Consider the following 56672-nt stretch of genomic DNA (forward strand, 5'->3'; position numbering starts at 1 on the left):
CGGCGGATCTCCGCCCAGTCCTCCACGCTGATCACCCATCCTCCCGGCCTGACTCAACGAGTCAGGCCGCCCAGGAGGGCCACAATTCATCCGGTGGAAGTGGTCTCAGATTGAGCCGTTGCCGACAGAACGACGGGTCGTTCTGCACATGCATGCGGTCCTAACGCTCTGCACGTCTGGCCGACGTGCCGTCGAGACCCACCTGGCGGTGCGAATCGTTCGAAGGAACGTCTTCGTCGAGCGCCCTGGCCTCCCAGCGTCGATTGCCCTCGACACCCCGCCGAGATGAAGGGACTTCGGATTGGTGGACGCTCTGCGCGTTGACTCCAGCCCCGAGTTCGGGCTGCTGCAGGTAGCAGTCGGCTTCGTGTTCGGCGGGCGGATATCGCCGATCGCGGTGTGCAGGCGGTGCTGGTTGGACCCGGCGACCCATTCCGCAGTGGCAAGCGTGACCTCAGCGAGCCCCTTCCGTGCCCGCAGCGCAAGCCTGTTTCCCAAGACGGTCACTGCGGCGAACCTGCTGATCCGGCCAATCGGCGTTCAGCAGGACCGAGGGTGCAAGCGCCAGGCCACCTTCGATCTCGAACAGGCCGACGCCTGCACGCCGAGACGGCCTACGACTACCAGGACCTGTTGAAGATGGTTGCGCAGCGGGCGCGTTGGAGTCAGGATCGCCCGCGAGGTCATCGAGTCCAGTCAACGACTAGGCCGCCGCAGGCGGGTGATCGAGCGGACCATTTCCTGACTGTCCGGCTATCGTCGGCTGACTCCTCGCTACCAGCGCCATCCCCGTAGCTACCTGGCCTTCTCGGACTTGCCGCAGCCCTCTGCTGCGGCAAGTGGCTCATCCGCCTCGCCACACAGGAAATGGTCTGAGGAACGCCCGAAGATGCAGGGCGGCGATCTCCTAGCCGATCAGGTTCATACCTGACCCCTGCCGGTGAACTGCGGGAACTAAAGGGGATGTTGTGGCGTCGATCTCGGTGTGTCTGAGCCTTCACCGAACCCAGAGCCGCCGCTGTGGCCGCACTGTCGTCACGGCGCCGACCCTGCGACGGACCCCGTGGGCTGCCGCGGTATCCATGTGCCCGGCCACACAGCGTGCCTGGCCCACCTCGCCGACACCAACCGCGACGCCTACCTGGCCAGCCTCGTCCCCAGTGCTGACATCGACCACCGCGGCACCCCCTTCACCGAGTCGCTCCTCTCTTCCCTCTTGCGCGCTCTCCACGACCCCGCCACGGGACAACCTCACTTCGGCAGCGCTTGGTTCGACGAGGCCCGGTTCTCCGGAGATGCCTGGTTTGCTCATGCGCGGTTCGCTGGTGTCGCGGGGTTCACTCATGCTCACTTCTGCGGCGACACAGGGTTCGACCGCGCGCAGTTCTCGGACGCCGTGCGGTTCGAGGAAGCCCGGTTCTCCGGCATCGCGGGATTCACAGGCGCGCAGTTCTCCGGGGCCGCCCGGTTCGACGGAGCCCGGTTCGCCGACGACGCCCTGTTCACGCGTGCGGAGTTCTCCCACACCGCGGGGTTCGGAAGAACACAGTTCTCCAACGACGCTCGATTCGACGGGACCCACTTCTGCGGCGATGCCTGGTTCGCCCAGTCGCAGTTCTCGGGTGCCTGGTTCGATGCGGCACGGTTTTCCGGCGACGCCTGGTTCATCCATGCGCAGTTCTCTCGCACGGCAGGGTTCATTCGTGCCGAGTTCTCTGCCGCTACCTGGTTCGAGGGGGCGCAGTTCTCGGACATCGCCCGGTTCACCGGCGCGCAGTTCACGGCGGCGTCGTGGTTGGGGCCTGTGGTGTGTATGAAGGAGGTCGACCTGTCCGGTGCACTGTTCGAGGTGCCGGTAACGCTGCAAATCGCAGCGCGCATGGTGCGCTGTGGGAGGACGCGGTGGGATTCAACGGCGACGCTACTCCTCCGCTACGCAAGAGTGGACCTCAGCTACGCTGTCCTCTCTTGCCCCGTGGCGATCTCTGCCTACCCCACTCCATTCACCAGCGGCGATCCCGCCCCATTCACCAGCGGCGGCAGGGTCGTGGACGAGAGCCTGCTGGCCGGCTCCGAAGACAGGGTGCGGGTGGTCTCTGTAGGCGGAGTGGACGCCGCGAACCTGGCCCTGACCGACACCGACTTGAGCGAGTGCCGATTCGCCGGAGCCTTCCACCTGGACCAGATTCGTCTCGAAGGCAGCTGTACTTTCGCCTCCACCCCCACCGGCCTGCACCGCCGCGGCATATGGCCGTACAAGTGGACCCGCCGGCGCGTCCTGGCAGAGGAACACCATTGGCGCGCGCAAACGGCCGGTCTCACACTCCAGGCCCCTTCACTCCGGCACTGGCGCATTGGGCATCACGCCCCTGGTTCCGTTCTCCCTCCCGCACCGGAAGCCATTGCCGCGCTCTACCGGCAGCTGCGCAAGGCATTCGAGGACAGCAAGAACGAGCCTGGCGCCACCGACTTCTATTACGGCGAGATGGAGATGCGCCGCCACGACCGCACCGGCACCCCACCCGGGGAACGGCGCCTGCTGTGGGCCTACTGGCTGATGTCCGGCTACGGTCTGCGCGCTTCGCGTGCCCTCGGTTGGCTGGCTGTGTCGATGCTCATCACCATTCTGCTGATGATGGGCTTCGGCCTCCCCCAGAGCTCCCTGAAGCAAGAGGCGACGGGCGTAGTACCGCCCGGCGGGGGCAAGGCTACCTTCGAGATTGACAAGGACGACCCGAAGAACCCCACCGGGAACAGGTTCACCAGCGCGCGGTTCGAGAAGGCGCTGAACGTCACACTCAACTCGGTCGTGTTCCGCTCCAGCGGCCAGGACCTGACGACGGCCGGCAGGTACATCGAGATGGCATCACGGTTCTCGGAGCCTGTTCTTCTCGGTCTTGCGGCGCTCGCGATCCGTGGACGCGTGAAGAGGTGACGGGCGCAGCCCCCATGCAGTTCACGCGGGGCCTGAACGCAGGGCTCCGGGGAGAGTGGCCTTCGTCTGTTTTGATCATGGGATGCCGTGGAGAGTGAGAGCGGTTTCGGGTGCGGTCTGGGCGCGGCGTCCGCTGGCGATGTTGGCCCAGCCGCCGCGGTGGAGGGCAGCGCAGGCCAGGTCGCGCAGGGTGCTCATGACGGCGGGGGTGCCGTGGCGGACATGGCTGGCGTCATGGGCGAAGGTGACGTCTTGGTCCAGTGGACGGTGCTTTCGATGATCCAGTGTCCGCGGGCCCAGTCTGAGATCTCGGCCGGATCGGCCTGGTGGGCAGCGAGATCGGTGGCCGTGTAGACGGTCTCGGTCTGCCCTCGCATGCCAGCGGCCAGTCCCCACGGCACAAGGACCGAACAGCATCACGTCCCTGGAGCCAGCACCCGGACGGTGTGGGGCCGTCGAACGGCGCCGGTTTCGTCACGGGCTGGTCTACGGGCAGGGGGGATCGTAGGGCAGTCCGGGCATGTGTATGCGCCACTGATCACGTGTGAGGGTGCCCGCAGACGCCTTGCAGACCAAGTCGATGTCGAAGCTGGTCTCGGTGGGCCAAAGTCGAACAGTTCCGTCGTAGCTGTCGCTGACCAGGACGGGTGCGTTCGGGGCGAAGGCTACGGTGTCGATGGTGCGGGTGTGGCCGGTGAGGGGCTCTCCGAAGGCCACGGGCTTCGAGGGTTTGGACACGTCCCACAGCCTGAGCATGCTGTCGCCGCCGCCTGTAGCAAGGATGCGCTCGTCAGGGCTGAAAGCAATGGTCGCCACATCTCCGGTGGGTACTTCCGTAGCGCCCGCGAACGAGGGGACTCCTGTATCGGAAACGGTCCACAGGCGTATCTTCCCCTTGTCGCTACCCGTGGCGATGAGGTTCCCTTTCGGGCTGAAGGCCATCGCTACGGCGTACTCTCCATCAGCCGAGATGTGCTGCGTCTGGCCGACGAGATCGGGGTGCACGGGATCCCTCACGTCCCAAAGGCTCACCTGCTTCTCTGGGCCGTTCAGTCCGGCAAGTAAATTCCCGTCAGGGCTGAATGCCAGCTGTTCCAGGTGGATCAGCTCTGCGCCACTTCGGGGGAGCCGCTTGACCAACCTGGCATGACGCGGATCCGTCACATCCCAAAGCCACGGAGTGAGTTGGTCCCCGCCGGCCAGCAGGCGGCCGTCCGGGCTGAAAGCAAGTGATGTGAAGACGGCATCGCGTGTCTTCGGAACGGTTCCCACCAGCTCCGGATTGCGGAGATCTGCGATGTCCCAGAGCTCCACGCCAGTGGTCTCGCGAGCCACAGCCATCACGTCTCCGCCCGGACTCAAGGCGATGACCGAAGGCCATTCCTCTATCAGAGTGTCGCGCGAAGAGCGGTCGAACCACCCGCTCTCCAAGATTTCTGGATTCCCCACATTGCGGATGCTCCAGCGGCGAATCGCGCCGTCCCCGCTCACCGTGACCATGGTCCGATCGGGGGCGAAAGACTCCGCCACAACCAGTCCAGCATCACGGTTCATTACGGTCTTCCGCAGATGCCACAGCAGGGGAGCCGGGTCCGCGCCGGCCGTGACGAGGCTGGCGTCGCCCGGCCGGAATGCCAGGGAATTCGCGCCAATGAGATGGCCACGCAAGGGCTCCATCAACGGCACATCCTCCAGATCGGCCAGATTCCAGACGCACACGTACTGAGCGGCGGTTGTGCTGGCAAGAGTGCGGCCATCTGGGCTGAAGGCCACGTCCGTGACGGCTGAGAACTGCTGCTGGAGGGGGCTGCCCAGCAAGGTCAGGTGATTCTTGTTCGATATATCCCACAGTCGAACGAACCCGTCGCTTCCCGCAGTCGCCAAGGTCTTCTCGCCCGGGCTGAAGGCGACGCCGCCCTCCGTTTCGTAGGTATCAGATGCGGGGATGTCGGTCGTGTGGCCGAGCGGCACGGGGGCCGCGGGATCGCGCATGTCCCACAACTGCGCCGAGCCGTCGTCGCTGCCACCTGCCAGATAGCGTCCCGTAGGGCTGAAGGCCACCGAGCTGATGGCCCAGACGTCAGGACTGGCTGGTGTTCGGCCAAGAAGGCGGGGCCGCCGCGGATCGCTGATGTCCCACGCCTGGACCTGTTCGTCATTGGTCGCCCTGACCATGACCCTTCCGTCGCGGCTGATAGCGACTCCGACCGCCGCCGGACCCACTGCCCGGCTGGTCGTGGGTGTGCGGCCGAGCTGACGCGGGTGCGCGGGGTCGGCGAGGTCGAAGAGCCGGATCGACCCATCGTTGTTCGCCGTGGCCAAGAGTCCTCCCTCCGAGCCGAAGGCGACGGCGTTGACTGGACCGTCATACGCGTCGCTCGCGGCGCGGCTAATCGGTTCGACTGCGTTGGAATCTGTGAATCGCCACAGTTGCACTGAGCCGTCGTCGCTGCCGGCAGCGAGCAGGTCCCCGTCCGGGCTGAACGCCACGTCCTGGAAGGGCCCGCTCCCGCCGGGCAGTGGTCGCGACAAGGGCATGCTGGCGTCCTCGATGAGCCGTGTCCGTAGGTCGGGATCGTCAGGCCTCATCCGGTGGGCTGTCAGATTGAGTTGGGCTGCCAGGGACGCCTGACTGCCGCGCAGGCCCCCGGCTTCTGCTTTGACCTGGCTGAAGACGGCTGCGTCGCGCTGCGCCTGTGCGCTGGAACGCTGCTGGTAGGCGAGGACGGCGGCTGTGGAAGCGATGAGCGCCAGGGCGGTGAGGACCGCGATCGCGGCGCGGCGGATCCGTGTTCCGCGCCGGGAGTGGTGGATCGAGGCGCCGAGGAACGCGGAGGCCACAGGGCTGAAGTGGGCGTGGTGCGAGCGATTCACCCAAACGCGGACTGTCTCCAGGCGCTGACCGCGATAAAGCATGCCGGTGTCGTGATGCGAACGCGTCCACGCAGCGGCGGCTTCTTCGAGGTCCTGGTGGAGGAGATGGCCCGCACGGTCGGCCTCGATCCACTCGCGCAGCCGTGGCCACGCCTGAAGCAGCGCCTCATGGGCGATTTCGATGGTGTCCTGGTGCTGGGTCAGCAGGCGCCCGTTGGTAAAGGCCGCGATGACGGCGGCCGGACCCGGGCCCATGTCGATCAGGTCGGTACGGGACACTCGGCGGCGGGTGTCTTCGACTCCGTCGCCGATCTTCACGAGTCTCAGGAACAGCGGGCGCGCGATCTTCTGCTCTTCCGGTTGCAGGCTGTGGAAGATCCTCTCGGCAGTCGTGGTGATGGCGTTGCGGATCCCGCCAGTCGCCTGGTACCCCTCGACGGTCAGTAAGTGGCCGTGCCGCTGCTGCCAGGTGGCACGCAGCGCGTGCGCCAGCAAGGGCAGCCGTCCGGTCTCGTAGCCCTGGGTGTGCACGCCCAGGTCACGCAGCAGCAGTTCGACGAGCCCTGGTTCCACCTCCAGGCCGACGGCTCTGGCCGGCAGGGTGATCGCCTCCCGCAACTCCTCCTGAGTCATGGAACCGAGCACCAGCTGCCTCTCCTGCAGAGCGGAACGCAGCTGGGGGTAGTCGGCGCACGGGGTGTAGAAGTCCGACCGCAAGCCCAGCACAACCAGTGCCGTCGGCCCGGTCCCGTCGGGCTGGGGACTGGCGAGGCCAGTCAGTACATCGAGGAAGTCCCGCCGCTCCTGCTCGCTCCCGCAGAGGGTGAACAGCTCCTCCAGTTGGTCCACGACCAGAACGAGGCGTCTGCCGGACTGGCCGGCGCCTGCGATCGCTGCGTGTAGAACGGCCACGCATGTCTGCGAGCCGATGTTGAGGGCCGCGGACGCGTTCTGTGGGTTCACTCCGACGGCTTGGGCGAGGTGCGCGAACAATGCTGCCGATGGATGAGCGCTGGGGGTCAGAAGGACCCGGGGCCAGTGGGCCGATCCCGCCGCGGGCAGCGCACCACGGGCCAGCGCGGGCAGCAGACCCGCGCGAAGAATGGAGGACTTGCCCGCCCCGGAGGGGGCAACGACGACGAGCGCCCCGCCGTACCGCAGGCGCTCGTCCAGGCGGACGAGCAGGTCCGCCGTCACCGCGTCGCGGCCGAAGAACCAGCCGGACTGGTCCTCAGCGAAGGCCGCCAAACCCGGATAGGGGCACTCCGTGGTGGGGGTGGCGTCCACGGCCCGGCGTGCCCGTCGCACGCCGGTTTCGTAGTGCACATGGAGATCGCGCTCGGCGATGTACTGGTCCCGACCAGCCTGGTAGATCCGTGCGCTGTCCGACGCGCGGGCGTCCAGACGCCCCGGTTCACCGTCTGACGAGACGTCTTCGGGCGCGCTCATCGCTCGGTGATGTGCTGGTCCCGTCCGGCCTGGTACACCCGCCCGCTGCCAGAGGCTTGCGCCCTCATCACCAAGGAGCCGACCGTGGATCGCTCATCGGCAGTGAGCAAGGGCGTGAGATGGGTGTCCAACAGCTGCCGCAGTTCAACAGCTATCGCCGGATCGGCGCGAAGCAGCGCCTGAAGCCGTAACTGCCAGTCCGCCGCCAGAGCCTGCTCCGTCTCGTTCTCTCCAGCCGCTCGAGCGGCCACCATCTGCGCACGGGTTTCAGCCAGTTCCGCAGCAACAGTGTCCGCCTGCTCGGGCCGTACGCGGCGCCACAGTGCCGTCACCCCTATTCGGGCTCCCTCCCACGCATCGTGGGCCATAGCCCCGACCAGAGCGGTCCCTGCGGCCAGCGCAATCGGATCCATGGCAAGCCCCCCTCACACCCGTATTCCACGGCTCACGCTACCGGGCGCAAGGCGGAGAAGGCACTCTTTGCGCTGAAATAAGCTTCAAATGCGGTTGATCATGCTATGGAGAAGAGTGATACGGATTTCTGCCGCACAGCGTTGTGGAAGCGAAAGTACGCGCGGGTGATGCGAGACGGGCGCTGACGGATTTGGACATCAACGCTGAGGAGTATGTCCGGCAGTAGTCGCGCTGGGCTCCAGGTCGAGGCGGTCGGCTGCTTCGACCTGGAGCTCGGACAACCTGATTCCCTTGGCAAGACCGCGACTACGATGCCCGATGCAAGCCTGTACACGGCTTTCCGGCCGCCATGATCCGCTGCACGATGACCTCGTAGTTCTTCAGCAGGGTGTCCTGGACGTTCCCCTGCCCGAAGCGGGATTTCCGGCGTGATGTGACTGTGGGCTAGGGCTCGTCCGGCGGCTCATGGGCCGAGCCAGGGCCGGACCGAGGCGAGGGCCGGCCAGTGCCCTAGTCGTGTTGACCGCCCCCGGCAGGCAGTGCTGGAGTCGGCACGTGGACAGCATCCCCGCCAACCGGCGGTTCTGGAACCGGATCAGCGGCGCCTACCAGCACGAGCACGACCCGCAAATCGGCGCCACACCCCGGCTGTGGGGCATGTACTCCATCCCCGACGCGCACCTGCAGGCCCTGGGCGACGTCACCGGCAAGCGCGTCCTCGAACTCGGCTGCGGCGCGGGCCAGTGGTCCAGGGCGCTCGCCGCCGAGGGCGCCACCGTGGTCGGGCTCGACCTGTCCGAAGCCCAACTCGCCGCAGCGGCCCGCGCGATGGGAGCGGCGCGCTACCCGCTGGTGCAAGGCGCCGCCGAACAACTCCCCTTCGCCGCCGACAGCTTCGACCTGGTGTTCTGCGACTTCGGTGGGCTCAGCTGGGCGCCCCCGCACCTGGCCGTCCCGCAGGCCGCACGCGTCTTGGGCCGAGGCGGGCGCCTGGTGTTCAACGTAGCCAGCCCATGGTTCGAAGCTTGCTACGACGAAGCCGCCAGCCGCGTGACCACGACGCTGCAGCAGGACTACTTCGGGCTGAACACCATCGCCGAAGACGACGGCGCGACCAGCTATCAGCTCACCTACGGCGACTGGGTCAAGGTCCTACGCGGCGCGGGTCTCATCATCGACGACCTCATCGAGCCGCGGCCCGAACCCGGAACACCCAACGGCTACAACGAAACCGACCCACCCGACTGGGCACACCGCTGGCCGGCGGAACTGCTCTGGGTAACCCACAAACCGTAAGTTCCGCCGCGCCGAGACGTGAAGGCATCCCCTCGCCGGGGGTGCCCCGTTCATGGTGTCGGCCCGTTCTCGGTTGTGCCGGTTGTGTACCCAGTTCAGCGCTGCGGACTCAGTCCCGCCACGGCCAGCCGGAACAGCCGGTCCGCCTGGGCGGCGGGGTCGGGGTAGTGCTCCGTGGCCAGGACGATGCCGACGACCAGCGTGATCAGGTCAGCGACAGTGACGCCTGTCACCAGCGCGCCGTCCTGCACGGCGCGGCGCAGCAGGGGGCCTGCCGCCTCTTCCAGGGCCGCCGAGCAGCTGTTCTCGTGCACCGGGCCGTCATAGGCCAGTGCTGCCGCCAGCCCCCGGGCGGAGACGGAGTAGGCGACGACGTCATCAAGCCATTCCAGGAGCGCGTTCCGGCTGTCGCCCTTGCCGGTCAGCTCATGGGCGCGGACGCACAGGGCCTCGATCCGTTTCCGGGAGACTGCCTCCAACAGTGCGCGGCGCGTGGGGAAGTGTCGGCGCACGGTTGCTGAGCCAACCCCCGCAGTGCGGGCGATCTGTTCCAGGGAGGCGTCAGCACCATGGACAGCGACCTCTTCCTCGGCCACGGCGAGGATTCGCGTGTAGTTGCGTCGGGCGTCCGCACGCTGGCCCTCGGGCATGGCATCACCTCCAGGATTGATAAGTGGCGGGCCCCGCCGTATCGTAGCGGACCATAAACGGCGGGCCCCGCCGTTTAATCGGCGAGTAACCCGAGGAAGCGTCATGTCCACAAACTCCGCACCCGTCCTGGTCACCGGAGCTACCGGCAGGCAGGGCGGGGCCACCGCCCGCGCACTGCTCGCGGCGGGCGTTCCCGTCCGCGCCCTGGTGCGCGACCCAGCCACCGACCGGGCCAAGGCCGTCGAGGCATTCGGCGCCGAACTGGTCACCGGCGACCTTCACGACCGTGATTCCGTGATCCGGGCCGCCGAGGGCGCCTGCGCCGTCTTCTCCGTGCAGATGCCCGGCATCACCGCGGAAGGCTTCGATTTCGAAGGGGAGGTGGCCCAGGGCGTCAACCTCATCGAGGGCGCGAAAGCCGCCGGAGTGCCTCAGTTCGTGCACACATCCGTCACCGGCGCCGGCCAGCACACCGAAACTCCCGGCTGGGCCGAAGGCCGCTGGGCTTCGATGGAACCCACCCTGGGCGCCAAGAGCGCGATCCAGGACCGGGTCCGCGCGGCCGGCTTCCCCCACTGGACGCTTCTCAAGCCGGGCTTCTTCATGGAGAACTTCCTCCCGTCCATGGCGTTTCTGTTCCCGCGCGGCATAGAAGGCGGCCTGGTGAGCGTTCTGAACCCCGAGACCCGGCTGTCCCTGGTCGCAGTAGACGACATCGGCAGGGCGGCCGCCGCGGCCATCACCGCGCCGGAGCGATTCGACAGGGTCGAACTGGAGTTGGCGAGCGACTACCTGTCGATGACGGAGATCGCCGAGGTCCTCTCCCACGCTCTGGGCACGCAGTTGTCCGCGCCGGACATGACCGAGGAGGAGGCCCTCACCGCCGGAATGCCGGCGATGGGCGCCAACCACGAGTGGCTGAACGTAGCCGGCCAGCCGGGCCGCCCGCAGTACGCGAGGGACCTGGGCATCCCACTCACCAGCTTCGAGGAATGGACACAGGAGCACATGCGGCCCGCCGCCTGAGACGGCCCCGGGTCTCGTCCGGTCCGCCAGGAGGGCCAGGCCCTCTTCGGCTACGACACGACCCGCTCACCACGAACACAGCCCTGATTCCCGCGCAGACCGTCCACAGAATTTGACGATTCCTCGCTCTCTGCGTGCTCCCCCCTGCGACGGCTGGACTCATCCGCTTCTTCACCGCGCGGCTGGCCGGCGGGAATGAGCCCAACGCCTACTAGTACCAGCTCTGCCAAGTGGAGGCGTCGCACGGGAAGTTGAGGATCGCGTTGGGCCCGTCCCTGTACTGGCGGACTCGATGCAGGCGGGCATCTGCGGAGAATGTCCGCGGAGCTGGCGCGACCCGTCGTTCCAGACGGTGACCTCCCAGAGGTGCAGCTCGAAGTCGAGGGCCTGGCAGAGGTCGCGGGCCCTCAGTGGGTCAGCATTGCCCACGGTCTTCGTAGGCGCTGCGACCGCCCAGGGTCATCCCGATGGCGCCGTCGAGGCATGGATCCGGCACCTCAGCGAGGGGCCGGGGCCACCGTGCCTTGTGCGCGCAGTACGGCGATGTCGTCCTCGGTGACGCCGAGTTCGGTGAGCAGGGCGTCGGTGTGCTGACCGAGTGCGGGGATCCCACCCATCGGTGGCTCGTAGCCGGCGATGACCGGAGGCGGAAGCAGGGCGGGTACCTGACCGTGAGGTGTGTCGATCCGGCGCCACCGGTCGCGGGCCATCAGATGCGGATGGGCTATGACCTCGCTCGGTGTGTTGAACCGGGCGTTCCCGATCCCTGCGGCATCCGCGTCGGTCTGCACCTGCGTCAGGTCATGGCGTGCGCACCAGTCCGCGATCTCCGCGTCCAGGAACTCACGGTGCGCGACCCGGCCGGAGGCGGTACGAAAGCGTTCGTCGTCGGCCAGGTCGGACCGGCCGAGCAGGTCACGCGCGAAGCGCCGCCATTCGCGGTCGTTCGTCGTGCCCAGCACGACGGTCTGGCCGTCCGCTGTGCGGTAGGCGCCATACGGCGCCACCGCGGGCGAGCCCATGCCGACCGGCTGCTGGTCCACACCCGTGTGCAGCGTGTAGGTGAGCTGATACCCCATCAACTCCGTCATCGTGTCGAACAGGCTCACCGCGACCGCGGCGGCGCCGCGACCATGGCCACGCTCCTTGCCGCAGAGCAGCGCCAGAACCGACAACGCGGCATACAGGCCGGTGCACACGTCGGCCATCGGCGGGCCGGGCTTGGCCGGCGCACCGGGAAAGCCTGTCATCGCGCATGCGCCCGACTCCGCCTGGGCCAGCAGATCGTAAGCGCGCTTGTGGGACAGCGGGCCTCCCGGCCCGTAGCCGTCGATCTCCACGGCGATGAGTTCCGGGTGGCTGACGGCCAGGTCGGCGGGCGCGATTCCGAGCCTCGCCGTGGCACCGGGAGCAAGATTGGAGACCATCACATCGGCGCGGTCGAGCAACCGGTGGAGTACCGCCATCCCGGCCGGATCCTTCAGGTTCAGCGTGACCGACTCCTTGCCCCGGTTGACCCATACGAAGTGCGCCGCCATGCCGCCCACCACGTCGTCGTAATGCCGGGCGAAGTCACCGCCTTCCGGGTTCTCCACCTTGATCACCCGAGCCCCGAAGTCACCGAGGGTGCGGGTGCAGATGGGAGCCGCCACCGCCTGCTCCAGGGACACCACCGTGATGCCCGCCAGCGGCCCGGCCGGCTTGGCCGCGTCGTGACCGCTGGGTGCCGGTTGGGATTGTTCCGTCCGCTCGGCGTCTGCCATCCCGCTCTCTGCCGTCCGCTCGGCGTCTGCCACGTTCACCCTCAGGGGGCCGCCGCCCGCGGCGCCCGTCACGCGTGCTCCCGCAGCAACTGCCTGCCCACGATGAGCTTCTGGATCTCGCTTGTCCCTTCGTAGATGCGGAACAGTCGCACGTCCCGGTAGAAGCGCTCGACGGGAACGTGGCGCATGTATCCCATGCCCCCGTGAACCTGGACGGCACGGTCGGCCACCCGGCCCACCATCTCGCTGCAGAACAGTTTCGTGGAGGACGGCGCCAGCCTGCGGTCCTCGTCCGAGTCGTACGCGCGGGCCGCCTCAAGGACCATGGCGCGGCCCGCGTACATCTCGGCGTGCGATTCGGCGAGCATGGCCTGGACGAGCTGGAACTCGCCGATGGGACGTCCGCCCTGCCGGGTGACCGAGGCGTGCGCGACGCTTTCGTCCAGGATGCGCCCGGCCAGCCCCACACACATCGCCGCGACGCTCAGACGTCCCCTGGCCAGCGACCGCATGGCGGTGCGGAATCCCTCTTCCTCGCGTTCTCCGACGAGGGCACTCGCCGGAAGGCGTACGTCGTCGAAGAAGACTTCCGCGCTCAAGGCCCCCGACTGGCCCATCTTGTGGTCCCTCGGCCCCACGGTGACGCCGGGGCTGTCAGCATCGACGGCGAAGACGGAGATCCCTTCGGCGCCCGTGCTCTGCGGCCCGGTGCGGGCGAACACCATGAAGACACCGGCGAGCGGGGCATTGGTGATGAACCGTTTGCTGCCGTTCAGGACGTAGCCGTCCCCGTCGCGTACGGCACGGGTCCTGATACCGCTGGGGTCCGAGCCCGCCTCCGCCTCCGTGAGCGTGAAGGCCGCGATCAACTCCCCGGCGGCCATCCGCGGCAGATAGCGCCGCTTCTGCTCCTCGGTGCCGGAACTCGCCAGGAGCTGGCCGGCGACCCCGTTGTTGATGCTGAACATCGAGCGGAACGCGGGTGTGGTGTAGCCGATCTCCAGGGAGAGGCGTACGTCCTCCGTCATGGAGAAGCCAAGGCCGCCGTACTCCTGGGGCAGCGCGTAGCCGAACAGGCCCATGGCCGCGGCCTTCTCGCGGAGGTCCGCCGGGATCTCGTCCTTCTCCTCGATCTCGTTCTCGCGCGGGACGACCTTCTCGCGCACGAAGGCCCGCACCGCCGCCAGAACGGCGTCGAACTCGTCTGGTTCCATTGGCTTTTCGCACTCCTCGGTTGTGGGCGCCTTGTCGAGCGGGCCCCAGGGCTCGGGCTGCTCGGGCTCAGCGGGGAAGGAGTTCCAGGACGGTGGCGTTCGCCATGCCGCCGCCCTCGCACATCGACTGCAGGCCGTAGCGGGCGCCGGTGGCTCGCATGTGGTGGACCAGCGTCGTGGTCAGCCGGGCGCCGGAGGCTCCCAGGGGATGGCCGAGGGCGATGGCGCCGCCGTCGGGATTGAGCCGGTCCGGATCGGCGCCGGTCTCGGCGAGCCAGGCGCAGGTCACGCTGGCGAACGCCTCGTTGATCTCGAAGGCTCCGATGTCCTCGATGCCCAGACCGGCGCGCTTCAGGACCTTCTCGGTGGCCGGGATGGGGCCGGTGAGCATCGTCACGGGGTCGACTCCGACGACGGCGAAGGAGTGGAAGCGGGCGATCGGGCGCAGACCGAGTTCACGCGCCTTCTCGCCGCTCATGACCAGCAGCGCCGAGGCACCGTCCGATATCTGCGAGGAGTTGCCGGCCGTGACCACGCCGTCCTCGGTGAACGCGGGCTTCAGACCCGCCATCGTGGCGGCCGTGCCGCCCCGCCGTACTCCCTCGTCCGTGTCGACGGTGCGTACGGAACCGTCCTCGTCCGTCACGTCCACCGGCACGATCTGGGACTTGAACCGCCCCTCGTCGATCGCTGCCGCCGCGTTGGCGTGCGACCGGAGGCTGTGCGCGTCGAGTTGCTCCCGGCTCAGCCGCCAGCGCCGCGCGATCTCCTCCGCGCCCAGCCCCTGGCTGAACCGCGAGACGCCGTACCGGGCCTGCACGGCAGGGCCGAAGGGTTCGCCTGGGCCCCGCTCGCGGCCGGAGCCCAGCGGTACGCGGCTCATCGACTCCACGCCGCCCGCGACCACGATGTCGTACTGGCCGCTCATCACTCCCGCGGCGGCGAACTGCGCGGCCTGCTGCGAGGATCCGCATTGCCGGTCGATGGTGACGCCCGGCACTTCCTCAGGCCATCCGGCGGCCAGGACGGCGAAACGGCCGACGCAGCCGCCCTGCTCACCGGTCTGGGAGACGCAGCCCCACAGCACGTCCTCGACCAACGCCGGGTCCAGGTCGTTGCGTTCGGCCAGGGCCCGCAGCGCTACGGCGGACAGGTCTACCGGGTGAATACCGCTCAACGAGCCGTTCCGCTTGCCCACGGGGGTACGTACGGCGTCCACGATGACCGCGTCACGCATGTCAGACCTGCCTTTCCGCCGTGTCCGGCGTGCCGGTTTCCTGTGTGCCCGAGGGGGGTTCGCCCAGGTCCCGAGTCGTCCGGGCCAGGCGGCGGAGCTCGGTTTTCAGCACCTTTCCGGCCGGAGACACGGGAAGTTCGTCGACGAAACGGACCTCTCTGATCCGCTTGTACGGCGTCACGCGCTCCGCGACGTACTCCATCAGCTCCTCGGCCATCGCGCGCGGCTCAGCGGCGGGGACCACGAAGGCGACGGGGATCTCGCCGACGGCAGGCACCGCCCTTCCGACGACCGACGCCTGGAGCACTGCCGGGTGTCCGCCGAGGATGTCCTCCAGCTCGCGCGGGTACACGTTGTAGCCCTTGTAGATGAGCATGTCCTTTGATCTGCCGGAGACGTACAGGAAGCCGTCCGCGTCGAGGTGGCCGGTGTCGCCGGTGCACAGCCAGCCGTCGACGAACTGCGCGGCGGTCTCGTCCGGGCGGCCGAGGTAGCCCGAGGCCACCTGAGGGCCCCGCATCCAGATCTCGCCGCGCTCGCCCCGCGGCACCTTCCGGCCGGGATGCAGCGGGTCCCGGATCTCCACCTCGGTGTCGAACAGGGGGACCCCCTGGCTGCCCGGCTTGCGCAGCCCGGCCGTCGCGATCGGGCCGCTGGACACGGTTGCTGTCGCCTCCGTCAGGCCGTAACCCTCGATGACGGCGGCGTTGGGGAAGACCTCTGTCAGCTTCTCCAACGAGTCCGTGTCGATGGGGGCGCCGCCCGACACCACGGCCCTGACCGAGCTGAGGTCCCGCGTGCGGATGCCCGGTGTCGCCAGCAGGGCGTGATAGAGCGCCGGTGCGCCCGGGATGTACGCGATCCGGTGCCGTTCCACCTGCTCCAGGTACGACTCCGCGTGGAAGCGGCCGCTCAGGACGGTGGTGGCGCCGCACAGGAGGAAGAAGTTGAGGCTGATCAGGCCAAGGGCGTGGAACAAGGGCGAGATGCACAGCGTGGCGTAGGTACCCGGTGCCAGGGCGTAGTCGCCGGAGGTCTCCAAGGGGTTCAGCACCACACCGCCTTCGCTGTCGAGCCCGGGGAGCGCCCCGGAGCGCCAGCAGGCGACCTGGATGGTGTTGGCGACGATGTTGCGGTGCAGTATGCGCACTCCCTTGGGTGCTCCGGTGGTTCCGCCGGTGTACCCGTATTGGGCGACGGAGTCGGTGGGGACCAGCACCTCTGGCGGGTGGGTGCTCTGGCCTGCGACGAGGGCCTCCAGGGGGGTGCCCGCCTTCCCGAAGAGCTTTGCGCAGTCCTCCGGCCTGTTGGCAGGGGCCGATGCGCTGGGCGGCACGATGACGACCAGTCGGACCGGCAGCCCGTCGATCGCCTCGGCCAGCACCGGTGCCGGCTCCGGATGGGTCACCACGGCCGCCGCGGAGCAGTCGGCGAGCTGGGCGCGCAGGGCTCTGGCCGGCTGGGCGGGGTTGGCCGGGCATGCTGTCGCGCCGGCGAGCGTGATGCCGTAGTAGGCGACGGCGAACCACAGGGTGTTCGGCAGGTGCAGGGCGACCACGTCACCCTGCCGTATGCCGTGCGCCCTGAGGCCGCGTGCGAACGCGGCAGCCTGTTCGTACAGGCTGGTGAAGGTGAGAACCTGGTCGCCGTCGCGTATGGCCGCCCGGTCGCGGTAGCGGCGGGCCGAGCCGGCGAGTACCGCGCCGAGCGGGACATCGGGGTAGTCGAGGCGGCGAGGCAGTCCTGTGGGCCAGTAGTCGGTCATGTGCCGCTCCCTTCACGCGCCGGCCCGCGGCCGGCCATGCAGGGCTTTCGCGTGGTACGCCGGTTCATCGCACGACCTCCGCGTCGAAAAGCTTCTTGATCTGCTCGGGGTTCCGGCCTGTCTCGGCGAGGACCTGCGCTGTGTGCTCGCCCGGAAGGGGGGCCGGCCGGGGGTGCCGGCGAGGGGTGGAGGAACCGAACCGGGGGGCCGGGGCGGGCTGGAGGACTCCCGTGCCGTCGGTCAGGAAGGTGCCGCGTGCGGCGTTGTGAGGATGGCGCGGTGCCTCCACCAGCGACAGCACGGGGGTGACGCACGCGTCGGCGTCGGCGAACACGGCGGCCCAGTCGTCGCGGGTCCGGGCGGCGAAGACCTCCGCCAGGCGCTGCCGCATGACCGGCCAGCGGGAACGGTCCCACTGTTGGGTGAAGTCGGCATCCGCGACCAGGCCGAGCCGTTCCAGGAGGGTGGCGAAGAAGGGCGCCTCGATCGCGCCGACCGCGACGTACTCGCCGTCGCGGCAGCGGTAGACGCCGTAGAACGGTGCTGTGCCGTCCAGGTAGTTGACGCCCCGATGGTCGGTCCACCGCCCCTGGTGCAGACGGCCGTAGATCATGGCCAGCAGCTGAGCCGACCCGTCCACCATGGCGGCGTCCACGACCTGGCCTTTCCCGGTGGCGCGTGCCTGGACGACCGCGCACAGCACACCGAAGGCGAGCAGGGCGCCACCGCCGCCGAAGTCGCCGAGCAGGTTGAGCGGCAGGACCGGCGGTCCGTCGGTCGGTCCGATGGCTCCCAGGGCCCCCGACAGGGCGATGTAGTTGATGTCGTGCCCGGCCCGCGGCGCGAGCGGCCCGTCCTGCCCGAATCCCGTCATCCGTCCGTAGACCAGGCGCGGGTTGCGCTCCAGGCACGGGCCGGGGCCCACGCCGAGCCGTTCGGCCACCCCCGGCCGGAAGCCCTCCAGGAGGACATCGGCATCCGCCACCAGGTCGAGGACGGCGCCGACGCCTTCCGGGTGCTTGAGGTCGATGGCGGCCGAGCGCCGGCCCCGGTGCAGGACGGGATCGGGCTTGCCGACCACGTCCGACGGGCGCTCGACACGGATCACGTCCGCACCGGCGTCGGCGAGGAGCATCGCGCAGAACGGCCCCGGCCCGATGCCCCCGAGCTCGACGACCCGCAGCCCGGTGAGCGGCCCCGGGGCCGCATCGGGTACGGCGCCGTTCGCACGTTCCTGGTCTTGTTCGTCGTTCACCGGCCGCTCACCGGCCTCGCCAGACGGGAGCGCGCTTCTCGGTGAAGGCCGACGCGCCTTCCCGGGCGTCATCCGAGTTGAACACCAGCTCAACGATCGGCTTCTGACGGTCGAACAGCTCGTCGCGTGGCCAGCCGGGAGACTCCACGAGGATGCGTTTGGTGACCCGTACGGCGAGCGGACCGTTGGCGGCGATGGCGGAGGCCAGCAGCCTCGCCTCCTTCAGCGCGCCGCCGGGTGGAGTGAGCCGGTTGACCAGTCCGTAGTGGTGGGCCCGGTCCGCGGTGAGGACATCGCCGGTGAGAGCGAGTTCCATCGCGATCTGGTACGGGACCCGGCCCGGCAGTCGCAGCAGTCCCCCGGCCACCGCCACCAGACCGCGTTTGACCTCGGGCAGCCCGAACTTGGCGTCCTCCGCGGCGACGACCAGATCACTCGCGAGGGCGATCTCGCATCCGCCTGCCACGGCGTAGCCCTCGACGGCGGCGATCAGCGGCTTGCGCGGCGGGGTCTCGGTGAGGCCGGCGAAACCGCGCCCCTGCACGTGAGGGCGCTCGCCCCGCAGAAATGCCTTGAGGTCCATGCCCGCGCAGAAGGTGCCGCCCGCGCCGGTGATGATGCCGACCGCGAGGTCGTCACGCTCGTCCAACTCGTCCAGCGCGGACGCGATCGCCTCCGCGACGGCTCGGGTGACCGCGTTACGGGATTCGGGCCGGTTGATGGTGATGACGGCGATGCCGTCGTCGCCGTACTCGACCAGTACTTCGTCTGCCACGGAAGCTCCTTTTCGGTGGCCAAGCGGTGGCCAAGCGGTGGTCGCGGTTGGGAGTAGCGGTTGAGCGCCGGCCTTCAGCGTGGGGCCAGGCGGATCGCGCCGTCGAGGCGGATGGTCTCTCCGTTGAGCATCGCGTTGTCGATGATGTGCAGGGCGAGTTGTGCGTACTCGTCCGCCGCACCGAGGCGCGGCGGGTGCGGCACCGCGGCAGCGAGCGCGTCGAGCTTCTCCTTCGGCCTCCTGCCGAGCATCGGTGTGTCGAACAAGCCGGGCGCGATGGTGACGACCCGGATGCTCCTGCTCGCCAGATCCCGGGCCGCACACACGGTGAGGCCGGCCACTCCGGCTTTCGACGCCGCGTACGGGGCCTGTCCGATCTGCCCCTCGAACGCCGCGACCGACGCTGTCATGACCACCACTCCACGGTCCCCGTCGAGTGGTTCGTTGCCTGCCATGCGGGCGGCGGCGAGCCGGAGCACGTTGAAGGTGCCGATCAGGTTGACGTCGACCACGGCGCGGAAATGGTCGAGATCACCGGCGGTGCCGTCCTTGTTGACCACGCGGAGCGGTCCGCCACGGCCCGCGCAGTGGACGACCGCGCGCAGCGCTCCTGTCCGCTCGGCGGTGTCGAGGACGGCGGTCATGTCCTCGGTGCTCGTCACGTCGGCGGGGACGAAAACGGCCTCGGGGCCGAGGTCGCGGACGGTGCGGTCGCCGTCCGAGGAGGGCAGGTCCGCGATGGTGACGCGGGCGCCGGCCTTGAGCAGGCGCCGTGCCGTCGCCAGGCCGAGCCCCGACGCGCCGCCGGTCACCACTGCGGATATTCCGCTGGTCTGCATGGACGCTCCAGTCGGTCGAGTCGGTGTCGGATCTGCCGCCGCCGGCGCCGCAGCCGATACAGAGGAAGTTACTTGTCGAACGATCGTTAAATTAGGCCGCTGTCTCAGCCACTGTCAATGACCGCGACGAAAGTGCGGGCGACCTACCGGGCCGGCGCCTCGCCGTGCCCGACCAGTGCGAACGCCAGCCGCACGTACCGGTCGCACAGCTCCGTCGTCCCGAGGTCGCCGGACGGGTCGTACCACTGGGCGACGGCGTTACACATGGCCATGACCGCCCGGCGGGCGTCGTCCGGGTGCGGGGTCCGGAAGACTCCGTCGGCCATGCCGTCGTCTATGGCCTTCTGGAAGAGTCCCGATACGGCATGCCGCCTTTCGATGATGGGGTTGCGGTACTCGGGTTCGAGGTAACGGAGTTCCTGGAGGGTCAGCAAACTCTCCACCCGCCGCCGGACCCGGTAATCGACCGTCACTCTGACCAGGGCGGCCAGCCGCGCGGCGGGGTCGTCACCGGCCTTGGCCAGTTCCTTCTCGCAGTGACGGAAGTAGTCGTCGAGCGAGTCCTCGATCAGCGCGTGGAAGAGCTCCGCCTTGCCGGAGTAGTAGTAATAAAGGGCGGACAGACTCATGTCGGCCCGCTTGGCGATGTCACGAATGGAGGCGCCGAAGTAGCCGCGCTCCGCGAAGACATCTCGTGCGGCGTCCATGATGGCGTCCCGGCCGTTCCCCCGGGGGCTGGAGGAACCGTTGCCCCCCGCCTTGCCGCTCTTGCCCGCCGCTTTGCCGCTCGTCGTATCCATGGCCCCAGCCTCCCAGAATGAACGAACGATCGACAAAGCCGGCTCTCCTGCCATGCGGAGCCGAGGGCCGGCACACCGCCACCGCCGACCCGCCGGGCACAGTCCCCAGTGTCATCCGGCCGACGGAACCTTGTACTCCTTCGCCAGGTCCGATGCGAAGAAGTCACCGCGTGCTTTGACTCCGGCGAAGACACCCTTGTCCACACCCAGCACCTGGGCCTCGCGCGAACTGGGCTCAGCGGGATCGGAGAAGTCCTGAGGCGGGAGCAGGCCCGGTAGCGTGAAGTCGGTGACAGAGCTGCGGGCCTTGAGCACGCCCGGGCGGGTGAGGTCCTTGCAGCTCTTGCCGATTATCTCGGCGTAGAGCTTGGTCATGGCGTAGGCGTGGACGACTCCGCTGCTGGCCTCCGGCGCCTTGCCGTACTGGTCCTTCCAGGCAGCGGCCAGCTTGCGAGCGGCGGCATTGTCCTCGCCGATGCCGCCAAGACCGGAGAGCCTGGAGTAGTGCTCGGTGAGCGCGGGCGCCGCAGACGTCCTGAGCAGGCTGGTGGCGAAGGTCGACACCCCGCCCATGATCGGCACCTCCATGCCGGCCGCCTGCGCCACTGCCGCCACCGAAGCCGCCTGCTTGGGCGTCGAGTCGACCAGAATCGCCTTGACCTTCGCCGACTTGAGCGCGTTGACCTGGCTGGTGAGGTCGGTCGCGGTGGGGTCGATCTGCTGGCCGACGATCTTCAACCCCAGCTTCCCCGCAGCGAACTTGCTGCCCCGCAGGCTGTTCTCGCCTATTTCTCCCTGGAGATAGATATGCCCGACGGAATCGCCGCTGCGCAGCTCGCCCTTCCTCACGAGCCAGTCCAGGCCGTTGATCGTCTGGATGTCGTACGTGGCGCCCAGGACGATCAGGTGCTCGTCCCCGAGCAGGGTCGACGCGAACGTGGTCAGGCCGGCGAGTTCGTCCTTCGCCTCGATCTTGTCCCGCAGCGCCGTGACGACCGGTGAGCCGAGGATGTTCAGATACCCGAGGACCTGCGGATCCATCTCGTCGTACGCGGCAACGGCCTTCTGCGGGTCGTAGCCGTGGTCGCGGGTGACCAGTGCCAGCTTCCGGTCGCAGACACCGCCTGCCGCGTTGATCTCCTTCACGGCGACGTCGCTCGCGTCGAGGATCGTCTTGCCGGTGCCCGCGAACGGGCCCGACAGATCCATCAGCACCCCGAGCTTGATGGTGGAGTCGCTGACCCCGGGCGCGGCGGCGGTCCCGGCAGTTTCGGCCTTGGTGGAGCAGCCGGCAACCGCCAGCGTGAAGGCCAGGGCCGTGGCCGCCAGGCCGACTGTGCGCGATTTGTGCATCAGTGTGTCTCCTCGCTGAGAAGCGGATGAGGTGGTTGACAGCACACGTCCGGCAAGGTGGGGGGCGGGTCTGGAGTGTCTGAGGCGACGGACGGCTGGGGAGCGGGGGTTCAGGGAGTGGCGGCCGCAGCCGGGCGGCGGCTTCGTAGAGGTCGAACGGCGCCGGCCAGCGCCGCCAGACCGCCCGGCTGGACGATCACGGCCACGATGACGACCGCGCCGTACACGAACTGGGCCGCTGTCGACGCGTCCAGTCCCTGCCCGCCGGCCCCGGTGACGAACGGCAGGGAATCCGCGTAGCGGGAGAACAGCAGGGGCAGCGTCACGACGAAGACCGCACCGGCGATCGCGCCACCCACGGATCCGAGGCCGCCCAGGATGACCATCACCAGATAGCTGACCGACAGGTGGAGGCTGAAGTAGTCGGGGACGGTGCGCTGGAAGGCCAGCGCCGTGAGCACACCGGCAGCGCCGGCATACATCGACGACAGTACGAAGACGGCCGCCTTGGTGCGTCGTATGTCGACGCCCATGGCGCCCGCGCCGATCTCGCTGTCCCTCATGAGCCTCAACGCCCTGCCGGGCCGGCCGCGCAGGACGTTGCGGCCGAGCAGCGCCGCCCCCACGGTGACGACGAGGAACAGATACCACTGGCTCTCGGCGGCACCGAACGGAACGCCCAGAACGCTGACGTCCGCCTGGTCGGAGAAGGAGAACCCGCCGATCGACATCGGCACGACGGTCCGGCCCTCGAAGCCGCCGGTCACCGGCTTCATGTTCTGCAGCAGATGGTGGCCGAGGAACACCAGGCCCAGGGAGGCGATGCCCAGGTAGATGCCGCGCAGGCGGCTGGAGACCGGGCTGAACAGCAGGCCGCAGACGCCCGCCAGCAGGACGGCCAGGACTGCGGCGAGAAGCGGGGGGAGGCCCAGACCGGACATCCCACCGCCGCTTTCTCCGGCCAGGAAGGCATAGCCGTATGCGCCGACGGCGACGAAGAAGGCGTGTCCCAGGGACAACTGTCCCGCCGCGCCGAGCAGGATGGTGAGGCCGATCGCGCCGACCGCCGCCGCCATCGCGAACAGGCCCATGTTCAGCCAGAACGCGGAGACATACAGGGGCAGTGCCAGAAGGACCACCAGGGCGGCGGTCAGCGCACACAGGGCCGGCACACGCCCTGCCATGGGGAACCGGGACGTCGTCTCAGGCACGGCTGACCTCCTTCGCGCCGAACAGGCCCGAGGGCCGCCACAGCAGAATGCAGATCATGATCACGTAGGCCACGACGTCCCCCAGCCCTCGCCCGAGGAAGGAGAGGGTGTCCTGGTACTCGGCGACGGTCACCTCGGCGATGCCGATGACCAGGCCGCCCACGATCGCCCCGCCGAGCGAGTCGAGGCCGCCGATGATCGCGGCGGGGAGCGCCTTGATGGCCGCGGTCCCGGTACTCACGGCCACGCCGGGGCTGGGGAACGACGCGAGACCGATGCCGGCCGCGACGGCGAGGATGCCGGCCGCGATCCAGGCACCTGCCGAAACCCGCTTCAGCCGGACACCGGCGAGCGCCGCGCCCTCGCGGTCCTCGATCGAGGCGCGCATGGCCAGGCCCCAGCCGGTGTGGCGGAGGACCGCGGCGAGGCCGGCGATCAGCAGCGGCACGGTGACGATGGTGATGATCACGGACAAGGGCAGTACCACTGAGCCGAAGTGGACCACGTGTCCGTCCCAGGGAGCGCCGAGTGGCAGCACGCTCTCCCCGATGCGCCAGCTCAGTTCCGCGGTGAGCACCACGTTGACCCCGATGGTGAGGATCGCCAGCGCGTCATGCTTGCGGCCGTCGACCCGGGACAGCAGCAGTCGCTCCACCGCCAGTCCCAGCGTCCCGGCCGCGACCAGGCCAAGCACCACGGCGGCCGCGAAGCCGATGTGCGGGCTGGTCTGCGCCACCACCCACACACCGAAGAGCAGAAACGAGGCGTGCGCGAAGTTCACCGTGCGGGTCGCCTTGAAGACGATGACGAAGCCCAGCGCGATCAGGGCGTACAACAACCCCAAAGACACACCGCTCAACAGGATTTCGACTCCGCGGGTCATCACGACAACCTCTCCGGCACCTGGTCGTTTCCGGATTCCATGGGCGCTCCCAGATAGGCGCTGATCACTTCCGGATGCTGCCTTACGTGTTCCGGCGTGCCGTCCGTGACGACCTTGCCGAAGTCGAGGACGGTGATGCGGTCGGCGATCGACATGACCACTCCCATGTCGTGCTCGACGAACACCACGGTCAGACCGAGCGCGTCACGAGCCGCGGAGACCAGCCGGGCGAGTTCCGCGCTCTCCGCGGTGTTCATCCCGGCGACCGGTTCGTCGAGGATGAGCAACCGCGGCTCCAGGCACAGCGCCCGCGCGAACTCCAGGCGCTTGAGATCCCCGTAGGCGAGACTCGCCGCCGGGCGGTCCAGAACGCCGGACAAGCCTGCGAACTCCGCGATGTCGCGCACCCGCGCTTCGTGGACACGCTGTTCACCGCGGCCCAGTCCCAGTGCGGTCGCGGCGATGCCGGACCGGGTCAGCCGATGCCGGCCGACCATGAGGTTGTCGAGTGTGGACTCGACCGGTGACACGACGATGTTCTGGAAGGTTCGGGCGACTCCCCTCCGTGCCACCCGGTCCGGACGCAGGCCCGTCACCTCCTGGCCGTCCACCAGGATGCGGCCCGAGGCGACACGGTAGATCCCCGACAGGGCATTGAGCAGCGTTGTCTTCCCGGCACCGTTGGGACCGATGACGGCGTGGATCGTGCCGGGCCGCACGGTGAATGACACACCGTCAAGGGAGCGCAGGCCGCTGAACACCACGCTCACGTCCTCGACACGCAGTTCCGCCGCCGTTGGAGTCGTCGTCATGCGGACCACCTGCTGAGCGTCGGCGTGTTTCCGGTTCCGGGACCGGGCCGCGGTGCGGACCCGCCGGCGCCCTGGCCGGCGTCCGCGTCCGCGCCCAGGTAGAGGCGTCGCACGTCGTCGCTCTGCGCCAGTTCGTCCGTCGGTCCGCTCAGTACGACTCGGCCGAGGTCGAGCACGCAGGCCGAGTCGGCGACCGAAAGCGCCATCGCCGCGTTCTGCTCCACCAGCAGGACGGGGACCCCTTCCCGGCTGATCTCGCGGATGGTCTCGCCCACGAGATGCACCAGCCGCGGAGCGAGGCCGAGGGACGGCTCGTCGAGAAGCAGGAGCCTGGGTTGCGCCATCAACGCCCGGGCGATGGCGAGCATTTGCTGCTCGCCGCCGGACAGCGTCCCGCCACGGGCGCGTCGCCGCTCGGCGAGCTGCGGGAAGAGTTCGTACATCCGACGGCGTGTGCGCTCACGCACCGCCGACGACCGCACGGTGAGCGCACCGGCGTTCAGATTTTCCTCCACCGTCAGACCGGCGAAGATGTGCCGTCCTTCCGGTACCTGTACGAGCCCGTGCATCACGGTGCGGGCCGTGTCCGCACCGGTGATCGGTTCGCCACGGAACCGGACGGAGCCTTCGGTGACCCCGCCGCCGTACAGGCCGAGGGTGCCGGAGACGGCGCGCATGAGCGTCGTCTTGCCGGCGCCGTTGCTGCCGAGGAGCGCGACGACGCCGCTGCCGCCGACGTCCAGGGACACCCCCCGCAGAACGGGTGCGCGAGCGCCGTACCGGACGACGAGTCCATCGATTTCGAGCACTTCGGCCTCCCTTGCCGCCCTGAAGCGACGCCATGCGTCACTCATCGATCGTTCGTTAAGGCCAGCGCGAACGTAGGGTGAGCCACGTCACTCGGTCAAGGTGCCTGCACATGATCGCTTGAAACAACACGGGGTGAAGGACTGTGAGGTCACCCGGTTCCGCCTGGACAGGAAGGCCGGTACGGTGTTAAACGATCGTTCGATAAAATGTCAGTCGGTCAGAAGACGAGGGGCCTTCGCATGCGCATCGGTATGACACTGGATTACAGCGGCGACTTCGTCGAATCGGTCCGTGCCGTAAGGGATTTCGAGACGGCGGGGGTCGAGATCGCCTTCGTGCCGGAGGCCTACTCGTTCGACGCCGTCAGCCGACTGGGCTACCTCGCGGCTCGTACGGAACGCCTCGAGATCGCCTCCGGGATCCTCCCGGTCTACACCCGTACGCCGTCGCTCCTGGCGATGACCGCCGCCGGTCTGGACGATCTCTCCGGCGGTCGGTTCACGCTGGGCCTCGGAGCGTCGGGACCGCAGGTGATCGAGGGCTTCCACGGGGTGCCGTACGACGCGCCACTCAGCCGCACCCGCGAGGTGGTGGAGATCTGCCGTCAGGTGTGGCGGGGCGAACCGGTGGTGCATCCGGGCCCGAAGTACCCGCTTCCACTTCCCGCCGAGCAGGGCACCGGGCTCGGCAAGCCCCTGAAACTCCTCAACAAGCCGGTCCGCTCCCGCATCCCCATCACCCTGGCCGCGATCGGACCGAAGAACGTCGAGCTGACGGCCGAACTCGCCGAGGGCTGGCTGCCCGTGTTCTTCCACCCCGGAAAGGCCGCCGACGTGTGGGGAGCGGCACTGACCGCGGGGCTGGCCCGGCGCGATGCGGCACTGGGCACGCTCGACATCACGGTGACGGCGCCTCTGGCCGTCGGCGACGACGTGGAACACCTGCTGGACCGAGCTCGGCCACAACTGGCCCTCTACATCGGGGGGATGGGCGCGAGGAACAAGAACTTCTACGCCCGGCTCGCCGGTCGGTACGGCTACGAACGGGAGGCGGCACACATCCAGGACCTGTACTTGTCAGGAAAGAAGCAGGAGGCCGAAGCCGCCGTTCCCGAGGGACTGTTGAAGGCCATATCTCTCGTGGGGACGAAGGAACAGATCGCCGGACAGCTCGATGCCTTTGCTGCCGCCGGAGTGACGACCCTGTGTGTGAAGCCGCTGGCCGACACGCACAGGGAACGCCTCCACGCTGTCGAGCGACTGCGCGACATGCTGAGCTGACGCTTCAGCGTCCACGCCTGGAACGCCTCCACGTGCGCCCGCGTGACGTCTGCCGGATCCTCGGCCGCCGCGTCGGCGTCCGAGGATCCGGCGAGTACAGTTCCCCGACCGCAGCGAGCGGTCCCAGTCCAGCAGCGGCATCTTCGCCGGCCTCCGAGTAAAGGTGCCGATGAGCGGCATGCTCAACCTCGAAGATCGGAAACGGCCCACACGAAAAGGGCCCCCACAGGCTTTCGCCTGCGAAGACCCTTCACACCGTCGGGACGACAGGATTTGAACCTGCGACCCCTTGACCCCCAGTCAAGTGCGCTACCAAGCTGCGCCACGTCCCGGTGCCCGTCTGACCTGGGATTTCCCGTGGCCGAACGCGCATGGAAACAATACCGCACTTGGGCAGATGGTCGCGCACTCGTTTATCCGGGGCGCCCGCACACAGAGCAGCACTTGACCTCAAGTTTGGTTGAGGTTGCACGATCGTCGGCATGACGATCACCGAGGAGAACAGGCGAACGTACGGTTACCCGGACCTGCACCGGCTCATGAGCCTGATGTCGGGCGACGAGAAGCACGGACCTGCGGCGACGTCCACGCTGGATGCGCTGTGGGTGCTCTACGACCGGGTGCTGCGGGTACGCCCGGAACTGGTGGAGGACCCGGAGCGGGACCGGTTCCTGCTGTCCAAGGGGCACGGGCCGATGGCGTACTACGCGGTCCTGGCCGCGAAGGGCTTCGTGCCCGTGGACTGGCTGCCGGACTTCGGTTCGTACGACTCCCCGCTCGGCCATCACCCCGACCGGGTGCTCGTGCCGGGGGCGGAGATCGGCAGCGGTTCGCTGGGGCACGGGCTGCCGATCGCCGTCGGTACGGCGCTGGGGCTGCGCGCGCAGGGCCTCGACGAGCCGCGGGTCTGGACGCTCGTCGGAGACGCCGAGTTGGACGAGGGCAGCAATCATGAGGCGATCGCCTTCGCCGGGCCGGCCGGTCTGGAGCGGCTGCACACCGTCGTCATCGACAACGCGTCCGCCGCATACGCACGGCCCGGCGGGATCGCCGCCCGCTTCGAGGTCGCGGGCTGGTCGGCGGTCACGGTCGACGGACGCGACCACGAGGCGCTGTACGCCGCCTACACCGCCCCGCACCCGGGCCGCCCGCACGTGGTCGTGGCCCGCGTCGAGCCGAAGTACGCCTGAGCGCCACCCGCACACGCCCACTCCGACCTCACGTCTCACTCCGAACTCACGTGCCCCACCCCGAACTCACCCTCCCTCCGCACTCAACAGAAGGGCTCGAACTCCATGGACACCATGCGTGACCGTTTCGCTCCCGTCGCCTCCCGGCTGCTCGACGAGGATCCGCGGGTCGCGGTCGTTCTCGCCGTGATCGGCTCGGACAGCTTCGAGGCGGCGCGGCGCAGGCATCCCGACCGGGTGATCGACGTCGGTATCCGCGAGCAGCTCCTGGTCGGGGCGGGCGCGGGCCTGGCGCTCACCGGAATGCGGCCGATCGTGCACACCTTCGCCAGCTTTCTCGTGGAGCGGCCCTTCGAGCAGGTGAAGCTGGATCTCGGGCATCAGGGCGTCGGTGCGGTGCTGGTGAGCGCCGCCGCGTCCTTCGACTGGCCGGCCGGTGGGTACACGCACATGGCGCCGGGCGATGTGGCGCTGCTCGACACCCTGGACGGCTGGACCGTACATGTGCCGGGGCATCCGGACGAGGCCGAGACACTGCTGCGGCATGCGGTCGCCGCCGGTGACGACAAGGTGTACGTCCGCCTGTCCGTCCAGTCGAACGGAGCCGGACGCCCGGTCGACGGGGCACGCTTCGTCACGGTCCGCGAGGGCCGTTCCGGTGTCGTCGTCGCCGTGGGGCCGATGCTCGACGCCGTGCTGGACGCCACCGAGGGCCTCGACCTGACCGTCCTGTACGCGACGACCGTACGGCCCTTCGACGCGGACTCACTGCGCCGGGCCACGGAAGCCGCCGGAACCGATGTCGTCCTCGTCGAGCCCTACCTCGCGGGTACGTCGACCACCGCCGCGAACGACGCGCTGGCCGACGTACCCCATCGTGTCCTGGGCCTGGGCGTCGGCCGCCGTGAGCTGCGGCGCTACGGCAGTGTCGAGGAGCATGTCGCCGCGCACGGCCTGGACGCCGGGTCGCTTCGGGAACGGATCACGGGGTTCGTGGGCCGCTGAGCAGGTCGCGTGAAGTCGTCTGCGGTTCGGCAGCGCCCTGAAGGGGCGCGGGGCTGTGTCGATATGCGGCTCCGCCGCGCGGGCGCGACCAGCCACGACGGCGCCGCAGACGAAAGACGGCACATCGCGGCACTCCCAGCGGAGCGCCTAGTCCGCCGCCGGCAGCCCCAACTCCGGGTAGGCCTCAAGGAGTCGGGTCGGCGCAGCCTGCCGCCAGGAGTCGGCGAGGATGTCCCTCAGCTCCCCCTCGTCCTCCAGCGCGGCGAGCCGGACCCGGACCCAGGCGAACATCGCCTCGTGCTCCGCGATCCAGAACTTCTCCGGCTCGGCCAGGACCAGTTCGTCGCGCTCCTCCTTGGGGCAGCGCACCGCGAGGGACGTCTCGTCCTCGGGCAGCGTGGCGAACATCTTGCCCGCGACCCGGAATGTGGGCATGCTCCAGGCGATCTTCTCCGTCGTGTCCGGCAAGGACAGGGCGATCCGTCGTACGTCTTCGGCATCCGGCATGGGACGCACGGTAGCGGCTCCCACTGACATTCAGCAGGTGAGAGCGCTCGCTCCGACCTGCTTGAAGTAGATGGTGGTCGGCCGCAGCACCCCGGCCGGGCTCGCCGCGTAGTCGGGTATCGCGCCGAGCCGGGTCCAGCCGGCCGAGCGGTAGAGGCCTTCGGCGAGGCTGTCGGTCTCGGTGTCGAGGTGGAGGAGGGTGATGCCCGCTTCGGCGGCCGCCCTTTCGGCGGTGTCCAGGAGCGTACGGCCGAGGCCCTGCCCCCGCGCGTCCCGGTGCACCATCAGCTTGACCAGCTCGGCACGGTGACGGCTGTTGGGCTTGTCGGGGAAGGCCAGGCTGACGGTGCCGGTCACCCGGCCGCCCTCGTCGTGTGCGATCCACACCGCGAGTTGTCCGGCGGCCACGGCGGCGGAGCGCTCCGTCCACCACGCCACGGCCGCCGCGCCGTCAAGCGGCGCGAGGAAGCCGATGGAGGCGCCCGAGTGCACGGTGTCGGTCAGCAGATCGGCCAACTCGCCGACCGCCGCGAGCAGTTGATCCGCGTTCAAACGCATGACGTTCACGGCAGCACCACCGCCAGCACATACCGGACCCCCTCGGCACCGGCGCACCGGAACCGCGTCGGCCCCCACACTCGCAGCCGCAGGCAGTCGCCCGCATCGAGCCGGTGCTCCACGTCCTGCGCGGTCACCTCCAGGGACCCCTCCAGCACCCAGATGTGCTGCTCCAGTCCCGGCACGGGCGGCCGGTCGTACGCGATGTCGGCGCCCACTGCGAGCCGCCCCTCGACGAGTTCGCCGCGCAGCCCGGCATGCGGCGGGGACACGGAACGCCGTACGAACCCGGAGGACCGGTCCTCCCACGAGTGCTGCTCGGTCGCCCGCACCAGCAGCGCGGGCTCCTGTTCGACCTCGCTGAGCAGCTGGGACATGGTCCGCCCGTAGACGGCGCAGAGGCGGTTGAGGAGGGACGCCGTGGGGCTGATCTCCGCGCGCTCGGCACGGGACAACGTCGACCGGCTCACTCCGCTGCGCTCCGCCAACTCCCCGAGGGACCAGCCCCGTTCGGCCCGCAGCTCGGCGAGGCGGGCACCGAGCCGGGTGTCCACGGGGTCGGGCGCGGCTTCGGCGTGTTTCATATTCGGGATGATATCCCATATACGAGAAGCCGGAGGGCCCTCAGCCCTGGGCCGCCACTCCCAGCGCGTCCAGCACCGGCCGGATCAGCGGATGCTCCTCCGCCCCCCGCCGTACGGCCGCGAAGACCCGGCGGGTGGGCGCGACACCGTCGACCGGGCGGACGACCACGCCCGTGAGGTCCATGCCGTGCAGTGCGGAACGGGGTACGAGCGCCACGCCCGCGTCGGCGGAGGCGAGGGCGACGACGGCGCGGAAGTCGTCCGAGGAGTGCTCCAGGCGAGGCTGGAATCCCGCGCTCTCGCAGGCGAGGACGACGACGTCGTGGCACGGATTGCCGGGGTACGGGCCGATCCACGGGTCCTTGGCCAGCTCCGCCAGCGGAACCTCCTCGGCGTCCGCCAGCCGGTGGCTGACCGGAACCACCGCGTCGAACGGCTCGGCGTACAGCGGCACATGGGCCAGCCGCGGGTCGTCGGCGGGCGGCGCCCCGCGGTACTCGACGGCGACCGCGACATCGACCTGCCGGTCCAGCACCATCGGCAGACTGGCGTCGCCCTCGGCATCCTGCACGCGGATGCGGATGCCGGGCGCCGTCACGGCGAGGCGGGCCACCGCGGGCGCGACGACCAGGACGATGCCGGTCGCGAAAGAGGCGACGGTGACCGTGCCGGCGGCGCCCGAGCTGTACGCGGCCAGTTCCGCCTCGGCGCGCTCCAATTGGGCGAGGACCACGTTGGTGTGGCTGAGCAGGATCTCGCCGGCCGGAGTGAGCCGTACGCCCTTGGCGCCGCGCTCCACCAGCCGGTGGCCCGTCTCCTGTTCCAGTGCCGTCAGCTGCTGGGAGACGGCGGAGGGGGTGAGATAGAGCGCGGCGGCAGCCGCCGTCACCGTGCGGTGGTCGGCCACCGCACGGAGGATGTGGAGCCGCCGCGCCTCGATCATGCGTCCGATTCTTCCAGATTCGCACGCGCCGCGACGAAGGCGTCCACCGCACGGTTCACATCCGCCGTCGAGTGCGCGGCCGACAGCTGGACGCGGATACGGGCCTGGCCCTGCGGCACGACCGGGTAGGAGAAGCCGATCACATACACCCCACGCTCCAGCAGCAGCTCCGCCATCCGCCCGGCGACGGAGGCGTCACCGATCATGACGGGGGCGATCGCATGGTCGCCGGGGAGGATGTCGAAGCCCTCCTCGGTCATCCGGCGGCGGAACAGCGCGGTGTTCTCGGCGAGCCGGACCCTCAGGTCGTCGGCGGACTCCAGCAGGTCGAGCACCTTCAGGGAGGCCGCCGCGATCACCGGGGCGAGCGTGTTGGAGAAGAGGTACGGCCGCGAGCGCTGGCGCAGCAGGGCGACGATCTCGGCGCGGGCCGCGACATAGCCGCCGGAGGCACCGCCGAGCGCCTTGCCGAGGGTGCCGGTGATGATGTCGACACGGTCCATGACGCCGTGCAGTTCGGGGGTGCCGCGGCCGGTCGGGCCGACGAAGCCGACGGCATGCGAGTCGTCGACCATGACCATCGCGTCGTAGCGGTCGGCCAGGTCGCAGATCTCGCGCAGCGGGGCCACATAGCCGTCCATCGAGAAGACGCCGTCGGTGACGATCAGCCTGCGCCTGGCGGACTGCGCCTCCTTCAACTGCTGTTCCAGATCGGCCAGATCACGGTTGGCGTAGCGGAAGCGGCGGGCCTTGGACAGGCGGATGCCGTCGATGATGGAGGCGTGGTTGAGGGCGTCGGAGATCACCGCGTCCTCCGCGCCGAGCAGCGTCTCGAACACGCCGCCGTTGGCGTCGAAGCAGGAGGAGTACAGGATCGTGTCCTCCTGGCCGAGGAACGCCGACAGCCGTGCCTCCAGCTCCTTGTGCACCTCCTGCGTGCCACAGATGAAGCGCACGGAGGCCATGCCGTAGCCCCAGCGGTCCAGGGCCGCGTGGGCGGCGGCCACGACCTCCGGGTGGTCGGCGAGGCCGAGGTAGTTGTTGGCGCAGAAGTTGAGCACCTCACCGGGCCGGCCGCCCGCGCTGACGTGCACGGTCGCCGACTGCGGGGTGTCGATCACGCGCTCGGGCTTGTGGAGCCCGGCGGCACGGATCTCGTCGAGGGTGGCGCGGAGGTCGTCGCGCACGGAGTCGAACATGGCTGAAGCTCCTGAAGCTGTAAGGGAGTTACGAGGTCCAGTCGAGGATGACCTTGCCACCGCGGCCGCTCGCCGCATCGGCGAACGCCGCCTCGAAGTCGCGGTAGCCGTAGCGGCCGGTGATGACGGGCGCGAGGTCGAGGCCGCCCTCCAGCAGTACCGACATCGCATACCAGGTCTCGAACATCTCGCGGCCGTAGATGCCCTTGACGGTGATCATCGAGGTGACGATCCGGGCCCAGTCGACCGGGAACTCCTGGGACGGCAGGCCGAGCATCGCGATCCGGCCGCCGTGGGTCATGTTCGCGATCATGTCGCGCATCGCCTCGGGACGGCCGGACATCTCCAGGCCGATGTCGAAGCCCTCGCGCAGCCCGAGTCGGCGCTGCCCGTCCGCAATTGTCGTTTCGGAGACATTGAGCGCGAGGCTCACGCCGATCTTGCGGGCGAGTTCGAGGCGTTCCTCGCTGACGTCCGTGATCATGACGTTCCGCGCGCCGGCGTGCCGGGCCACCGCCGCGGCCATCAGACCGATCGGGCCGGCGCCCGTGATCAGGACGTCCTCGCCGACCAGTGGGAACGACAGGGCAGTGTGCACGGCGTTGCCGAACGGGTCGAAGATCGCGGCGACATCGAGGTCCACGGGCACACGGTGCACCCACACATTGGCGGCAGGCAGCGCCACGTACTCGGCGAACGCCCCGTTCCGTCCGACGCCGAGACCGATCGTGGCCCGGCACAGATGCCGCCGCCCGGCCAGGCAGTTGCGGCACTTCCCGCACACCAGATGGCCCTCGCCGCTGACCCGGTCGCCGGCCGCGATGTCGGTGACGTCCCGGCCGGTCTCGACGACCTCGCCGACGAACTCGTGCCCGACGACCAGCGGTGTGCGGATCGCCTGCCGCGCCCAGCCGTCCCAGGACCGGATGTGCAGGTCGGTGCCGCAGATGCCGGTGCGCAGCACCTTGATCAGTACGTCGCCCGGTCCCACGGCGGGCTCGGGGACGTCCGCGAGCCACAGCCCGGGCTCCGCCTTCTCCTTGACCAGCGCCTTCAACGCTACGGCTCCTGACGGTGCGACCCCGGGGTCCGGGCACGCCGAAGGCGCCCGCATCCGGGGAGAGGGGTGGAATCGCCCAGCAATCTGCCGTACGACACCCTCCCCGGTCCATCGAGGATTTCTTAACCCGCGCCGCAGCTCCGCTTCACACCTGCGCGGCGGTCGGGCGGGACACCTGGCGTCAGAGCACCGGAAGCCCGTCGGCCTCCCGCCTCTCGAGTCGGGCGACGAGACCTGCCGCCGCCGACTTGATGGTCTCCAGGCCGGGCTTCCCCCAGGGCCGCGGTGCCACGTCGATGACGCAGATGGTGCCGAGCACCATGCCCGTGCTGTCGATGAGCGGTGCGCCGAGATAGGAACGGATGCCGAACTCGTCGACGACGGGGTTGCCGGCGAACCGCGGATAGTCGCAGACGTCCTCCAGGACGAGCGCCTTGCGTCGGACCACCACATGGGGGCAGAACCCATGGTCACGCGGGAGCGCGCGGCCGAACTCCGGAGTGGTGCCGTCGCCCTTCACGAACGGGTCGACGGCGGGGAGATGCAGGCCCGCGAAGAACTGCCGGTTCTCGTCGATGAAGTTGACCATGGCGTACGGCGCTGCGGTCAGCTCGGCCAGACCGTCCGCGAACGCATCCAGGGCGGGCTCCGTCCGCTCCCCCAGACCCAGCCGACGCAGCCGGTCCGCCCGGGCGGGGGCCTCCTTGTCCTCGGGCGTGAGCAGCAGACGACCGGCCGGGCGCGGCGGGTCGTAGCTCATCGGCGCACTCCGTCGCTGTGGGGATGGCTCATAGGCGGGCTCCGTGGGGTGTGCGGGAATCACATGTGGGCACCGTGGCTCGGCGTGGGGGCCGGGGCGTGGGCGATGAGGTGGCGTACGAGGGTCAGCAGGGTCTGGACGCCGGAGCTGGAGATCCGGGCGTCGCAGCGCACGACGGGGATCTCCGGGTCGAGGTCGATGGCCGCGCGTACCTCCTCGGGGTCGTAGCGGTAGGAGCCGTCGAACTCGTTGATCGCGACGATGAAGCCCATGCCGCGCTGCTCGAAGAAGTCGACGGCGGCGAAGCAGTCCTCCAGTCGGCGGGTGTCGGCGAGGATGATCGCTCCGAGGGCACCCTCGGAGAGCTCGTCCCACATGAACCAGAACCGCTCCTGTCCCGGTGTGCCGAACAGGTACAGCACATGTTCCGGGTCGAGGGTGATGCGGCCGAAGTCCATGGCCACCGTCGTCTCGACCTTGTTCTCGATCCCGTCGAGGTTGTCGGTCGCGGCGCTGACCGTGGTGAGCAACTCCTCCGTGCTGAGCGGCGCGATCTCGCTGACGGCGCCGACGAAGGTCGTCTTCCCGACCCCGAACCCTCCCGCCACCAGGATCTTGAGCGCGGTGGGGAAGGGGTCGGCGCCGTCGTCGTAGTCAGAGCTGTCGTCGTAGTCCATCGAGCACTGCCTCCAGAAGGGCCCGGTCAGTGGGGTTGTGGTGGAACTCGGGTGGCTTGGTGGTCAGCGCCCCGCAGTCGACGAGGTCGGACAGCAGCACCTTGGTGACCACCGCCGGCAGCTTCAGATGGGCGGCGACCTCGGCGACCGAGACGGGCGCGCGGCACAGGTCCAGGGCCTGCGCGTGCTCGGGGCCGAGGTAGCCGAGGGGGGTGGCTCCGGTGGCCATCACCTGCGACAGGAGGTCAAGCGCGACGGTGGGCCGGGTGCGGCCGTTGCTGACCGTGAAGGGGCGCACCAGCCGTCCGGCCGCGTCGTCGAGCCAGGGCCCGTCGCCGGCCGCCGCCACGGTCAAGGCCTCAACGCCGTGGATTCGACGGTGTGCTGACGGGGCGCGGTCATGAGGTAGGGGCGGACGCTCTTGACCAGCATCGCCATCTCGTAACCGAGCACCGCCGCGTCGGCCTCACGGCCGGCCAGCACGGCGAGGCACGTGCCGGATCCGGCGGTGGTCACGAACAGCAGGGTCGAGTCGAGTTCGACGACGACCTGGCGGACGTCTCCGCCGTCGCCGAAGCGGACCCCGGCGCTGCGGCCGAGGGAGTAGAGACCGGAGGCCAGGGCGGCCATGTGGTCGGCGCTGTCCGGGTCGAGGCCGTGGACCGACTTCACGAGCCCGTCGCAGGACAGGAGTACCGCGCTGGTGGTGTGCGGTACGCGCTGCACGAGGCCGCTCATCAGCCAGTCGAGATCGGATACATGGCCGGTCGGCGCTTCGCTCGCCATGGTGGATCGACTCCTTGAGGTACGAAGGTCTGCGGGAGCGCTGGGGGCGGGGGTGGCGGTGGGCAGGGGGGTGTGTACGGAAGTGGTCATCCGGCTGGTGCGCTCCCGTCGTGCCGGGTGGTGGTGGGGTGGTCCGGGCGGGGCGGCACACGGCGCGCCTCCGTCGTGTGGGCCGGATCCATGGGCGGTACGTCCGTGGAGTGGGCCCTGGTCATGGGTTCGGCATCTGTGTGGAACGCATCCGGTCGGGCCGACGCGAGGCGCGTCGGCTCTGTGCGCACCGGTTCCATACGCGCCGGCTCCATGTGTGCCGACTCCATGTGTGCGGGTTCCATATGGCCGGACACCGTGTGTGGCCCGGAGTTCCTGTGTCCGGACACCGTGTGCGGCGTCTCCAGGGGCGTGGCGTCCGTGTGCCGGGATTCCCTGTGTGGTGAATCCATGTGCGGCGAGTCCATGTGCAGGGAGGCGCTGCTGTTCGGGGAGTCCATGTGGGCCGAGTCCATGGGCCGGGACTCCCTGTGCGGTGAATCCATGCGCGGCGAGTCCATGCGCAGGGAGGCGCTGCTGTTCGAGAAGTCTCTGTGGGCCGACTCCATGTGCGCCGACCCCACGTGGCCAGACTCCATGTAGCCCGGCTCCATGTGGCTCGCCTCCACGTGGCCCGGCTCCACGTGGCCCGGCTCCCTGTGCTGCTGCGCCTCCGCGAGCCCGATGCCGCGCTGGAAGGCCGCCATGAGGCCGGGGTCGTGGCCGACGAGGTGGTCCGTGTCCTGGCGTGGTGCCGGTCCGTCGCGGAGTTGGGGTGCGATGTGTTCCTGGGCCCGACGCCGGGGCAGTTGGGGCTTACCCATGGTGCCGCGGACGGTGCTCGTGCGCGGCAGAGGCGGTGTGGCCGCGTTCTCGGCGACGAGCGGACGGTCCTCGGGCCGAATGCCCGGCAGGGCCTCGGCCGGATTGGGCCGTTCCTCGTGGACGCGCACGGGCAGCGGCATCGGCGGACCGCTGTCCGGCATCGGGGCGGCGGCCCGAGGAGCCTGCCGGGGTGGCACGACGGTCGGCGCCGAGGGCGCGACCCGCTGCTGCCCCGCATCGGGTGCCGGTGCCGGTGCCGGTACGGACAGCGGATGCTGCTGCGGCGGAACGGCCGATCCCGCACCACCACCGGTTTCCTGCGGCGACCGTACGGCTCCGGGGGCGCCCGGATGCGTGCCCAACAACCCCTGCGGCACGACGAGTACGGCCTGGACACCGCCGTAGATGTTCGTCTGCAGGCGGACGTGGATGCCGTGCCGCCGGGCGAGCTGGGAGACCACGAACAGCCCGATGCGGCCGTCGGCGAGCAGGCTGGCGACATTGACCTGGTCGGGGTCGGCGAGCAGGGCGTTCATCTTGCTCTGCTCACCGACGGGCATGCCGAGTCCGCGGTCCTCGACCTCGACGGCGAGCCCGGAGGTGACCAGGTTGGCGCGCAGCAGGACTTGGGTGTGCGGGGCGGAGAACACCGTGGCGTTCTCCACGAGTTCGGCGAGCAGATGAATCACGTCGGCGACGGCGTGCCCGCGCAGGGTGCCGTCGATCGGCGGCACGAGCTTGACGCGCGAGTACTGCTCGACCTCGGCGATGGCCGAGCGCAGCACCTCGGTCATGGAGACCGGGTTGCTCCACTGCCTGCGCGACACGGCGCCGCCGAGTACGGCGAGGTTCTCCGCGTGGCGCCGGATGCGGGTGGCGAGGTGGTCGACGTGGAAGAGGCCCTTGAGCAGGTCTGGATCCTCGATCTCGTTCTCCAGCTCGTCGAGGATGGAGATCTCACGGTGCACCAGCGACTGGAGGCGCCGGGCGAGGTTCAGGAAGACCTCCAGCTTCTGCTCGCTGCCCGCCTGACTGGACAGCTGTGCGGCCTGGACGACGGCGGTGACGGCGCCGTCGTGTGCGCGGGCCAGGTCGGCGGCGAGCAGTTCGAAGTCGTCGGCGTCATCAGGAGGTCCGCTGCGCGGCTTGCGCTTGGGCGGGCCTTCGCCGCGCCGCAGCGCCTCGACGAGGTTCTTCAGATCTGCCTCGCCGCGCGCGCTGCTCCGCCGCATCGCGCCGAGCCGGTCGCTCACGGACTTGGCGGCGCGGTCGGCGGCCACGGCGGCGATGGCGATGGCGACGCAGGTCACCGAGACCGCGCCGGCGAGCACGCCCCACAGGGTGAGGCTGGGCTGCGCCCCGGTGGAGCGGACGGTGAACAGCACGGCGGCACTGGCACTGAGGGCGACCGCGACCGGCGGCAGCACGGCGAGACGCAGGAGTTGAGGCCGTATCTGCGTCTCGGACAGCGCCGGTACGGGGCGGGCGACCGGCCGCCCGTGCCTGCCGCCCTCGCGGCGGTCTGCGCGTGCTGCCGGTGCGCGGAGCTGAGACATCGGTGTCCTTGTGCTGGTCCGTCGGGCCTGGTTGCCGGGGGGTTTCGCGTGGCCGCCGCCGGTTTCTCGGGCCCTGCCGGTCACCGGCTTCCCCCGGCTCCCGGCCGGGATCGAAGTCGGGTCAGGGGCGATCCCATGGCGTCGACTCCCTCCGCCGCCTCGCACCTCCACCTGCCAGACCCCGCTCCCTGATCCGTCCTGGTCCTCGCTACGCCCCCGGTGCTGTGCACGAATCGGGCATGCGTCATCGCGATGCCGGTCGAGAGAACCGATGAATTCGGCCCTGCGTCGCCCAGCGGACACTCACAGTAGTCGTCCGTGCATCAGGTGCGGTGGGCAGTTGACAAACTCCCACGGGGAGCGTCCTGCTCTGGTATGAGGCTTCGTACGACAGGCCGATTAACGTCCCGTATCCCGGCCTTAGAACGAGAAGACAGCGATCACAGCTGGTCAGAAGCGGTCATGAATAGACGGCCGGGGCCGGGGTGCGATGCGCTCCCCGGCCCCGGCCGTCCACCGTTTTTCCGCCTGCGATCAACCCGCCGGTACGGCCGCGGCCTCGCCGCTGCCCTCGGCAGCATTCCCCGGAACGTCACCGGCCGTATCTGCCGGGCCTTCGGCCGCGGTCTTCTTCGAGGCGCCGGTGTGAACGTCGACGTCCGGCCATCCGCCGACCGGGGCCGCGGCCACCGCACGCCACCAGGGCTCGGACGGCACGGTCTCGGCCGTCGGCTCGAAGGGCTCGCCGGGACGGGGCAGGGCCGCGCGGGCGCCCTCGGCACGGGCGGCGGCGACGGTGCCCTCGCCGGGTTCCGCCCACGGGTGCATCGCCAGATTGAAGGTGGCCCAGTGGATCGGCAGCATCACCCCGGCGGGTGTCCCGCCCTGGAGGTCCAGATGGGCGCGCATGCCCTCTTCGGGGGTCATGTGGATGTCGGGCCAGAACTCGGAGTAGGCCCCGATCTGGATCATCGTGGCGTCGAAGGGGCCGTAGTCGGCGCCGATGTCCTTGAAGCCCTCGAAGTACCCGGTGTCTCCGCTGTGGTAGATCCGGTGGTTCTCGCCCGCGACCGACCAGGAGGCCCAGAGGGTGTGCTGGGTGTTGCGCAGTCCGCGGCCGCAGAAGTGGCGGGCCGGGGTGGCGGTCAGGGTGAGGCCGCCGACCTTGGTCTCCTCGTGCCAGTCCAGCTCGCGCAGCCGGTCCGCGGAGACACCCCAGTGTTCGAGGTGGGCGCCGACACCGAGCGGCACGGCGAACAGGGTGTCCGTGCCCGCCAGCGTCTTGATCGAGGGCATGTCCAGGTGGTCGTAGTGGTCGTGCGAGATGACGACGACGTCGACCGGGCCGAGCGCGGCCAGCGGCATGGGCACCGGGTGCAGTCGCTTGGGACCCGCGAAGGCGAACGGGGAGCAGCGCTCGCCCCAGACGGGGTCGAACAGCACGCGCCGACCGTCTATCTCCGCGAGCACGCTGGAGTGCCCCATCCAGGTCAGCCGCAGCCCGGTGGCGGGCGGCCGGGAGATGTCGGCGAGGGTGGTGGCGTGCACCGGGACCGTGCCCTGTGGGGCGCGGCGGGGGCGGGTGTCCTTGTCGAGGAAGCCCTTCGCAAGCTCCACGGACGAGCCGGAGGGCCGGGTCCGGGCCTCGCCGCCGGGATTCAGGAAGACCCCGTCCTTGAAGTGGGGCGATCTGCGGATACGGGCCAGACGCTCACCACTGGGGTCCGCGCCGAAGGCCGCGGGCTGCAGTGCGCGGAGCCCGGAGCTCAGGGAACGGAATCCGGTCACGGTACCTCCAGGGGAATCGCTGAGGCTTCCATTATGGGCGGCCCCTCTGACAACCCCGGGTCGCCCCGGTCACAGCGCGATGTCCCACCCGCCTCCCCCGGGCGGTTCTACAGCTCGGAGTCGCCCCAGACCTGCACGTCCACCTCGTCCCCGACCGTCACCTTGCCGGGCCGCAGGACCGCGAACTTCGCGCCGAACGCGACTCCGCCCTCGGCTGCCCGGCGATAGCCGGCGAGCGTGCGCAGCGGTTCCGGGCCGTCCCTGGCCCCGGTCTCCTGGTCGACCAGGGTGACGGCGCAGCGGATGGCGAGCTTCGCGTAGCCCAGTTCGGCGTCGCCGAGGGTGATGCGATGAGCGCGGTCCTCGGTGTGCGGTTCGTCCCAGCCGCCGACGACGATGTTCGGGCGGAAGCGGTCCATCGGCAGCGGGCTGCCGCCGCGCTCGGCCACCTTGGCGTTGAGGAGGTCCAGGGTGGAGCGGGAGAGCATGTGCAGTGCGCAGCTGTCGGCGTAGCCGGAGGTGCCCGGTGTCCGGCCGTCGGTCACCCGGTCGTGCTCGGGCGGCACGCGGACGAGTCTGCTGGGCGCCCGGAGCACGTCCGACAGCCATGCGGCGGCCGCATCCCCCTGGTCGATCCCCTGATACGGATTGCCGAACAGGTCGACCGGCCGCCGAGCCCCGGACGCGTCCACGTCGAGGTGCACGGCCTCGTACCCCGGCGCCCGCAGCACCAGCCGCTCCCCGCCGGCACCGACCTCCGGCCTGATGAGCGCGAGCCGCGGATCCCGGCGCTGTGTCCGGAACACTCCCGCCTCGCTGACGACCATGAAGCTGCGGTCGTGCGCGAGACCGGCGGGTGTCACGAGCGCCTCGCCCGGCGAGGTCCCGGCGCACCCCTTGATGGGGTAGTAGGTCAGTTCGACGACATGAGCCATACGTTCGCCCCGCTCTCTCCGACGTCCGTCGACGATATGACGCGCTGCCCTGTCAGCCCGTCAACCGGTTTCTCGTTGACACGACCGGGCACCCATCCAGATACTGACTGATCATTCAGTAATGCTCAGTTCGAGGAGCCCGCATGACCACCCCTCTGATGTCGCTCGTGTGGACCGACCACGTCACCGGGCGGCAGGGCTTTCTGGTCGTCGACCGGCTGGTGCGCGGTGTGTCCAGTGGAGGTCTGCGGATGCGGCCGGGCTGCACCCTCGACGAGGTCGCCGGACTCGCGCGCGGCATGACCATGAAGGAGGCGCTGCACTACAACCCCGAGGGCCGGTACGTTCCCCTCGGCGGCGCCAAGGGCGGCATCGACTGCGATCCGCAGGACCCGGACGCGTACGGGCTGCTGGTGCGCTACCTGCGCGCCATGGGGCCGTACATCGAGACTCTCTGGACCACGGGCGAGGATCTCGGGCTCACCCAGGACCTGGTGGACCGGGCGGCCGCGGAGGCGGGGCTCGTGTCGTCGATCCAGGCCGTGTATCCGCTGCTGGACGACGAGGCCGCCGCCAGGCGACGGCTCGCCGACGCGTTCGCCGTCGACGTGGACGGCATCGGGCTCGACGAACTCGTCGGCGGCTGCGGGGTCGCCGAGTCGGCGCTCGCCGCGCTGGACCGGGCGAGCGTGCCGTACGCCGGAACGCGGGTCGCCGTGCAGGGCCTGGGCACCATGGGCGGGGCAACGGCGCGCTTCCTCACGCGCGCGGGGCTCACGGTCGTGGCCGTCGCCGACATCAAGGGCACGATCGCCAATCCGCGGGGACTCGACGTCGAGGCCCTGCTCGCCGCGCGGGACGCGTACGGGACCGTCGACCGCGGCGTACTGCGCCCCGGCGACCGGGAACTGCCGGGCGACGCCTGGCTGTCCGTCGACGCGGAGGTGCTGGTGCCCGCGGCGGTCTCGTACGCGATCGACGCCGCGAACCAGGAGCGGATCACCGCCCGCTGGATCGTCGAGGCGGCCAATATGCCCGTACTGCCCGAGGCGGAGGAGCGGCTGGCCGCGCGCGGGGTCGTGGTGCTGCCGGACGTGGTCGTCAACTCGGGGACGAACGCCTGGTGGTGGTGGACGCTGTTCGGCGACATCGGCGCCGACGCGGACGAGGCGTTCGCCTACACACGCCGTTCGATGCGCGCCCTGGTGGACCTGATGCTGGCCCGGGCGGAGACGGACGGGACGACACCGCGGGCAGCCGCGCACGCCCTCGTCGACGACCGACTGCCCGTGATCGCCGCACGGTTCGGCTGGTATCGGTGAGGCGGGCCGTTGACATGTTCTGGGTAGGGTGAGCGCGTGGCGAGGGTGCGGTTGAGCGTGGCTGAGCGGCGCGAGGAGCTGCTGAAGGCCGCCATCGAGCAGATCGAGGCACGGGGAGTCGCGGCCGTCCGGATCGCCGACGTCGCCGCGGCGCTGGGGGTGAGCAACGCGCTGGTGCTCTATCACTTCTCCACCAAGGAGAAGCTCGTCGCCGCGGCCTTCACCCACGCCGCCGAGGCGGACCTCGCGCAGCTGCGCGGGCTGCTCGGCCGCCGTACGACAGCGCTGCGCCGGCTTCGGGCCGCCGTGCGCTGGTACGCCCCCACGGGCCAGGCCAAGGGCTGGCGGCTGTGGATCGAGGGCTGGGCGGCGGCGCTGCGCGAGCCCGCCCTGCGAGAAGTCACCCGGGACCTCGACAAGGAGTGGAAGGCCGCGATCGCCGAGGTCATCGCCGAAGGAGTGGTCGCGGGCGAGTTCCGCTGCCCGGATCCCATCGGCACGGCCCTGCGCCTCACGGCCCTCCTCGATGGACTCGCCGTACAGATGACCGCCTACACCGGAGCGGTGTCACGCGCGCGGGCGCAGGAATGGGTGGATGACGCTCTCGCCCGCGAACTGGGGCTGGAGCGGGAGGCGTTCACGGCGTCGGGGCGGTGAGCCTGGCCGCCCACCGCCCCTCGATCCACAAGCTCAGGCCACAGACGCGATCCGCTCCTTGATGTCGTCCGGCGACAGCGTGCCCTTCGCCGTCACATGGTCGCCCGACGACTCCCCGCGCAACCGCCGCCCGATCCACGGCACCAGATACTCGCGCGCCCAGTGGACGTCGTCCCGCCGCACTTCGAGGGTGCCGCGCGGCGGCAGCGGGGGCCAGGGCTGCTCGGGGTCGGCCGGGATATCAAGCCCGAGGACCTGGCCCGCGCGCAGCGCCACGCGCGTGTGCCCCTCGGCCGAGAGGTGGAGCCGGTCGTCGTCCCAGGCCCGCCGGTCCTGAATGGTCTTCAGGGACCACAGGTCGAGTACCGGGCAGCCGTACCGGTCGGCGACGGCCCGGACATGCCCGTTGTAGGTGGCGATCTTGCCGCGCAGATGCTTCAGCACCGGGACGCCCCGGGTGTCGAAGCCGGTCGTCACCATGACGGTGCCGACGGCCGAGGTGAGCCGGACGATCGCCCGCTCGAAGCGCTCGGCGACCTCGTCGGGGTCGGTTCCGGGCCGGATGATGTCGTTGCCGCCCGCACAGAACGAGACCAGGTCCGGGGCGAGTTCGGCGGCCCGCGGGAGTTGGTCGGCCACGATCTGGTCGAGGAGTCTGCCGCGCACGGCAAGGTTGGTGTACTCGAAGTCGCCCTCCGGCCGCCGGTCCGCGAGCAGTACCGCGAATCGGTCGGCCCAGCCGACGAACGCCCCGTCGGGGCCGGGGTCGCCGACGCCCTCGGTGAAGCTGTCCCCCACCGCCACGTACGACCCGATCACTGATCTGATGTCATTCTTCGAATCGTCTGCCACGTCGGCCCATGATTCACCTTCGGATGTGAGCTACGCGACCGTAGGAAGGGGTTGACGGACGGTGAGATAAGCCACTCCTAAAGTGTTCGCCAACTCAGGAATATGTCCCGACCGTGGTTACCGCACAGCCAACACCGAAGGCCGGACCCGGGGATCGGGGTCCGGCCTTCGGTGGCGTGGGGGACGCTTCAGGCGCCGGTGTCAGCTGACGGAGACACCCTTCGAGCGGAGGTAGGCGACGGGGTCGACGTCCGAGCCGTAGTCCGGGGTGGTGCGGATCTCGAAGTGCAGGTGCGGGCCGGTCGAGTTGCCGGTCGAGCCGGAGAGGCCGATCTGCTGGCCCGCGGTCACGCTCTGGCCGCTGGAGACGGAGAGCGAGGACAGGTGGCCGTACTGCGCGTAGTAGCCATCGGCGAGCTTGATGACGACCTGGTTGCCGTACGAGCCGGCCCAGCCCGCGGAGACGACCGTGCCCGCGCCGACGGCCTTGAGCGGGGTGCCGCTCGGGGCGGCGAAGTCGACGCCGGTGTGGTACCCGCTGGACCACATGCTGCCCGACATGCGGTACGGGGTGCCGACGCTGGCACCGGCCACGGGGAGGGTGAAGCCGCCGGCCGTACTCGTGGTGTCGGAGGACTGGGTGGTCGCCGTGTTCGAGGACGACTTCGACGAACCAGAAGCGGACGAACCAGATGAATCAGAAGAACCGGACGACTTCGGCGAAGAAGAGGATGACGAAGACGAAGCCGACGAAGAGGACGACGACTTGGAAGAACCGGTCGTGGCCTTCTTGCCGATCGAGAGCTTCAGGCCGGGGTGGATCAGCGCCGGGTCCGAGCCGACGGCCTCACGGTTGTCCGCATAGAGCTTCTGCCAGCCACCGCTGACATTCTGCTCGTCGGCGATCTTCGAGAGGTAGTCACCGGCCCGCACCGAATAGGTCCGCACACCCGAACTCTTCGCGGCGGCGGTCTTCTCGGCAGCCTTCTTTTCGGTCTTCGGAACCGACTGAACGGCCTTTTCCGAAACCGACTTGGCGGGAGCGGCATGCGCTCCGGTGGCCCCCAGGAGCGGGAGAGCGAGCGCGGCGCCACCGGTTCCGGCGACGGCGATCGAGCGGGTGAAGCGATGACTCTTGGGACGGCGGTGCTTACCCTTCGCGGGCATGACGAATTCCTCTCCGGCGCCTACGAGGTGAGCTGTCGGGTGCGGACTGGAGATGTCCGGCCGCGCGGTGGCGACTTAACCCCTAGCCGTTCCGGAGACCGGAACAGGCGGTTGTACCTGTGGGTCCCCCGCTCCTGCCGTTCACGGGTGAGTTGAGCGGTCTCCGGGCGGCGGCAGGATTGGGCGTCCGTCCGGATTGGTGGCGAACGTAAGCGACCAAGACGCAAAGGGACAAGCAAGAGGTTCCATGGCTGCGCGTTTCTCTTGATCCCTTGCGAGAAAACCCAGTCACCCTCCGTGAATTCCGCCCCGGTCGGCGCATTCAAATCCCCTGGAAAAACACCTGAATTACGTGAACATGACGGACAACGCTCGGTCACGAATATGACGCTGCTCACGCAGCTTCTCCCCAGGACGCTTTATTCCAGAGCGAGTTGGAACGAAGATCCTAATTCGGACAGATCACTCAGATGCGACGCAGCCGGAGAACCGTCGCATCAAGGTCGCCACGCAGCCCCGTGCACAACCCGTGATGCAGCAAAACCGCACCCCGGTGAACTTCGCCCGTTTCGCGGCATTCATACGACGCTGTCGGGTCGAGGCCGCGCAGCCGCACCACCGGAACGGGTTCGCCGTAACGCTGCGCCTCGAGCCAGGCGAGGACGACGGTCTCGTCGCCGAGCACGTACTGCACCGCACTCAGCCCGCCCTGCGGCGGCCGCAGCCGGTAGACGTCGCCGCGCTGCACGAGGGGCCGGATCTCCTTGTAGAGACCCACCCAGTTCCGAGCCTCGGCCAACTCGTCGTCCGTCCACTCGGTGAGGTCACCGCCGACCCCGAGCACTCCGGCCATGGCGCTCACGAACCGGAAGCGCAGCGAGCTGACCCGGCCGTTGAGCTGGACGTTGGGGCTGTCGGTGACCCACGCGGCCATGACACGTGCCGGGTGGATCTGGCTGAAGCCGTGCTGGATGGCGAGCCGGTCGAGCGGGTCGGTGTTGTCCGAGGTCCACACCTGATCCGTACGGCTCATGATCCCGAGGTCGATCCGGCCGCCGCCGCCCGAGCAGGACTCGAAGGCGACGCCGGGGTGCGCGTCCCGCAGCCGGTCCAACAAGCCGTACAGCGCACGCACATGGTCGACCCACAACCGCTGCGGATACGCCTCTCCCGGCCAGCCCGCATCGGTGAAGCAGCGATTGAAGTCCCACTTCACATAGTCGATCGGGGCACTGGAGAGAAGCGTGTCGAGCTGCTCCCAGAGGTATTCCTGAACGTCGTCGCGGGCGAGGTTCAGTACGAGCTGATTGCGGAATTCCGTCCGCTTGCGCCCGATTTGATGCTGCACCCATTCAGGATGGGCGCGATACAGGTCGCTGTCCGGATTGACCATTTCGGGCTCGACCCAGATACCGAACTGCATACCGAGGCCGTGCACGTGGTCCGCGAGCGGCTTGAGCCCGCCGGGGAAGCGGTCGGGGTTGGGCGTCCAGTCGCCGAGCCCGGCCCGGTCGCTGGTCCGCGCCCCGAACCAGCCGTCGTCGACCACGAACAGCTCCACGCCCATGCCCGCGGCCCGTCGCGCCAGCGCCCGCTGCTGCTCCTCGGAGATCTCGAACTCGGTGGCCTCCCAGGAGTTGAAGAGCACCGGCCGGTCCTCGCCCGCGTCCGGAATGACATACGTCCGCTGGTACGCGTGCCAGGCGCGGCTCGCCCCGCCGTAGCCGGCGTCGCTCCACAGGCCGGCGAAGACGGGCGTCGTGAACGACTCGCCCGCCGCCAGTCGCAGCAGGCCCGAGTCGTCGTAACCGGCGCCGCCGGTGATCTGCACGCGCGCGTCGGCGAGTTGCGCCACGGCGATCCGCCAGGACCCGGACCAGCCGAGCGCGCAGCCATAGACCTCGCCGCGCTCCTCGGTCGCGTCGGCGTCCAGCGCGACCCAGGGCAGGTGCTGATGTCCGGTATGTCCGCGACGGCTGCCGATGACCTTCTCACCGTAGGTGAGGTCGGAGCGCACGAGGCGGGACTCGGCGGCCCAGCGGCCGTGCAGCTGGGAGAGCCGCCAGCCGTCGCGGTCGGGCAGCGTCCAGGTCGCGGAGTCGGCCCGCAGCAGCTCGACCTCCGGCCCTTCGTTGTCGAGGGTCACCCAGCGCTCCACGACGTCGTCGCGCATCCGGTAGTGCAACGTGACGGCCAGGCCGCCGTCGCGGAACCGCAGCCGCAGCGCGTCGTCCTCGGCCTCGTACGCCTCGAAACGCCACTCGGTGCCGCGCCGCTCCTCGGTGCGTACGGAGAGGGCGGGCCGGGCGAAGCGGGGGCCGCCCTCGACGGGGTACTCCTCACGTCCGTCGAGCGGGGACTCGAAGGGCCGGTAGTCCGGCAGCGGACGCACGGCGAGGGCCTCGGCGTCGGCGAGCGTGATCCGAGGGCCCCAGTGCAGGTGCAGCAGCTCGTGCTCGTCGGTGAGATGGATGGCGTAACCGCTGGTCGGCCCGGTCAGGAGCCACGTACGGCCGTTCTCGGAAATTTCCAGCATCACGTCTCCACAGTTCCGAACAGGTGCACTCAAGTACCAACATCATCTATGTCCGTGAACCCCGGGACAACGCCTGTGGACAACTCATTGCCCCAGGAATCCATGTCGTATCGTCGAGTGCGTGCCCGTCGACGAGCCGCGCCGACGTAGCCGAATGGGAGGGGAGCCCCCGTGACGCAGCAGATCCCGTCGACCGAGCCGGAGCTGGACCGGGTGCGCAACTTCCGTGACGTGGGCGGGCTGCCGACCGTGGACGGGCGGCGGGTGCGACAGGGCGTGCTGTTCCGCAGCGGGCACCTCGCACACGCGAGCGAGGAGGACGCGGCGTTCCTCGGCTCGCTCGGTCTGCACACGATCTTCGACTTCCGCAACGCGGCCGACCAGAAGCTGGAGGGCCCGGACGTCGAGCTGCCCGGCGTGCGGAATGTGAACCTCCCGCTGACCGACCCGGCGGACGGCGCCGAGTTCTGGAAGATGGTCCGCGACGGCGACATCGACCAGCTGCGCACGATCCTCGCCGACGGCAAGGCAGCGCACCGGATGATCACCTCGTACCGCACGATCATCAAGGAGCGGACCGCCGAGCACTCCCGCGTGCTGCACGCGCTCGCCGAGGACAGCGTCCCCGCCCTGATGCACTGCGCGGCCGGCAAGGACCGCGCCGGCCTCTCCATAGCCGTGACGCTGCTCGCCCTGGGCGTCGAGCGCGAGGCGATCGTGGCGGACTACCTGGAGTCGAACGCCAAGCACCGCCGCTACAAGGTCCACCGCAGCAGCAGCTCAGCCTCCGCCTACTCCCCCGAGGTCATGGAGCTGCTCAGCCCTCTCTTCGACGCCCGCGCCGAGTACCTCACCGCGGCCTTCGAGACCATCGAGTCCACCTGGGGCGGTGTCGACGCCTACCTGGAACAGGGCCTCGCGGTCACCCCCGAGATCCGTGAGCGGCTGCGCGAGCGGCTCCTCGACTAGGGCCTACGGCTACTGCTTCGCCCCCAGCTCGAAGAGCAGGTAGACGAAGGCCGCGAAGACGTGCCCGACCGCGATGTAGATGATCAGGCGCACCCACAGGGCGCGCGGGAACTTCTCCTCCATGTCGCTCATGGCATGACTCCAGGGTCGGGGCCCAGGCACAGTGCGGCCGTCGGGCTCTGCAGCAGGGTGTGGACGAACAGAAGCTCGAGCCCGGCGCGGTCCTCCGCGGCGATCCGATGCGGGGTCAGCGAGTCGAAGTGCGCGCTGTCGCCGGGCGCGAGCAGATGCGTGGTGTCCCCGAGGCGCAGCCGCAGCCGCCCTTCGAGCACATAAAGCCACTCCTCACCGGGGTGCACGCGCACGATGTCGCCCTGGGAGCCGTGCGGCACATGCAGGCGCAGGGCCTGCATGCCGCGGCCGGGCGCCCCGGCCTGGCGGTACGTCCAGCCGCCCGCCGCCGTCGGTTCCATGTCCGCGGCGCGTACGACGGCGTCCCGGTCGGCGACCGTCTCGCCGAGCAGTTCTGAGACCGTCGTACCGTAGATGCGGGCCAGGGCGAGCAGCATCGGCAGTGAGGGCTGACGCTGTCCGGTCTCCAGGCGGGAGAGATGGGCGGGCGACAGCCCGGCGGCGCCCGCCGCGGCCTCCAGGGTGAGGGAGGCACGACGCCGCAGGGCTCGGAGCTGCGGCGCCACGGCGGGCAGGTCGGGAGAGCTCATGCCCTCCATTCAGCCGGAGGCTTGCCTGTGGGGCAAATTTCTTGCCTCAGAGGCAAACGCGCCCGTTCTACCGGTTGGCCACCGCCTGCTTGACCAACGTCTTCCCGAAGTCCCACATCAGACCGCCCCCGCTGTGAGCGTCGTCCATCACGGCCGTGAAGGCCTCGACGAACCGGTCCACCTCCCGCTCGCCGACGATCAGCGGCGGGATCAGCTTGATCACCTCCAGGTGGTCACCGGAGACCTGGGTGAGGATCCGGTGCCGCTGGAGCAACGGCACGACGACCATCTGCGCGAACAGGCCCTTGCGAGCCGCCTGCAGCATCGTCCAGCGGCTGCGCAGCTTCAGCGAGCTGGGCCTGCCGAACTCGATGCCGATCATCAGGCCCCGGCCGCGTACGTCGGCGAGCAGCTCGTACTTGTCGACCAGCGCCGCGAGGCGGGACCGGAGCAGGTCGCCGGTGGCCCGGGCGTTCGCGACGATCTGCTCGTTCTCCATGACCGACAGGACGGCCAGGCCCGCCGCCATGGCCTGGGCGTTGGATCCGAAGCTCGCCGAGTGCACCAGCACACGGTCGATCGACGAGTAGACCTTCTTGAAGATCCAGTCCTTGCCGAGCGTGGCGCCCACCGGCACATAGCCGCCGGAGAGCGCCTTCGCGACGCAGACCAGGTCCGGTTCGACGCCGTCCTCGTGCTGGTAGGCGTAGAAGTCCCCGGTCCGGCCGAGTCCGGTCTGCACCTCGTCCGCGATCAGCAGCGCCTTGTGCTTGTGCAGCAGGTCCTGGGCGGCGCGCAGATATCCGGGTGGGGGCTCCAGGACGCCCTTGCCCTGGATCGGCTCGACGATCAGGGCGGCGACGTCGCCCTTCTTCAACTCCCGTGCCAGCGCGACGAGATCGCCGAGCGGTACGGCCGTGTCGGGCAGCAGCGGGGCGAAGCCGTCACGGAAGCCGTCCTCGCCGTTGACGGACAGGGAGCCGGTGGTCAGGCCGTGGAAGGAGTGCTCGCAGTACAGGACGCGGGGTTTTCCGGTGGCGCGGCGGGCGAACTTCAGCGCGGTCTCGACCGCCTCGGTGCCGCTGTTGCCGAAGAACACCCGGTCCAGATGCGGGCTGTGCGCGAGCAGCCGCTCGGCCAGCAGTCCGGGCAGCGGCTGGCAGTCGAAGCGGGTGAGGTCGGCGAGCTGTGCGTCGAGCACATCGTGCAGCGCCTTGCGGACGACGGGGTGATGGCGGCCCAGGCCCATCACCCCGAACCCGGCGAGCATGTCCAGGTAGTCGTCGCCGTCCGCGTCCCAGAAGTACGCGCCCTCGGCCCGCTCGTAGACCTTGTCGAAACCGATGGTGTGCAGCATGCGCGGGAGCTGGTGGTTGAGGTACTTGGTGTGCAGCTCGTAGCGCTCGGCTCCGCGCTCGGCCAGCAGTGCGCCGAGGTCGAACTCCGTGGTCATTCGGGTTTCTCCTTGGCTGACTCTTTGACGGCCAGGCTCGCGCTGATCCGTCCGGCGACCTCGACGGGCGTGAGGCCGATGTCGGCGAGCACCTCGCCGCGTTTGGCGTGCGCGAGGAACTGCTCCGGGATGCCGAACCGCCGTACGGGCACGTCGACATCGGCGTCACCGAGCGCCAGCGCGACCGCCGCTCCGACCCCGGACGCGCGGCTGTTGTCCTCGACGACGGCGACCAGGCGGTGCTCGGCGGCGAGGCCGGGGAGCGCCGGGTCGACGGGCTTGACCCAGCGCGGGTCGACGACGGTGCAGCCGATGCCGCGCGCCTGAAGCAACTCGGCGGCCTGGAGGCAGACGGGCGCCATGACGCCGACGGCAACCAGCAGGACCTCCGGCGACTCGTCGCGGTGCAGTACGTCGATGCCGCCGACCCGGTCGACCGCGGGAACGCACGGCCCTACCGACTCCTTCGGGAACCGTACGAGGGTCGGCGCGTCGTCCACCGCGACCGCCTCGCGCAGCTGGGCCCGCAGCTGGTCGGCGTCGCGCGGCGCGGCGATCCTGAGGCCCGGCACGACCTGGAGGATCGACATGTCCCACATGCCGTTGTGGGAGGCGCCGTCGACGCCCGTCACGCCGGCCCGGTCCAGGACGAAGGTGACGCCGCAGCGGTGCAGGGCGACGTCCATCAGGAGCTGGTCGAAGGCGCGGTTGAGGAAGGTGGCGTAGACGGCGACGACGGGGTGCAGTCCGCCGGTCGCGAGCCCGGCCGCGCTCACCGCCGCGTGCTGCTCGGCGATGCCGACGTCCCAGACCCGGTCCGGGAACCGTGCGGCGAACTTGCCGAGCCCGACCGGGTGCAGCATGGCCGCCGTGATCGCCACGACGTCCTCCCGCTCCTCCCCGATCCTGACGATCTCCTCGCCGAACACCGAGGTCCAGGACGGCCCGTTGGACGGCGCGAGCGGCTCGCAGGTCAGCGGGTCCATCACACCGACGGTGTGGAAGTGGTCTTCCTCGTGCGCGAGAGCGGGTTCGTAGCCACGCCCCTTCTCGGTGAGGCAGTGCACCAGCACCGGCCCGTGGAAGCGTTTCGCACGCCGCAGCGCGGACTCGACGGCGCCGATGTCGTGTCCGTCGATCGGGCCGACGTACTTCAGGCCCAGGTCCTCGAACAGGCCCTGCGGCGCGAACGCGTCCTTGAAGCCCTTCTTCGCACCGTGCAGTGCCTCGTAGACCGTGTTGCCGACGATCGGCGTGCGCTGCAGTACGTCCTTGCCCCAGGCCAGGACCTGTTCGTAGCTGTCGGTGGTGCGCAGGGTGGCGAGGTGGTTGGCAAGGCCGCCGATGGTGGGGGCGTACGACCGCTCGTTGTCGTTGACGACGATGATCAGCGGCCGGTTCTTGGCCGCCGCGATGTTGTTCAGCGCCTCCCAGGCCATGCCGCCGGTCAGGGCGCCGTCGCCGATGACCGCGACGACATGCCCCTTCTCCCCCTGCACCTGGCGGGCCTTGGCGAGCCCGTCGGCCCAGCCGAGCGCGGTGGAGGCATGGCTGTTCTCGACGATGTCGTGCTCGGACTCCTCACGCGACGGGTAGCCGGAGAGGCCCCCCTTGCCGCGGAGCTTGGAAAAATCCTGACGCCCTGTCAGCAACTTGTGTACGTAGCTCTGGTGGCCGGTGTCCCACACGATGCGGTCGACCGGCGACTCGAAGACCCGGTGGAGCGCGACGGAGAGTTCCACCACCCCCAGATTGGGCCCGAGATGACCGCCGGTCCTGGCCACGGCGTGCACCAGGAACTCCCTGATCTCGTCGGACAGTTCGCCAAGTTGCGCCTCGGACAGTGCCTTCAGGTCGCGTGGTCCCCGGATGCTCTCCAGAATCGTCACGTTCGCGGGCCCCCTTCGGTCCGTGCTGTTCAGCTCACGGTGACGGCCGGCTCCCCCGACTCGACGCCGTCCTGTTCCATCTGTTCGGCGATCTTCATCGCCTCGTCGATGAGGGTCTCCACGATCTTCGACTCGGGCACGGTCTTGATGACCTCACCCTTCACGAAGATCTGCCCCTTGCCGTTGCCGGAGGCGACCCCCAGGTCCGCCTCCCGCGCCTCACCGGGACCGTTGACCACACACCCCATCACGGCCACCCGCAGGGGCACTTCCATGCCCTCCAGACCTGCCGTGACCTCGTCGGCCAGCTTGTACACGTCGACCTGGGCGCGCCCGCAGGACGGACACGAGACGATCTCAAGCCGCCGCTGCCTGAGCCCCAGCGACTCCAGGATCTGGATGCCGACCTTGACCTCCTCGGCGGGCGGAGCGCTCAGGGACACGCGGATGGTGTCACCGATCCCCCGCGACAGCAGCGCCCCGAAAGCCACGGCCGACTTGATCGTCCCCTGGAAGGCGGGACCCGCCTCGGTGACGCCCAAGTGCAGCGGATAGTCGCACTGTTCAGCCAGCTGCTGGTAGGCGTTGACCATGACCACCGGGTCGTTGTGCTTCACCGAGATCTTGATGTCCCGGAAGTCGTGCTCCTCGAACAGCGACGCCTCCCACAAGGCGCTCTCCACCAGCGCCTCCGGCGTCGCCTTGCCGTACTTCTGCAGCAGCCGCCGGTCGAGCGAGCCCGCGTTGACGCCGATCCGGATCGGCGTGCCGTGCTCCTTCGCGGCCCGCGCGATCTCCTTCACCTTGTCGTCGAACTGCTTGATGTTGCCGGGATTGACGCGTACGGCCGCACAGCCGGCCTCGATCGCGGCGAACACGTACTTGGGCTGGAAGTGGATGTCCGCGATCACCGGGATCTGCGACTTGCGGGCGATGGTCGCGAGGGCGTCCGCGTCGTCCTGCGTGGGGCAGGCGACGCGGACGATCTGGCAGCCGGACGCGGTGAGTTCCGCGATCTGCTGCAAGGTGGCGCCGATGTCGGACGTGCGGGTCGTCGTCATCGACTGCACCGACACCGGGGCGCCGCCCCCGACCGCCACCGGCCCGACCTGGATCTGCCGTGAGACACGGCGCTCCGCGATCGGCCGGACCGGTACCTCGGGGACGCCCAAGGAGATGGCGGTCATGAGATCACTCGTGGTTTCCGGCGACGGTCTCGCGCATCGCCCGCAGGGACTCCTTGAGGGAGCCCATGGTGGCCATGACCGCGGTCGGCTCGTAGCCGCAGTGCGCCATGCAGTTGGCGCAGCGCGGGTCCTTGCCGCGGCCGTACTTGTCCCAGTCGGTGTCCTCGATCAGCTCCCGGTACGTGGTCACGTACCCGTCGCTCATCAGGTAGCAGGGGCGCTGCCAGCCGAAGAGGGAGTAGTTCGGGATCGCCCAGGCGGTGCACGGGAAGTCGACCTTGCCCTCCAGGAAGTCCAGGAAGAGCGGGGAGTGGTTGAGCCTCCACTTGCGCCGGTTGCCGCCCGCGAAGGCCTTCTTGAACAGCTCACGGGTCTGCTCCACGCCCAGGAAGTGCTCCTGGTCGGGGGCCTTCTCGTAGGCGTAGGCGGGCGAGATCATCATCTCGTCGACCTTGAGGTCGTCGTTGAGGTAGTTGAGCACCTCGATGATGGTCTGCGGGGTGTCGGTGTTGAAGAAGGTCGAGTTGGTGGTGACCCGGAAGCCGCGCCGCTTGGCCTCCTTGATCGCCTCCACCGCCTCGTCGAACACACCCTCCTTCGCCACGGACTCGTCGTGCCGCTCACGCAGCCCGTCGATGTGCACGGCGAAGGCGAAGTACGGCGAGGGCTTGAACTTGTCCATCTTCTTGCGCAGCAGCATGGCGTTGGTGCACAGGAAGACGTACTTCTTCCGCGCCACCAACTGCCGCACGATCTCATCGATCTTGGGGTGCATCAGGGGTTCCCCGCCGGCGATCGACACCATCGGGGCACCGGACTCGAGCACCGCTCCCACGGCCTGGGCAACCGGCATGCGCTGCTTGAGCACACCCGCCGGGTGCTGGATCTTGCCGCAGCCCTCGCACTTGAGATTGCAGGCGTAGAGCGGTTCCAGCTCGACGATGAGCGGAAACTTGTCCCGCCTGCGGAGCTTCTGTTCAGCCAAGTACGTAGCGACCTTGATGGACTGGCGCAGCGGCATGGCCATCTGGCTCACCTCCGGGGGAGCAGCAAGGAACGGTGCCATTCGTAGAAAGCAGGAAGAACGGAACGCAATACGCGGAACGCTGATATTCCTCCGCGCAATGTGCCGATCCGGACGAGTTCATGTTCTGGAGCGTCCACGACCACCCGGACGGCCGCAACCGGGCGCGGGCCCGTGCGTACGGCGCTCAGGAGCGTGGCCGCGGACTCCATGTCGGCCGCGATCGCGCCGGTCGCGAGGAGATCGGACCGTTCCTGACCGCGTACGACATGATCGGAGCCGGTGAGCGGCCCGGTGTGGACCGTGCGGCCGGGTGCGGCGCGCACCAGCTCCTTGACGAGTAGGTCGGTCCCGACGCACGGAACGGTTCCGTCCGGGTCCCGGGTCTCCTCGGCGACGACCAGGTCGCCGGGGTGCATGCCCGGGGCGAGCCCCGCGCAGAAACCGGTCGCGAGCACGGCGGCCTCACCGAACGCCGGGTCGGCAAGGACCCGGGCGACGGACCGCTCCGCCGCCTTGGGCCCCATCCCGGTACGCAGGACGGTGACCGGCCCGCCGGCGCCGCCACGATCGCTCAGGCGCAGGGCAAGGCGCTCGATGCCGAGCGCGCAGGCGATCAGCAGCGGGGCGGAGGCGGGCTGGGGGCTCATCAACCCTCCTCGGCCTTGGAGAACGGTTCTCCATGGACGTACCGGCCGAGCGCGGTGAGCGGGAAGACCTGCCGGTAGAGGTGGTAGTTGATCGAGAAGTCCCACGGGAAGCCGGTCCCCGTGAAGTACGGCTCGTCCCAGGAGCCGTCCTCGCGCTGTGTGCTCGCGAGCCACTCGATGCCGCGCTCGACGGCCTTGGAGTCCTTCTCGCCGGCCGCGAGCAGGGCGAGCAGCGCCCATGCCGTCTGGGAGGCGGTGGAGGCGCCCTTGCCGCTCCACTTCTTCACGTCGTGGTAGGAGCGCAGGTCCTCGCCCCAGCCGCCGTCGTCGTTCTGGACGGACTCCAGCCAGGCGACGGCCCGGCGGATCGCCGGGTGCGAGCCGGGCAGTCCGGCGGCGGTCAGCGCGGGCACCACGGACCCGGTGCCGTAGATGTAGTTGACGCCCCAGCGCCCGAACCACGAGCCGTCCGGCTCCTGTTCGGCGAGCAGCCACTCGATGCCGCGCCGGGTGCGCGGGTCATGGGCGTAGCCCTCGACCGCGAGCATCTCCACCACGTGGGCGGTGACGTCCGCGGACGGCGGGTCGATGACCTCGCCGAAGTCGCAGAACGGCAGCTTGTTGGGGAACATGCTGGTGTTGTCGACGTCGAAGGCCCCCCAGGCGCCGTTCTTCGACTGCATCCCGAGGTTCCAGCGCACCCCGCGGCCGATCGCCTTCTCCACCCGCTCCGGGTCGTGGTGCCGGATCCGGCGCAGCGCGAGGACGACCTCGGCGGTGTCGTCGATGTCGGGATAGTTGTCGTTGTGGAACTCGAACGCCCAGCCGCCGGGCGGCAGTTGGGGCCTGCGCACCGACCAGTCACCGGGCCGCACGATCTGCTCGCCGAGCATCCAGTCGGCGGCCTTCACCAGCTGCGGGTGGTCTGCGGGCACCCCCGCGTCGGCGAGCGCGATGGCCGCGAGGCAGGTGTCCCACACCGGAGACTGACAGGCCTCGATCATCCGCGCCCCGTCCTCACGCCAGACGGCGAAACGGTCCAACGACGCGAGCCCCTCGCGCATCACGGGGTGTTCGAGGTCGTAGCCGAGCAGGTACAGGGCGATGACCGAGTACACGGCGGGCGGCTGGATGCCGCCCCAGCAGCCGTCGTTCTCCTGCCGCTCGATGATCCAGCGGGCGGCGGAGTTCATCGCCGC

51 protein-coding genes, 1 tRNA gene, 1 pseudogene and 1 riboswitch (1 of these 54 running past the window's edge) are annotated in these 56672 nt (G+C 69.5%); of the genes and pseudogenes, 10 read left to right on the forward strand and 43 right to left on the reverse strand.

The features are described 5' to 3' along the window. Window positions 1–591: 591 nt before the first annotated feature. A pseudogene (locus ACTWQO_RS35475) lies at window positions 592–876 on the forward strand (IS5/IS1182 family transposase); the annotation flags it as partial. A gap of 208 nt (window positions 877–1084) precedes the next feature. After that, entirely contained in the window at window positions 1085–2935 is a 1851-nt protein-coding gene (locus ACTWQO_RS35480) for a pentapeptide repeat-containing protein (protein ID WP_443241488.1), read from the forward strand. Window positions 2936–3010: 75 nt separating this feature from the next. On the opposite strand, the gene ACTWQO_RS35485 is transcribed toward ACTWQO_RS35480, so the two are convergent. From ACTWQO_RS35485 to ACTWQO_RS35500, 4 genes are all read right to left on the reverse strand, one after another. Continuing rightward, window positions 3011–3133: a hypothetical protein gene (locus ACTWQO_RS35485; RefSeq protein WP_443241489.1), complete on the reverse strand. Its 123-nt coding sequence runs from the start codon at window positions 3131–3133 to the stop codon at window positions 3011–3013. Then, on the reverse strand, window positions 3130–3312 hold the full coding sequence (locus ACTWQO_RS35490) for a hypothetical protein (RefSeq protein ID WP_443241490.1): 183 nt from the start codon (window positions 3310–3312) through the stop codon (window positions 3130–3132). Before ACTWQO_RS35490 ends, ACTWQO_RS35485 begins: the two co-directional genes overlap by 4 nt. Window positions 3313–3421: 109 nt before the next feature. After that, window positions 3422–7258, reverse strand: a complete 3837-nt coding sequence (locus ACTWQO_RS35495; RefSeq protein WP_443241491.1) for an NACHT and WD repeat domain-containing protein — start codon at window positions 7256–7258, stop codon at window positions 3422–3424. After that, on the reverse strand, window positions 7255–7590 hold the full coding sequence (locus ACTWQO_RS35500; protein WP_443241492.1) for a hypothetical protein: 336 nt from the start codon (window positions 7588–7590) through the stop codon (window positions 7255–7257). Before ACTWQO_RS35500 ends, ACTWQO_RS35495 begins: the two co-directional genes overlap by 4 nt. Before the next feature lie 637 nt (window positions 7591–8227). Between ACTWQO_RS35500 and ACTWQO_RS35505 the strand changes: the two genes are divergently transcribed. Further along, complete coding sequence (locus tag ACTWQO_RS35505; protein WP_443241493.1) at window positions 8228–8968, forward strand: class I SAM-dependent methyltransferase; 741 nt, start codon at window positions 8228–8230, stop codon at window positions 8966–8968. Window positions 8969–9063: 95 nt separating this feature from the next. Here the strand turns inward: ACTWQO_RS35505 and ACTWQO_RS35510 are convergent, their stop codons facing one another. Continuing rightward, complete coding sequence (locus tag ACTWQO_RS35510) at window positions 9064–9618, reverse strand: TetR/AcrR family transcriptional regulator (RefSeq protein WP_443241494.1); 555 nt, start codon at window positions 9616–9618, stop codon at window positions 9064–9066. A gap of 103 nt (window positions 9619–9721) precedes the next feature. Between ACTWQO_RS35510 and ACTWQO_RS35515 the strand changes: the two genes are divergently transcribed. Continuing rightward, window positions 9722–10645, forward strand: a complete 924-nt coding sequence (locus tag ACTWQO_RS35515) for an NmrA family NAD(P)-binding protein (protein WP_443241495.1) — start codon at window positions 9722–9724, stop codon at window positions 10643–10645. Between the two features lie 497 nt (window positions 10646–11142). Here the strand turns inward: ACTWQO_RS35515 and ACTWQO_RS35520 are convergent, their stop codons facing one another. The 13 genes from ACTWQO_RS35520 to ACTWQO_RS35580 form a co-directional block, all read right to left on the reverse strand. Continuing rightward, a complete protein-coding gene (locus ACTWQO_RS35520) occupies window positions 11143–12480 on the reverse strand; it encodes a CaiB/BaiF CoA transferase family protein (RefSeq protein WP_443241496.1) in 1338 nt (445 codons plus the stop codon). Continuing rightward, window positions 12477–13622 (reverse strand): acyl-CoA dehydrogenase family protein, encoded by a 1146-nt coding sequence (locus tag ACTWQO_RS35525; protein ID WP_443241497.1) that lies wholly within the window; start codon window positions 13620–13622, stop codon window positions 12477–12479. The genes ACTWQO_RS35520 and ACTWQO_RS35525 overlap by 4 nt, the downstream gene beginning before the upstream one ends. A gap of 67 nt (window positions 13623–13689) precedes the next feature. After that, window positions 13690–14859, reverse strand: a complete 1170-nt coding sequence (locus tag ACTWQO_RS35530; RefSeq protein WP_443241498.1) for a thiolase family protein — start codon at window positions 14857–14859, stop codon at window positions 13690–13692. A 1-nt stretch (window position 14860) separates the two neighbouring features. Beyond that, window positions 14861–16624, reverse strand: a complete 1764-nt coding sequence (locus ACTWQO_RS35535) for a class I adenylate-forming enzyme family protein (protein ID WP_443241499.1) — start codon at window positions 16622–16624, stop codon at window positions 14861–14863. A gap of 64 nt (window positions 16625–16688) precedes the next feature. Further along, a complete protein-coding gene (locus tag ACTWQO_RS35540; protein WP_443241500.1) occupies window positions 16689–17879 on the reverse strand; it encodes a CaiB/BaiF CoA transferase family protein in 1191 nt (396 codons plus the stop codon). Between the two features lie 7 nt (window positions 17880–17886). Next, window positions 17887–18654 (reverse strand): crotonase/enoyl-CoA hydratase family protein, encoded by a 768-nt coding sequence (locus ACTWQO_RS35545; protein ID WP_443241501.1) that lies wholly within the window; start codon window positions 18652–18654, stop codon window positions 17887–17889. 74 nt (window positions 18655–18728) lie between these two features. After that, window positions 18729–19493 (reverse strand): SDR family NAD(P)-dependent oxidoreductase, encoded by a 765-nt coding sequence (locus ACTWQO_RS35550; protein ID WP_443241502.1) that lies wholly within the window; start codon window positions 19491–19493, stop codon window positions 18729–18731. A 143-nt stretch (window positions 19494–19636) separates the two neighbouring features. Beyond that, window positions 19637–20293: a TetR/AcrR family transcriptional regulator gene (locus ACTWQO_RS35555; protein WP_443241503.1), complete on the reverse strand. Its 657-nt coding sequence runs from the start codon at window positions 20291–20293 to the stop codon at window positions 19637–19639. A 111-nt stretch (window positions 20294–20404) separates the two neighbouring features. Continuing rightward, a complete protein-coding gene (locus tag ACTWQO_RS35560) occupies window positions 20405–21646 on the reverse strand; it encodes an ABC transporter substrate-binding protein (protein WP_443241504.1) in 1242 nt (413 codons plus the stop codon). A gap of 110 nt (window positions 21647–21756) precedes the next feature. Then, on the reverse strand, window positions 21757–22857 hold the full coding sequence (locus tag ACTWQO_RS35565; protein ID WP_443241505.1) for a branched-chain amino acid ABC transporter permease: 1101 nt from the start codon (window positions 22855–22857) through the stop codon (window positions 21757–21759). Beyond that, entirely contained in the window at window positions 22850–23740 is an 891-nt protein-coding gene (locus tag ACTWQO_RS35570; RefSeq protein ID WP_443241506.1) for a branched-chain amino acid ABC transporter permease, read from the reverse strand. The genes ACTWQO_RS35565 and ACTWQO_RS35570 overlap by 8 nt, the downstream gene beginning before the upstream one ends. Continuing rightward, a complete protein-coding gene (locus ACTWQO_RS35575; protein ID WP_443241507.1) occupies window positions 23740–24552 on the reverse strand; it encodes an ABC transporter ATP-binding protein in 813 nt (270 codons plus the stop codon). Before ACTWQO_RS35575 ends, ACTWQO_RS35570 begins: the two co-directional genes overlap by 1 nt. Further along, entirely contained in the window at window positions 24549–25406 is an 858-nt protein-coding gene (locus tag ACTWQO_RS35580; protein ID WP_443241508.1) for an ABC transporter ATP-binding protein, read from the reverse strand. The genes ACTWQO_RS35575 and ACTWQO_RS35580 overlap by 4 nt, the downstream gene beginning before the upstream one ends. Before the next feature lie 195 nt (window positions 25407–25601). On the opposite strand from ACTWQO_RS35580, the gene ACTWQO_RS35585 reads away from it, so the two are divergent. Continuing rightward, window positions 25602–26642 (forward strand): LLM class F420-dependent oxidoreductase, encoded by a 1041-nt coding sequence (locus ACTWQO_RS35585; RefSeq protein ID WP_443241509.1) that lies wholly within the window; start codon window positions 25602–25604, stop codon window positions 26640–26642. 258 nt (window positions 26643–26900) lie between these two features. Here ACTWQO_RS35585 and ACTWQO_RS35590 read toward each other — a convergent pair. Then, window positions 26901–26974: transfer RNA gene (locus tag ACTWQO_RS35590), tRNA-Pro, on the reverse strand. Between the two features lie 150 nt (window positions 26975–27124). On the opposite strand from ACTWQO_RS35590, the gene ACTWQO_RS35595 reads away from it, so the two are divergent. Both ACTWQO_RS35595 and ACTWQO_RS35600 read left to right on the forward strand, forming a co-directional pair. Then, entirely contained in the window at window positions 27125–27832 is a 708-nt protein-coding gene (locus ACTWQO_RS35595) for a transketolase (RefSeq protein WP_443241510.1), read from the forward strand. Window positions 27833–27937: 105 nt separating this feature from the next. Beyond that, entirely contained in the window at window positions 27938–28837 is a 900-nt protein-coding gene (locus tag ACTWQO_RS35600; protein WP_443241511.1) for a transketolase family protein, read from the forward strand. 147 nt (window positions 28838–28984) lie between these two features. On the opposite strand, the gene ACTWQO_RS35605 is transcribed toward ACTWQO_RS35600, so the two are convergent. The 13 genes from ACTWQO_RS35605 to ACTWQO_RS35665 form a co-directional block, all read right to left on the reverse strand. Beyond that, entirely contained in the window at window positions 28985–29344 is a 360-nt protein-coding gene (locus ACTWQO_RS35605) for an MmcQ/YjbR family DNA-binding protein (protein WP_443241512.1), read from the reverse strand. Window positions 29345–29374: 30 nt separating this feature from the next. Then, window positions 29375–29902, reverse strand: a complete 528-nt coding sequence (locus ACTWQO_RS35610) for a GNAT family N-acetyltransferase (RefSeq protein WP_443241513.1) — start codon at window positions 29900–29902, stop codon at window positions 29375–29377. A 5-nt stretch (window positions 29903–29907) separates the two neighbouring features. Beyond that, on the reverse strand, window positions 29908–30486 hold the full coding sequence (locus tag ACTWQO_RS35615; RefSeq protein ID WP_443241514.1) for a helix-turn-helix domain-containing protein: 579 nt from the start codon (window positions 30484–30486) through the stop codon (window positions 29908–29910). Window positions 30487–30526: 40 nt separating this feature from the next. Further along, window positions 30527–31429: a LysR family transcriptional regulator gene (locus tag ACTWQO_RS35620; RefSeq protein WP_443241515.1), complete on the reverse strand. Its 903-nt coding sequence runs from the start codon at window positions 31427–31429 to the stop codon at window positions 30527–30529. Further along, window positions 31426–32628 (reverse strand): glycine C-acetyltransferase, encoded by a 1203-nt coding sequence (locus ACTWQO_RS35625; RefSeq protein ID WP_443241516.1) that lies wholly within the window; start codon window positions 32626–32628, stop codon window positions 31426–31428. Before ACTWQO_RS35625 ends, ACTWQO_RS35620 begins: the two co-directional genes overlap by 4 nt. Before the next feature lie 28 nt (window positions 32629–32656). Beyond that, a complete protein-coding gene (tdh, locus tag ACTWQO_RS35630) occupies window positions 32657–33685 on the reverse strand; it encodes an L-threonine 3-dehydrogenase (RefSeq protein ID WP_443241517.1) in 1029 nt (342 codons plus the stop codon). 184 nt (window positions 33686–33869) lie between these two features. Beyond that, window positions 33870–34448: a GAF domain-containing protein gene (locus ACTWQO_RS35635; protein ID WP_443241518.1), complete on the reverse strand. Its 579-nt coding sequence runs from the start codon at window positions 34446–34448 to the stop codon at window positions 33870–33872. Window positions 34449–34507: 59 nt separating this feature from the next. After that, entirely contained in the window at window positions 34508–35125 is a 618-nt protein-coding gene (locus ACTWQO_RS35640) for a GTP-binding protein (protein ID WP_443241519.1), read from the reverse strand. After that, window positions 35103–35474, reverse strand: a complete 372-nt coding sequence (locus ACTWQO_RS35645; RefSeq protein WP_210588630.1) for a DUF742 domain-containing protein — start codon at window positions 35472–35474, stop codon at window positions 35103–35105. The genes ACTWQO_RS35640 and ACTWQO_RS35645 overlap by 23 nt, the downstream gene beginning before the upstream one ends. A gap of 2 nt (window positions 35475–35476) precedes the next feature. Then, window positions 35477–35911 carry a roadblock/LC7 domain-containing protein gene (locus ACTWQO_RS35650; RefSeq protein ID WP_443241520.1) on the reverse strand — a complete coding sequence of 145 codons (435 nt, stop codon included), beginning with the start codon at window positions 35909–35911 and terminating at the stop codon, window positions 35477–35479. 86 nt (window positions 35912–35997) lie between these two features. Beyond that, window positions 35998–38322 (reverse strand): ATP-binding protein, encoded by a 2325-nt coding sequence (locus ACTWQO_RS35655; protein WP_443241521.1) that lies wholly within the window; start codon window positions 38320–38322, stop codon window positions 35998–36000. Between the two features lie 534 nt (window positions 38323–38856). After that, window positions 38857–40110, reverse strand: coding sequence for an MBL fold metallo-hydrolase (locus tag ACTWQO_RS35660; protein WP_443241522.1), 1254 nt, complete (start codon window positions 40108–40110; stop codon window positions 38857–38859). 107 nt (window positions 40111–40217) lie between these two features. Continuing rightward, window positions 40218–41045: an MOSC domain-containing protein gene (locus tag ACTWQO_RS35665; protein ID WP_443241523.1), complete on the reverse strand. Its 828-nt coding sequence runs from the start codon at window positions 41043–41045 to the stop codon at window positions 40218–40220. 143 nt (window positions 41046–41188) lie between these two features. Between ACTWQO_RS35665 and ACTWQO_RS35670 the strand changes: the two genes are divergently transcribed. Both ACTWQO_RS35670 and ACTWQO_RS35675 read left to right on the forward strand, forming a co-directional pair. Further along, window positions 41189–42367 (forward strand): Glu/Leu/Phe/Val dehydrogenase dimerization domain-containing protein, encoded by a 1179-nt coding sequence (locus ACTWQO_RS35670; RefSeq protein ID WP_443241524.1) that lies wholly within the window; start codon window positions 41189–41191, stop codon window positions 42365–42367. Window positions 42368–42403: 36 nt separating this feature from the next. Next, complete coding sequence (locus ACTWQO_RS35675; RefSeq protein WP_443241525.1) at window positions 42404–43024, forward strand: TetR/AcrR family transcriptional regulator; 621 nt, start codon at window positions 42404–42406, stop codon at window positions 43022–43024. A gap of 33 nt (window positions 43025–43057) precedes the next feature. Here ACTWQO_RS35675 and ACTWQO_RS35680 read toward each other — a convergent pair whose 3' ends face one another. The 3 genes from ACTWQO_RS35680 to ACTWQO_RS35690 form a co-directional block, all read right to left on the reverse strand. Then, on the reverse strand, window positions 43058–43843 hold the full coding sequence (locus ACTWQO_RS35680) for an SGNH/GDSL hydrolase family protein (protein WP_443241552.1): 786 nt from the start codon (window positions 43841–43843) through the stop codon (window positions 43058–43060). Window positions 43844–44077: 234 nt separating this feature from the next. Next, window positions 44078–45043 (reverse strand): LysM peptidoglycan-binding domain-containing M23 family metallopeptidase, encoded by a 966-nt coding sequence (locus tag ACTWQO_RS35685; RefSeq protein ID WP_443241526.1) that lies wholly within the window; start codon window positions 45041–45043, stop codon window positions 44078–44080. A gap of 4 nt (window positions 45044–45047) precedes the next feature. Then, window positions 45048–45212, reverse strand: a riboswitch (cyclic di-AMP (ydaO/yuaA leader). 297 nt (window positions 45213–45509) lie between these two features. Beyond that, window positions 45510–47579 (reverse strand): alpha-galactosidase, encoded by a 2070-nt coding sequence (locus tag ACTWQO_RS35690; RefSeq protein ID WP_443241527.1) that lies wholly within the window; start codon window positions 47577–47579, stop codon window positions 45510–45512. Window positions 47580–47750: 171 nt separating this feature from the next. Here ACTWQO_RS35690 and ACTWQO_RS35695 point away from each other — a divergent pair, with 171 nt between their 5' ends. Next, entirely contained in the window at window positions 47751–48548 is a 798-nt protein-coding gene (locus tag ACTWQO_RS35695) for a tyrosine-protein phosphatase (RefSeq protein WP_443241528.1), read from the forward strand. A gap of 9 nt (window positions 48549–48557) precedes the next feature. Here ACTWQO_RS35695 and ACTWQO_RS35700 read toward each other — a convergent pair whose 3' ends face one another. The 8 genes from ACTWQO_RS35700 to shc all read right to left on the reverse strand — a co-directional run. Continuing rightward, complete coding sequence (locus ACTWQO_RS35700) at window positions 48558–48680, reverse strand: DUF6126 family protein (protein ID WP_443241529.1); 123 nt, start codon at window positions 48678–48680, stop codon at window positions 48558–48560. Next, the gene (locus tag ACTWQO_RS35705; RefSeq protein ID WP_443241530.1) at window positions 48677–49270 is read right to left on the reverse strand and encodes a helix-turn-helix domain-containing protein; all 594 of its coding nucleotides are present in this window, start codon (window positions 49268–49270) and stop codon (window positions 48677–48679) included. The genes ACTWQO_RS35700 and ACTWQO_RS35705 overlap by 4 nt, the downstream gene beginning before the upstream one ends. A 67-nt stretch (window positions 49271–49337) precedes the next feature. Beyond that, window positions 49338–50723 carry an aspartate aminotransferase family protein gene (locus ACTWQO_RS35710; RefSeq protein WP_210575396.1) on the reverse strand — a complete coding sequence of 462 codons (1386 nt, stop codon included), beginning with the start codon at window positions 50721–50723 and terminating at the stop codon, window positions 49338–49340. Continuing rightward, window positions 50720–52612 carry a 1-deoxy-D-xylulose-5-phosphate synthase gene (gene dxs, locus ACTWQO_RS35715; RefSeq protein WP_443241531.1) on the reverse strand — a complete coding sequence of 631 codons (1893 nt, stop codon included), beginning with the start codon at window positions 52610–52612 and terminating at the stop codon, window positions 50720–50722. The genes ACTWQO_RS35710 and dxs overlap by 4 nt, the downstream gene beginning before the upstream one ends. 29 nt (window positions 52613–52641) lie before the next feature. Continuing rightward, window positions 52642–53799, reverse strand: coding sequence for a flavodoxin-dependent (E)-4-hydroxy-3-methylbut-2-enyl-diphosphate synthase (gene ispG / locus ACTWQO_RS35720; protein WP_443241532.1), 1158 nt, complete (start codon window positions 53797–53799; stop codon window positions 52642–52644). Between the two features lie 4 nt (window positions 53800–53803). After that, window positions 53804–54826: an adenosyl-hopene transferase HpnH gene (gene hpnH / locus ACTWQO_RS35725; RefSeq protein ID WP_443241533.1), complete on the reverse strand. Its 1023-nt coding sequence runs from the start codon at window positions 54824–54826 to the stop codon at window positions 53804–53806. Window positions 54827–54831: 5 nt separating this feature from the next. Further along, on the reverse strand, window positions 54832–55473 hold the full coding sequence (locus ACTWQO_RS35730; protein WP_443241534.1) for a phosphorylase family protein: 642 nt from the start codon (window positions 55471–55473) through the stop codon (window positions 54832–54834). Next, on the reverse strand, window positions 55473–56672 hold the 3' portion of the coding sequence (gene shc, locus ACTWQO_RS35735; protein WP_443241535.1) for a squalene--hopene cyclase. The gene runs 792 nt beyond the window's last position; 1200 of the gene's 1992 nt are visible here — the last part of the coding sequence; the start codon falls outside the window, past its right edge — the gene reads right to left on this strand; its stop codon occupies window positions 55473–55475. The genes ACTWQO_RS35730 and shc overlap by 1 nt, the downstream gene beginning before the upstream one ends.

It is taken from the genome of Streptomyces sp. 4N124, from assembly GCF_052245395.1.
Classification (GTDB): domain Bacteria; phylum Actinomycetota; class Actinomycetes; order Streptomycetales; family Streptomycetaceae; genus Streptomyces.

Excerpts from the sequence above, each read along its gene's own strand:
- ACTWQO_RS35485 (WP_443241489.1), bottom strand. The coding sequence starts at position 3,133 with ATGAGCACCCTGCGCGACCTGGCCTGCGCTGCCCTCCACCGCGGCGGC.
- ACTWQO_RS35490 (WP_443241490.1), bottom strand. The coding sequence starts at position 3,312 with ATGCGAGGGCAGACCGAGACCGTCTACACGGCCACCGATCTCGCTGCC.
- ACTWQO_RS35495 (WP_443241491.1), bottom strand. The coding sequence starts at position 7,258 with ATGAGCGCGCCCGAAGACGTCTCGTCAGACGGTGAACCGGGGCGTCTG.
- ACTWQO_RS35510 (WP_443241494.1), bottom strand. The coding sequence starts at position 9,618 with ATGCCCGAGGGCCAGCGTGCGGACGCCCGACGCAACTACACGCGAATC.
- ACTWQO_RS35515 (WP_443241495.1), top strand. The coding sequence starts at position 9,722 with ATGTCCACAAACTCCGCACCCGTCCTGGTCACCGGAGCTACCGGCAGG.
- ACTWQO_RS35525 (WP_443241497.1), bottom strand. The coding sequence starts at position 13,622 with ATGGAACCAGACGAGTTCGACGCCGTTCTGGCGGCGGTGCGGGCCTTC.
- ACTWQO_RS35530 (WP_443241498.1), bottom strand. The coding sequence starts at position 14,859 with ATGCGTGACGCGGTCATCGTGGACGCCGTACGTACCCCCGTGGGCAAG.
- ACTWQO_RS35535 (WP_443241499.1), bottom strand. The coding sequence starts at position 16,624 with ATGACCGACTACTGGCCCACAGGACTGCCTCGCCGCCTCGACTACCCC.
- ACTWQO_RS35550 (WP_443241502.1), bottom strand. The coding sequence starts at position 19,493 with ATGCAGACCAGCGGAATATCCGCAGTGGTGACCGGCGGCGCGTCGGGG.
- ACTWQO_RS35555 (WP_443241503.1), bottom strand. The coding sequence starts at position 20,293 with ATGGATACGACGAGCGGCAAAGCGGCGGGCAAGAGCGGCAAGGCGGGG.
- ACTWQO_RS35560 (WP_443241504.1), bottom strand. The coding sequence starts at position 21,646 with ATGCACAAATCGCGCACAGTCGGCCTGGCGGCCACGGCCCTGGCCTTC.
- ACTWQO_RS35570 (WP_443241506.1), bottom strand. The coding sequence starts at position 23,740 with ATGACCCGCGGAGTCGAAATCCTGTTGAGCGGTGTGTCTTTGGGGTTG.
- ACTWQO_RS35575 (WP_443241507.1), bottom strand. The coding sequence starts at position 24,552 with ATGACGACGACTCCAACGGCGGCGGAACTGCGTGTCGAGGACGTGAGC.
- ACTWQO_RS35580 (WP_443241508.1), bottom strand. The coding sequence starts at position 25,406 with ATGAGTGACGCATGGCGTCGCTTCAGGGCGGCAAGGGAGGCCGAAGTG.
- ACTWQO_RS35585 (WP_443241509.1), top strand. The coding sequence starts at position 25,602 with ATGCGCATCGGTATGACACTGGATTACAGCGGCGACTTCGTCGAATCG.
- ACTWQO_RS35595 (WP_443241510.1), top strand. The coding sequence starts at position 27,125 with ATGACGATCACCGAGGAGAACAGGCGAACGTACGGTTACCCGGACCTG.
- ACTWQO_RS35600 (WP_443241511.1), top strand. The coding sequence starts at position 27,938 with ATGGACACCATGCGTGACCGTTTCGCTCCCGTCGCCTCCCGGCTGCTC.
- ACTWQO_RS35605 (WP_443241512.1), bottom strand. The coding sequence starts at position 29,344 with ATGCCGGATGCCGAAGACGTACGACGGATCGCCCTGTCCTTGCCGGAC.
- ACTWQO_RS35610 (WP_443241513.1), bottom strand. The coding sequence starts at position 29,902 with ATGCGTTTGAACGCGGATCAACTGCTCGCGGCGGTCGGCGAGTTGGCC.
- ACTWQO_RS35615 (WP_443241514.1), bottom strand. The coding sequence starts at position 30,486 with ATGAAACACGCCGAAGCCGCGCCCGACCCCGTGGACACCCGGCTCGGT.
- ACTWQO_RS35620 (WP_443241515.1), bottom strand. The coding sequence starts at position 31,429 with ATGATCGAGGCGCGGCGGCTCCACATCCTCCGTGCGGTGGCCGACCAC.
- ACTWQO_RS35625 (WP_443241516.1), bottom strand. The coding sequence starts at position 32,628 with ATGTTCGACTCCGTGCGCGACGACCTCCGCGCCACCCTCGACGAGATC.
- ACTWQO_RS35635 (WP_443241518.1), bottom strand. The coding sequence starts at position 34,448 with ATGAGCTACGACCCGCCGCGCCCGGCCGGTCGTCTGCTGCTCACGCCC.
- ACTWQO_RS35640 (WP_443241519.1), bottom strand. The coding sequence starts at position 35,125 with ATGGACTACGACGACAGCTCTGACTACGACGACGGCGCCGACCCCTTC.
- ACTWQO_RS35650 (WP_443241520.1), bottom strand. The coding sequence starts at position 35,911 with ATGGCGAGCGAAGCGCCGACCGGCCATGTATCCGATCTCGACTGGCTG.
- ACTWQO_RS35655 (WP_443241521.1), bottom strand. The coding sequence starts at position 38,322 with ATGTCTCAGCTCCGCGCACCGGCAGCACGCGCAGACCGCCGCGAGGGC.
- ACTWQO_RS35665 (WP_443241523.1), bottom strand. The coding sequence starts at position 41,045 with ATGGCTCATGTCGTCGAACTGACCTACTACCCCATCAAGGGGTGCGCC.
- ACTWQO_RS35670 (WP_443241524.1), top strand. The coding sequence starts at position 41,189 with ATGACCACCCCTCTGATGTCGCTCGTGTGGACCGACCACGTCACCGGG.
- ACTWQO_RS35685 (WP_443241526.1), bottom strand. The coding sequence starts at position 45,043 with ATGCCCGCGAAGGGTAAGCACCGCCGTCCCAAGAGTCATCGCTTCACC.
- ACTWQO_RS35690 (WP_443241527.1), bottom strand. The coding sequence starts at position 47,579 with ATGCTGGAAATTTCCGAGAACGGCCGTACGTGGCTCCTGACCGGGCCG.
- ACTWQO_RS35700 (WP_443241529.1), bottom strand. The coding sequence starts at position 48,680 with ATGAGCGACATGGAGGAGAAGTTCCCGCGCGCCCTGTGGGTGCGCCTG.
- ACTWQO_RS35705 (WP_443241530.1), bottom strand. The coding sequence starts at position 49,270 with ATGAGCTCTCCCGACCTGCCCGCCGTGGCGCCGCAGCTCCGAGCCCTG.
- ACTWQO_RS35710 (WP_210575396.1), bottom strand. The coding sequence starts at position 50,723 with ATGACCACGGAGTTCGACCTCGGCGCACTGCTGGCCGAGCGCGGAGCC.
- ispG (WP_443241532.1), bottom strand. The coding sequence starts at position 53,799 with ATGACCGCCATCTCCTTGGGCGTCCCCGAGGTACCGGTCCGGCCGATC.
- hpnH (WP_443241533.1), bottom strand. The coding sequence starts at position 54,826 with ATGGCCATGCCGCTGCGCCAGTCCATCAAGGTCGCTACGTACTTGGCT.
- ACTWQO_RS35730 (WP_443241534.1), bottom strand. The coding sequence starts at position 55,473 with ATGAGCCCCCAGCCCGCCTCCGCCCCGCTGCTGATCGCCTGCGCGCTC.